The following is a 55979-nucleotide window of genomic DNA, read 5'->3' as shown; positions in this document are numbered from 1 at the left end:
TTCAAGCGCCTGCATGCGTGGGCTCTCGTCCGGACGGTGCGCATCTGCGGCGCCCGGAAGCTGCATCTTCTCTGAAGGCGGCATAGAGAGGGGGGCACGCGTCGTTACGGTGTATTCGTCGGGCATGTAGCGCTCCATGCCGAAGGCACGTTCCACATCGCTGCCTGAGCAGCCGGACAGCATCAGGCCGAATGAAGCGATTGCACCCATCTGTACGCTGAGACGGGCAACTGGAAGACGGTTACGGCGCATTGAGGGACCCTGGGACGCGATCATGATTGGAATAGTCCTACAGTCCGCGCCGCGCGGGGGCAAGCTCCGCTTGCTCACTGCGGCTGGCTGTTACGTTCGGCGAGAAGGGATTCGATCAGCCAGACGGCAACACCGCAGACAATGCCGGCATCTGCCACATTGAACACATACCAGGACCAGCCGAACGCATGGGCGTGCAGAAAATCTACGACCGCCCCATAGCGCAGGCGGTCAATGACGTTGCCTATGGCACCGCCAGCAATGGCGCCACAGGCTCCGGCGACAAGCGTGCGACGGGTTTTCGTCATGGTCCAGATCAGAAAACCAACGGCCAGAAGCGAGACCGTACAGAACACCAGCGGGCCTTTGCTTCCCAGACCACCGAACATCCCGAACGTCACAGCATGGTTCCAGACCATCGTGAAGTTCAGGAAGGGCAAAATCTGGACAGACCCTTTCTGCGGCAGGTCATAACCGTAGAGAATCCAGTCCTTGCTGGCCTGATCCAGAACAAGGACCAGAACCAGCAAAGCGAGCCCCAGAACCAGCCGGCCCATGCGGCTCATGCCTTCCTGCCAAAGGGACATCAGGCACTCACCACACTGATACAGCGGCGGCACAGCGCCGAATGCTCGGCATTCTCACCGACCTCCGGAAGCACCTTCCAGCAACGGGCACATTTGTGACCCGGTGCACGCTCGACCTGCGGGCCACCGTGAGCGGTTTCGCCGGGCAGAAGCTCGATCTCGGCATGCGACGTGATGAGCAGTTCGGCCCAGTCGATACCCGTGAGAGACGCGGCTTCTTCCTGCGAGATTGGCAGGGTGACACTGGCTTCGAGGGAGGCACCGATCGTACCATCACGGCGCGCTGTTTCCAGCTCGGTCGTGATGAGGCGGCGATAGGCACGGATTTCGTCCCAGTTGGCACCGAGCTCCGGATTGTTCCATTCAGCGTCCGGCTCAAAGAACTGCTCCAGATGGATGCTGCTTTCTTCGCCAAAACGGGCATTCCAGGCTTCTTCCGCCGTGAAGACCAGCACGGGAGCGAGCCACGTGCAGAGCGCACGGTGCAGGATATCCAGAACCGTACGGGCAGCACGGCGCGTTGGGTCAGAAGGCGCGTCGCAGTAGATCGCGTCCTTGCGGATGTCGAAATAGAACGCGGACAAATCCGTTGTGCAGAAACCGTGCAGCGCCGGGTAGACACCAACCCACTGATGCGTCTCGACAGCCTTGCTGATCAGGCCGCGCAGTTCCGACAGGCGATGCAGGATATACTGCTCAAGCGGCGGCATCTCGGCGTAAGGAACAGCTTCTTCTTCCGTGAAGCCATCCAGCGCGCCCAATAGCCAGCGCAGCGTGTTACGCAGGCGGCGATACAGTTCGCCCTGCTGCTTGAGGATCTCGTTGCCGATCCGCAGATCTTCGTTGGTGTCGGAGTTCAGAACCCACAGACGCAGGATGTCAGCGCCCAGCGAGTCCGTCACGTCCGCAGGGGCAATGACATTACCGAGGGACTTGGACATCTTGCGGCCCTGCTCGTCCAGCACGAAGCCATTCGTCACAAGAGCCTTGTAAGGGGCGACACCGCGCGTCCCGACGCTTTCCAGCAGGGAAGACTGAAACCATCCGCGATGCTGATCGGAGCCTTCCAGATACAGGTCTGCCGGGAAGTTCAGACCTTCCTGCCCCAGCACGAACTGATGCGTGGAACCGGATTCGAACCAGACGTCCACGATATCGAAGACCTGTTCGTAATCGTCCGGATTGCGGTTGTTACCAAGGAAAACGGCCGGGTCTGTATCGTACCAGACGTCAGCGCCCTTTTCGTTGAAGGCCTTGACGATCCGATCCATGACATCTGCATCACGCAGGACTTCACCACTCCGCTTTTCGACGAAGACAGCAATCGGCACGCCCCACGCACGCTGACGGGAGATGCACCAGTCAGGACGCTGCTCGACCATGGAGGTCAGGCGGCGACGGGCGGCTTCAGGGACAAAAGTGACGGGATCGAGCGCCTTGAGGGCCTTCTCACGCAGCCTGGTCTCCCCATCCATCGCAATGAACCACTGTGGGGTGGCGCGAAAGATGATCGGAGCCTTGGAGCGCCAGGAATGCGGGTAGGAATGACGGATCTTGCTGCGGGCCATGAGACCGGTCGCAGGAGCATCATCATGCTCAGCAGACTGCCGCGCTTCGGTCAGCAGATCACAGACCGGGTCAGCAGCCTTGAAGACATGGATGCCTTCGAGATGCGGCACCCATGAAGCGTACCGACCGTCATCCTGCACCAGTTCAGGGACTTCGATGCCGAACTGGCGGCAGACGATAAAGTCATCCTGACCATGAGACGGCGCCATGTGAACAAGGCCCGTACCCGCGTCTGTCGTGACGAAATTGCCCGGAAGCATCGGCACATCATATTCGTAGCCACGACCACGTAGCGGATGAGCGGCAATAGCACCTTCCAGCGCGTTGCCGGGTAGGGTGTACAGGATATGATGGGCGCTGATGCCCGTTTCCGTGCAGAAAGCTTCAACCCGATCTTCAGCAATCAGCAGGCGCGCACCCTGCGGAACGACACTGGCTTCCGTTGTCTCATCAGCACGCAGAACCACGTATGTGATGTCCGGGCCATAGGCGAGCGCGCGGTTGGCGGGGATGGTCCACGGCGTTGTGGTCCAGATAACGGCTGAAACGCCTTCGAGCGCATCGCCCGGGGTCGGATCTTTCAGGATCGGGAACGCGACAAAGATCGTGGTGGAATCGACGTCGTGGTATTCGATCTCGGCTTCGGCAAGGGCGGTCTTTTCAACCGGGCTCCACATGACCGGGCGCAGACCACGATACAGACCGCCATTCAGCAGGAACTTGCCGATTTCCGCCACGATCTTGGCTTCAGAACTGAAGTCCATCGTGACGTAACGGTTGGCCCACTCTGCCTGAACACCGATGCGCTTGAAGTCTTCTGCCTGTTTACTCACCCATTCGGCGGCATACTGGCGACATTCCGCACGGAACTGGAGCAGCGGAACCTGATCCTTGTCCTTACCGGCCTTGCGGTACTGTTCCTCGATCCGCCATTCGATCGGCAGACCATGGCAGTCCCAGCCTGGCTGATAGCGGACTTCGAAGCCCGACATGCGATGCGCGCGGTTGATGACGTCTTTCATCACCTTGTTGAGCGCGTGACCAATGTGAATGTGCCCGTTGGCGTAGGGCGGTCCGTCATGCAGCGTGAAGACCGGGCGTCCCTTCCCTTCCTCACGGATCTTGCCGTCCAGGTCCATGGCGGCCCAGCGGGCCAGCGTGTCAGGCTCGCGCGTCGGCAGCCCGCCCCGCATGGGGAAGCTGGTGCGAGGCAGGAACACAGTATCGCGGTAGCGATCCTGCTGTTCTTTGAAGGTCGTATCGGACTTGTCGGACATGGGACGGGCCAACTTTGGTCATTCACACAAAATAAGGGGGACCATATGGAGATTGGGCGGGGATGCGGTCAAGTCTTCTCAGGCAAGTCTCCTGAGGGAAAACCATGTCTTTGATAGGAAAGACGCCCTTGTGGATTGTCTCTCCACCGCAGACATGATGTGCTGACGGGACATGATTTTATCCGGACGCATAGTAATGAAAAGACTTTGGCTGGCCGCGTTTCTGAGTATGGCTCCCGCACTGGCAGTGGCGCAGACGCCTCGTTGCCCGCCTCCAGCTTCCGTTCCACCGAAATCCGAACTGTTTCACCTGCTCATGGCAGCACAGGACCGGGGTTTTCTCTGGAAAATTACGAAAGACGGGCATTCCTCTTGGCTGTATGGAACCATTCACGCTTCCCGGCAGGAATGGATGCTGCCTGGCCCCCATATCCGCACAGCCATGATGAAAAGCGATCTCGTCGCGCTGGAACTGAACCTTCAGGACCCCGCAACACTCGCCACGCTTCGCAAGCCTGAAGACCCGGACCGCATGCAGCATCTGGTCCAGTCTGGACGCAAAAGAAAACTGGATGACCTTGCGGCAGGGCTCTGTCTGCCGGTCAACAATTTTTCAAAAACGGCGGTCGGGCTGGAAGCTGCGGGCTTGAGTACGGCAGTCGGGCGTGTTGACGGGTATTATCCGGATTACGCCGCTGATCTGGTCATTCAGGGCATCGCAGCTGGTATGAAAAAGGAGCTGATCCCGCTTGAGGATGCTCAGACCCAGCGTGATCTGATCATCTCCACCGATCAGGGGGATGAAGACACATTCATTGACGGGGTCATCAAGGACGTCTCTTCCGGCGAGGCCAGAACGGATGAAAAGCGGCTTGTCGAGATGTGGGGTCGCAGTGATGTGTCCCAGCTTCAGCATTATGACGCATGGTGCAAATGCCTTCGCACCGCAAAGGAACGCCAGCAGACCAAGCGCCTTCTGGATGACCGCAATGTCGAGATGGCACAGAAAATCCTCTCCCTGCACGAGTCCGGGAAGTCCCTGTTCGTTGCGGTGGGCTCTTTGCATATGGCCGGCCCCAAAGGGCTTCCGGCTCTGCTGAAACAGGATGGTTTCGACATCCAGCAGATCGTTCCAGCCGCAACCAGTTCCAGCGCCCTTTGAACGCGCTGCCGACTTTGCCAGACAGGGCGCAGGAGATACACTGAAAGCGCAGTATCTTCTGCCCCAGATGGTAGGAATGAGTTTGAAATGAAGCGTGTTTTCAGAAAAGTCTTTTCATCCCGGAAAACACCTTCTGACCCCTCATCCCTACCACAGAATATTGAAGAAATTCGGCAGAAAGCCCTGAAGGGGCATCATCTGGAAATCGTTCAGTGGGGACAGGTGCTGCTGAACAGCATTTATGTTCCAAAAGACCCGGTGTCCGCGCTGGAATGGTTCACCATTGCGGCGAGAGCGGGTTTTGGGCCGGGCCATAACATGCGGGGCCGGTGCTTCCAGTTCGGATGGGGATGCGATAAGGACCTGACGGAAGCCGCACGCTGTTATGAGGAAGCAGCGAAAGCCGGGGATGAATGGGGGCGATACAATCTGGGGATTCTGACCATGCGCGGGATCGGCCAGCCTCAGAATTTACCCAAAGCACTCACTCTGTTCCGAACCGCCGCACAGAACGGCCATGCAAAATCCATGAATCTGTATGCGCGATTTCTAGAGGAAGGGTGGGTGGTGCCGCAGGATCGGGCAGCGGCTCTGGACTGGTATCGTCAATCTGCCGAAGGCGGCGATTATCGCGGGCAGCATAACTTTGCGACGGCATTGGCAGATGCCGGTCAAGTCGAGGATGCTTTGGGCTGGTGGCGCAAGGCCGTCGTGGATGCGACGTCTGACATCCTGCTGGCAATGAGCCAGAAGCTCGCTCTATTGGGTAAAAAGCGCGATCAGGCTCTGGAAGAGCATGTTCAGATACGGCTCAGGGACCTGGGCATTTCGATCCCTGAAAATGTGAATGTCAGGCCGATGTGAGCCAGCCTGACTGACGCTTCGGTAGTTTGCTGAGATATTTACAAGGAACGAGCGGCCAATAACTGTGTGGCGCGGTCCGAGAACAGGTTGCTGCAGTTCAGGCGATTGTCGAGATTGTAGCCATTCATCGCGATACGCCAGTGCTTACGGAAATTACGGGAAATGACAGCGTCCCATCCCGTCGTTGCAAGCACCCGGACCGTATTAGCAGCGTTCAACCACACACCGTCACGCCATGTCAGACCGCCACCAAATGTGACAATTCAGGGCTTGTTAGGCGCAATTGTGTCAGTCGACCAGATGGTTGCCGAGTTCTTCGGGGCATTCTGGGTACGCTTGCCAACATCTGCAGCCGTCAGGGAACTCAAGGTTGTTGCGTCACCTTTTTTGTACAGAGCGTGTCCCACATCAGAAAGATTGACGAGATTTGCAGGAGCGGAAAAGGCCGCGTCTCTGCCGAGAGACAGCCTTTTAAAGAACATCGAAGATCAAGAGCGTCTTCAGGCTCCAAGTAAATCCCGGGCCTGCTGAGCATCCTGCGCAATCTGGGCTTTAAGTTCATCAAGGCCCGAGAAGCGCTTCTCTTCCCGAAGAAGAGCGATCAAAGCGACGCTGAGAATCTTGCCGTAAAGGTTCTCTGAAAAATCAAACAGATGGGCTTCGAGCCGGCTTTCCTGCCCGTCATTGATTGTTGGGCGACGGCCCAGATTGGCCACTCCTGGAAATACGCGTCCATCAGGAAGCGTCACACGAACAGCATAAACGCCACGCGCTGGTTCAAGGTGCTGACCGAGCGGGATATTGGCTGTCGGAAAGCCAAGAAGACGCCCTCGCTGGTCTCCCTGAACCACCGGGCCGACAATAGACCATGGACGGCCCAGTTCCTCGGCAGCGCGTTCTGGATACCCTTCTTTCAGCAGACGACGGATTCGACTGGAAGAAATTGGTCCGCCTTCATCAGACAATTGGGACACGACTGTCAGACCCACCCCGTGAGGGGAAAGTAGAGTCTCAAGCCTTGCCGTATTCCCCGTACGCCGATGACCGAAGGCAAAGTCTGCGCCGCATGCAACATGCACCACTCCGAAGCTCCGAATAAGAACATCCTCGACAAATGCTTCCGCACTCAGATGCGAGAAGTCTTCGTCAAACGGGATCTGGAAGACCTGCGAAACCCCCTGCTCCTCCAGAGCCTGTGCCCGGACAGCCGGGAGCATCAGGCGACAGGGAGGGTCCTGCGGGCGGAACAGTTCTCTTGGGTGCGGATCAAAGGTCACCACCGATAGTGGATGATCCGGTCGCGCTGCCCGGAGAGCATGCAGCAGATGCACATGCCCACGATGGACACCGTCGAAGTTCCCAAGGGCTGCGACGGTTCCACGTGCATTTTCTGGGATGGATCGCCAGTCCGTATGCAGAGTCATGCGGGGAGGCTGAACTTCTGGGTGACGTCGTTCAGGTCAACTGCCTGCGGTACACCCTCATGCGGGACTGTCTTGTCCTGCGGGCGCACGAGCTGGCAGATGTGGAGACCGGCCTCTTTCGCGGCATCCAGCTCTGCACCGATATCGGACAGGAAAAGAATTTCTTCCGGCTTCAGAGCGCAGGCCTTGGCGATTTTCGTATAGGACGCTGCCTCTTTCTTTCCTCCTGTGGACAGATCGAAAAAACCCTCGAACAGAGGCGTCAGGTCACCCTGCTCGGTATAGCCATACAAAAGCTTCTGGGACGGAACGGAGCCTGAGGAATAGACTGCCAAACGCAGGCCACCTTTGGACCATGCCTTCAGGGCCGGTGGGACATCCTGGTAAAGATCAGCCCGAAGCGTGCCGTCTTCAAAGCCCTGACGCCATGTGATGCCCTGTAAGGTCTTGAGCGGAGCCGCCTTTTCGTCCTTTGCCATCCAGTCCTGACAGACCTTCAAGGGGTCTTCGCCGGGATGGGAGACCGCAATATCAGCCCGTGCGCCAACGACCTGTGGGTTCGTATGGTCTTCGATCAGGGCCGGAAGTGCCTTGGCGGCATAAGGGAACATGACGTCCCGCACGAAAGAGATCGGCAGGGTTGTGCCTTCGATATCAAGCAGGACAAGACGAATCATGTTGGGCTTTCAGGAGGCAGTGGGAACGTTTGCGGGGAAACGTTCGGCGATATCGTCCCCGCTATATTTTGCAATCCAGCCGGTCGTGTCGGTGAAGACACGCAGGGCGACCACATCTGGCGACGGGCCCGCATCGAACCAGTGTGGAATACCTTCTGGCACGGAGATCAGATCTCCGGCGGTGCACAGAACAGAATAGATCCGGCCATGGATATGCAGGACAAACGCGCCCTGACCATGCACGAAGAACCGGACTTCATCTTCGCTATGCGTATGTTCGGAGAGGAACTTCTTGCGCAGTTCCGGCAGATTGGGTGTGGAGGCGTTGATACGCACCACATCTGCGCTGCCTGCCCCCGTCTCGCCCATCAGAGTATCAAGATACGGGCGATAGGCGGCCAGCACTTCATCCGTCGTCGCATCCTTTGCGGGTGTAACGGGCGCTGACCAGCGCTCGAAACGGATGTTGTGCGGGCGCAGTGTTTCCGCGATTTCCCCTGGGGACGTGACATCGAGAAGAATCGTGTCGGGGCTGTCGTCCCGATAAACAGTCAGTCTACTCATGGTTCAGCGTGCCTTCTGAAGACGGGCGAGATGACAGGCGAGCAGGAACTCCAGGCCTTCAAGACGGGCCAGAGCCGTGAACATATCCTTGCCCCAGACGTAAACACCGTGCCCGCGGATCAGGTAGCCCAGACGCATATCCGGCAGCTTCGGAGCAACAACTGTCGCAAGCCGGGCAATATCCTGATCGTTGTGAAACAGGGGCAGATCAAGACTGGTCTCGTGGGTCGTCTGGCCTTCGAAGACCTTCAGAACCTCATAGCCTGCCAAATTGATAGCGTCTGTTGGCTCATCCATGGAGAGGATGGTCGCCGCCACGGAATGACCATGCAGCACCGCCCCGATCGATGGATCATGCGCGTAAAGCTGGGTGTGCAGCAGGGTCTCGGCGCTGGCGCGATTGGCTGGATCGAGCGGCACGCCCTCAGGGGTGATCTGGATCACATCCTGCTCCGTCAGGAAGCCCTTGTGGCCACCTGACCGCGTGATGGCGATGCGGCCATCATCCAGACGCACGGACAGGTTGCCAGCCGTGGCCGGAACCCAGCCACGCTGATCCATCCGCTGGCCTGCCCGGACTATCTGCCGGGAGGCCTCGGTCCATGCCGTATCAGACGTCGTGTTCAACATCAGACCTGCGTACGGTGCGTATCGCTGTTGGTGGTCGTCTGACTGTAGCCGGGCGACTGGTTGGGGGGCGAAATATGACCAGGTGCCTGAGTGTTTTCAGGCGGCGTCATGTTCTCGTCTTCGCCCATGTTCTTCTTGAAGGATTTGATTCCCTTCGCGAAGTCTCCCATCAGGCCGCTGATCTTCCCACCGCCGCCAAACACGACGAGCAGGACGACCGCCAGGATCAGCCAGTGAACGGGGCTCATGCTGCCCATAATGTATTACTCCGAAAAGCCAAGGCTACACCTTCATGTGGCAAGGCTTGGGCGTTTGTGCAAGCGTTCGCTCAGGACGCATCATCCGGACCGGAGGCCGAAACGAAGCCGTAGGCTGGATAGGCCCTGCGTCCCAGGCCGTGGATGGGTGCCCACCAGACGCGGACGAGAGTCCAGTCATGACCGGGTGAGACATCCGTGACGGGGACATTGCGATCAATGCGCCCCGGCTCCCAGTTAGCATGATCTACAAGGATCGTGCGTGAAGAAATCTGTTTCCGAACAATAGACACGTGCCCGCTTGGCACCCGGGAGGTCGCGCGGAACACCAGAACAGAGCCCGGCGTGGGACTATGACTCCGGGCATAATGCCCGGCGGACTGACGCCACCATGATGCAGCTGCACCACTCAGCTGAAGGCCAGTCCGGGACCGTGCGTAAGGCGCGCACTGAAGCGGGCCATTGAAGCTGGCACGACTGAACTCACGGCTGCCCCCACAGGCTGAAAGAGACAGGAGGAGACAGAGAGCCAGTTTCTTCATGCGCGGCTCCTGAATGCGATGATGCGGTCTTCAGCTTCTTCAGGGTCCATGTCGAGCGCAGTTTCCACAACATCCCGGGAAAACCCGTTGCGGGCAAAGATACCCATGACACGGATGGGGTCTTCCTGAGGGCGATCAGGACGGCAGAAAGGCCCTACACGTCGCTTCCGGGCCAGTACGAGCGCTGCGGCCAGTTCGGCCTCACGGGCGGTATCGTCTGACCTCTCGCCCAGCGATTCGTTGAGGGCATCCTGCGTGACACTCTGGTCAACGCCCTTTGTTGCCAGATGGGCGGCGACGGCGCGACGGGAGCGGCCTGTCCGCGTCAGGTTCAGGGCGCGGGAGCGGGCAAACCCGGCATCATCAACCGCACCCAGTTCCGTCATGGCAGAGACGACGTCATCCACGGCGGGACGCAAAGACGCTATCGTTGCTTCCACATCTTCTTCCGGCATCCCGGCACGCACCGCACGGGTGCCCCACCGACGCAGGCGGCGGTCCAGCATCTGTCGCAGGCCGTGCTCGGTTGTGGCGAAACGGGCCAGATGAGCCAGAGCCGTTTCACGCAACGCCTTGAAATCGGGAGCGGTTGGTATGTCCTCCATAGAGAAGGAGTATGCTGCCAAGTAAGCATTTACGGCAAGATCGGATGAGGCCATCATCGCCTCATGAGCGACTCTTTTTCAGCCCGTCTCGAGGCGGCCGTCTCCGCCATTCCTGCCCGCTATCCCGGTCCCGGCGGGGCTGTTGCCGTTGTAAAGGACGGCGAGGTTCTCGTCCGCCATACATGGGGGTACGCCAATGCGGAGCGGCGGCTTCCGTTCACGCCATCTACGTTGTTCCGTATGTGCTCCATCACCAAGCAGTTCACCTGCGGGGTGATGCTGGATCTTTTTCAGGATCCGACAGAGCTGGATGGGGACGTCGATGACCGTCTGCCCCAGCTTGATGAGCCTGCTCCCGGAGCGCTGCATCTGGCGCATAACCAGTCCGGCCTGCGGGATTACTGGGCGGTGGCGATGCTGCATGGTGCGCCGATCGAAGGGGAGTTCGGAGACCGGGAAGCACGGCGTGTGATTGATGGAACACGCACGCTCCAGTTCCAGCCGGGCACATCCTATTCCTATGTGAACCAGAATTTCCGCCTTTTGTCCGACATTCTGGAAGACCGGACGGGTCGAAGCTTTGCAGAGCTTCTTCAGACGTCCGTGTTCAATCCAGCCGGGATGGAACGCGCCATTCTGGCAGCCGAAACCCGCGCCATGCCCGACGGGACGGTTGGATATGAAGGCACTGTTGAGAGCGGCTTCCGACCGGCAATCAACAATGTTCTGTGGACGGGCGATGCCGGACTTGGCGCCTCGCTGGATGACATGATTGCCTGGGAGCGCTTCATTGACGCGACACGCGATGATCCAGACGCGCTTTACAATCGCCTGACGGCCCCTGTGACCTTTCTGGACGGAACGTCTGCGCCCTACGGCTTTGGGCTGCAACGGACCTCGATGTTCGGGCAGGACGTGACAATGCATGGAGGCGCCCTGCGTGGCTGGCGCTCTCACCGGCTGCATGTAGCCTCCGAGCGACTGTCCGTGGTGGTGATGTTCAATCACATGGCCCCCGCTCAGGTAGCCGCTGCGCAGATTTTGGCCACCGCCCTTGGTGTGCCTTACGAACCCGATCGCACGACCCAGCAGCCGCTTGAGTTGTACGGCACATATCTGGAGCAGGAGACGGGACTGTCTGCCCGAATCGAACCTACTCCCGGGGGGGCACAGCTTCGCTATCTGATGATTCCGGAGATGCTGGAAGGTGTTTCGCCATCACGCGCGGAGACACCCAATGTCCGGCTTGTTCGTCAGGGCGATGAAGTTCGGATGGAGCGACCAGGGGAAAACCGGGTCGGTATTTTGAAGGCCTGTGATGAGACGCCGGGTGAAGACATTGATGCCCTTGAAGGGATCTATCGCTGTGAAGAGCTGGACGAGGCCGAAGTCACGATCGAACTGACCAACGGCGTGGTTTACGGCGGTTTTTCAGGCATTCTCGGAAATGGCCGCATGGAGCCACTTCAGCGACTGGCGAAAGACGTCTGGGTTCTGCCCTGCCCGCGTGCTCTGGATCATACCGCACCGGGAGACTGGACGCTGGCTTTCGAGCGGGATGCAATAGGTGTGAATGCGGTCCGGGTCGGGTGCTGGCTGGCCCGGGATCTCGTTTACAGACGCGCCTGAAGCCGTTCTTTCCCCGCAAGGGGTTTGACGGATCGCATTTCTGCCGCGCAGTATGTGTCTGCGGAATCTTTGGCCCTGCCCCGGGCGACCGGGGCAGGGTTTTCCGATTCTGCAGCTTTTCATTCACCCCGATTCAGGATCGTCGATCATCATGATCTCCGCCCTCATGCCCAATTACAAACGTGCCGACCTTGCTTTCGAGCAGGGCGAAGGCGTCTGGCTGACGGCATCGGACGGGCGACGATATCTGGATTTCGGGGCCGGCATTGCCGTCTCTTCGCTTGGCCATGGGCATTCGAAGCTGGTGAAGACCATTGCGGATCAGGCTGCGAAGGTCATGCACGTCTCGAATCTCTATCGCATTCCGCAGGCTGAAAAGCTGGCGGACCTGCTGGTGAAGAACTCATTCGCGGACTCCGTGCTGTTCTGCAACTCGGGTGCTGAAGCGAATGAAGGCATGGTGAAGATGATTCGCCGCGCCCAGTTCGAGAACGGCCATCCGGAACGGACGCGCGTTCTGTGCTTTGACGGGGCCTTCCATGGCCGGACGCTGGCCATGATTTCCGCAACCGGCAACCCGGCCTATCAGAAGGGTTTCGGCCCCGTTGTCGAAGGTTTCGACCACGCGCCGTTCAACAACACGAACACGCTGCGGGCGGCCATCACGCCGGAAACGGCTGGCATCATTGTGGAGCCCATTCAGGGCGAAAGCGGCATCAAGCCTGCAACGGAAGTCTTCATGAAGGCCCTTCGTGCGGTTTGTGACGAGCACGGCATCTATCTTGGCTTCGACGAAGTTCAGACGGGTGTCGGCCGGACGGGCAAACTGTTTGCGCATGAATGGTACGGCGTCAAGCCGGACGTCATTTCCATTGCCAAGGGTATTGGCGGCGGCTTCCCGCTCGGCGCTGTTCTGGCGACGGAAGAGCTGGCCAAACATCTGACCCCCGGCTCTCACGGGACGACATTTGGCGGCAACCCGCTGGCTTGTGCCGCCGGAACGACCGTTCTCGAGGAAGTGCTCAGCCCCGGCTTTCTGGAACACGTCTGTGCCGTTGGAGACGCGTTCGGCACGATGCTCCAAGGCGTTGTGAAGCGCTCTTCCGGCGTGTTTGACGATGTGCGCGGCATGGGCCTGATGCGCGGTCTGCACTGTGTACCACCGGTCGGTGAGGTCATGCCGTTCGTAACGGGTGCCGGTCTTCTGACGGTTGGCGCAGGGGACAATGTTCTGCGTCTCGTGCCGCCACTGATCGTGACGGAAGAAGACTGCAAAATCGCATGTAACAAACTGATTGAGGCAGCCGAAGCCTTTGTGACTGCCGGAAAACTGGAACAGGAGACAGTGTCGTGAGTCTGGCTATCGCCCCCCGGACGGTTGGAACGGAACAGCAGATGCCACGGCATTTTCTTGATATTCGCGATTTCAGCGGAGACGTCATCCGACAGATCATTGATCTGTCGGCCCGCGTCAAAGCTCTGCAGAATAATCGTGCACGCCCCCTGCATCCGGAGCGCCCGCTTGAAGGACGGACCCTTGGGCTGATGCTGGCACAGCCTTCCACCCGGACGCGTGTGTCGTTCGAAGTCGGAATGGGTCAGCTTGGCGGTCAGGTTTCGGTGCTGTCACCGGGGGACATGCAGCTTGGGCGCGGTGAGACGATCGCGGATACCGCACGGGTTCTGTCGCGCTTTCTGGATGTGATTGTTCTGCGGACCGGCAAGGACGAGAACCTGCGTGAACTGGCGAAGTGGAGCACGGTTCCAGTCATCAACGGGCTGACCCCAGTGTCCCATCCGATCCAGATTCTGGCGGATGTCCTGACGTTTGAAGAACATCGCGGCCCGATTGCGGGCAAGACGCTGGCGTGGATCGGTGATGGCAACAATGTTGCGACCTCTCTGATGGAAGCTGCCGCCCTTCTGAAATTCAATGTCCGTCTGGCAACGCCTGCCGGTTTTGCGCCCAGCGAGCGTGCAGTGTCGTGGGCGCGTGAGAACGGTGCTTCCATCGAGATCTTCCGTGACCCGACCGAGGCTGTGTCCGGTGCAGATGCTGTCCTGACCGATACCTGGGTCAGCATGGGCGACAAAGACCGCGAGCAGCGTCTTGCGGCGTTCCGCCCTTATCAGGTGGATACAGCCCTTATGGCACAAGCTGCGCCTGATGCCCTGTTCCTTCACTGCCTCCCTGCCCATATCGGGGAAGAAGTGACGGCGGATGTTTTCGAAAGCCCGGCGTCTGTTGTTTTTGATGAAGCCGAAAACCGGCTTCATACACAGAAGGGCCTGCTTCTCTGGGCCCTTGGGAGAGAGAACGGGTGATCGATACACCTCCATTTCTTGACAGGGCTCGTCCCAACGTCCCGAACATGGTTGTTTCTGGCGGTATTGTTCCGTTTTATCTGGAACGTTCGCCTGTTCGTGGGCGCCTTGTCAGACTGGGAAAGCTGGCCGATGCCATCCTGTCCCGCCATGATCTGCCCGATGTCGTTCTGGAACTGGGCGGTCAGGCTCTTGCCCTCGTCGCGGCCATGGCGTCTGCCCTGAAGTTCAAGGGCTCCTTCTCCCTTCAGATCAAGGGGGATGGTCCGGTCACAATGCTGCTGGCGGATGCGACGGATACGGGGGATCTCCGTTTTACGGCGCGTCTTTCAGAAGACGCTGATCCGGCAAACCTGCCAGAGACAGCTCCCGAGCTACTGGGCAATGGCTACATGGCCTTCACCATTGACCAGGGGGCGGAGATGGACCGCCATCAGGGCATTGTGGAACTAACGGGAGAGACACTCTCCGACATGGCCATGCATTACTTCAAAACCAGTGAGCAGCATGAGTGCCTGATCCGCCTGTTCTGCACAAAAACGCTGGATGGGTGGCGGGCCGGTGCGCTGGTTCTGGAACGCATTGCGGCCGAAGGTGGTATTGAAACGGTCGCCCAGGATGACGATGCGTGGGAAACGGCCTGCACGTTTGCCGAGACGTTCCAGCCCGGTGAGATCTTTGATGAAGATCTGGGCAGTGGTGACCTGATCTATCGTCTGTTCGGAACGTTGGATGTTCAGATCGCCACTCCGCGGGCTCTGGCTTATGGCTGCCGCTGTTCTCGTGCCCGTCTTGCCTCCGTGCTCGACAGGTTCAGCACTGACGATCTGGATCATATGGTTGAAGACGGAGCCATTACGATGAACTGTGAGTTCTGTAATGTCGGCTTCCGCTTCACCCGCGATGAACTGGGAGATAAACCTGAATGACGGCTTCGCTGCTTGACGGTATCGAGATTGATGATTCGCCCGCCGGGGCACTTTATCCCGGATGGACGGCAATAGATCGTCAGCCGGTCATCGGGCAGTTTGAAGTTGTGGTCTTTCAGGACGCGGCAAGTCGAAGACAGGCCTGCTGGTGGGTGCAGGAAGGGCTCTACAAGGGCAGTCATGTTCTGGCCCTGCCACCGACGGTCCAGAATGATCTTCTGACAGCCATGGACCCTCTGTTCTGGCCCTTGGCAGAGGGTGTTCTGGGGGGAGACATCCGGGATGATGCCCGCACCTTCAGAACAGACCTCCCGGAAACGGCTTTTCGTGAACTGGCCGGGTCCTGGCTGGGACGTCATGCGCCTCATGCCGTCTTCATTGCAGCGGGTCATGCAGATAGTGGTGAGGCACTGACCTGTCCTGACGGAAAGCCTGTTGCAGAAGGCCGGATGAAAGCCCTGCTTTCTGCAAAGCGCAGCGGTGGCACTCTGATTGTATCTTCACCATTTTCGGCCCTGCCCGTCCGCGCCCAGATTGAAATGAAGTTGGGCTCTTCTGCCACCGCCTACCGCTTCCATGACGAAACGGAAAACGCTGTTTTTTATCTTGTGTGGGATGAGTCGGCGCCAGACCGTCGACCATCTTTCTATTATCCCAAAGGGCCTCTGCTGATCAGCGATTCCCCCGCTGGACCTCTTTTTCCAGGCTGGATCCTGGAATGGTACGCACGACATTCAGATCATGCAGACGCCATCCGCTCTGCACGACCGTTTCTTCCAGAAGACTTTGGTGTGGGTCAGGCCTCCTCGCTTCGAGCCCCCAAAACCACACAGGATGAGCCTGCTGTCTCTCCTCCAGCCTCTGTCGCGGCGGCACAGCACGAGCAATCCGCCGGGACTCCCCTCGACACCAAACCGGAAGCGCTTCAGGAAGTACCAGAGCCTGTGAAAGCGCCGCAGAGATCCTTTTTGCCGGAGCTTCCACTGGACCCCGCTCCGGTATTACAGTCGCCCCCAAAAAAGGGGCTGTTCGGACGGCTGAAAACACTCTTGGGCCGACACGACAGATAAGATCAGGAGACTGGGTGATGGGTATGCGATACTGGATCGGAGCAAGTGTTCTGGCGTTTTCCCTTGGTCTCGGAGGGTGCGCAGACAATGAGCCGACACAGACCTTTCCACCCGCTGATTATAGCTATCTGTCCCAGCTTCATCTGAATGTCGCTACAATCAATATTCAGGATGAGGCTTTCCCTTCCCCGGATTCCCTGAGCGCCAAAGCCCCTACGCCTCCAGATCAGGCGCTTAAACAGATGGCTGGCCAGCGTCTTGTGGCTAGCGGTCAGACGGGGCAGGCAGATTTCATCATCAAACAGGCTTACATTTCTGCCGCAGGAGAGAACACAATTTCCGGCGCCATGGACGTACAGTTGAATGTCGCGGATACGGGCAACCTGCATACAGGGTACATTCATGCCCGGATCAGCCGCAAACTGGACACTGGCTCCAAAAGCGCCACGTCTCGTGCATCCCTGTATGAACTGACGAACCAGATGATGCAGGACATGAATGTTGAGCTGGAATTCCAGATCCGTAAAAAGCTGATGAGCTGGATGACAGACGCCATCGGTAATCCGCTCGTTGGCGGCGGAGTACAGCAGCAGTCCCTGACCGCACCGGGCACCGTTCCGGCACCTGCGGTTTCAACGCCTGCTGCTACACTCCCTCCCGCCGTCGCCCCCAGCGTGCAGCAGCCTCCCGCTGCAACAGCGGTTCAGCCCAGCGTGCCAGACGCCATTTTCCCGACCGGATCGGGCGATGACAGTGTTCCTGCGGTTTCTGCACCAAAACAGAAGTCTCCTCCCATGGGGACCCTGCAACTGCCATCCACCTCGCAAAGCACGAGTTCAGGCGGCTAAAATCATTATCCTCGTGGGGTTGTAATCGCTCAGGGGCTGGCTTCGGACCTGACGCTTAATCTATGGGGTCTTCTGCTGCCTCATTTCGGATATGTTCTTTTCCCGAACATGGCCCCACCCTCGTTCTGGAGACCACTGTGCCCCCGAAGGAACCGACACTGACACGCCCCCTTCGCCGTAGTTTCGTCAAAGGCCTTTTGGGCTCCACGTCATTCTGGATGGTCAGCGGGCATTCGCACTGGGCTGAAGCGCTGGCTCAGGAAGCGCAGAAGCCCTATCAGCCCACCTTCTTCACCCCTGATGAATACCGTTTCGTGGAAGCCGCAGCAGAGCGTCTTTTCCCGCAGGATCAGCATGGACCAGGAGCGCAGACCCTGGGGGTTGCCGAATTCATTGATCGACAGATGGAATCTCCATACGGGCATGGAGACAACTGGTACATGTCCGCACCTTTTGTGCAGGGACCGGCCAATCTTGGGTACCAGCTCCCCTTTGTCCCGCGCGATCTGTACCGAAAAGGAATCGCGGGCCTTGAGACCTATACTCGCCAGCAGCATGGAAAAGTCTTTGCCGATCTTCCGTCGGCTGCACAGGAGCAGATACTGACGGCGCTCGAAGGCGGATCTGTTTCGCTTGGAGATGTTCCTGGACGTGTTTTCTTTGAGCAACTGCGCACCAACACGCTGGAAGGTGCTTTTGCCGATCCTCTCTATGGCGGGAACAAAAGGCTTGGAGGATGGCTGATGCTCGGCTTCCCAGGTGCCCGCGCCGACTTTATGGACTGGGTCAATCAGGACGGAGAGGCGTATCCCTTTGGCCCGATTTCGCTCTCGGGTGAGACGGCCTGAGGAGCACAGATCATGACCAAAAAACATGCAGATGCCATTGTTGTTGGCGCAGGCTGGGCTGGCTCCATTCTCGCGAAAGAACTGACGGAGGCTGGCCTTTCAGTCATCATGCTGGAACGCGGTTCGGAACGCACCACTGCCGTTGAAGGCGCTTATCCGGACTCCATTGACGAACTTCGTGGGGCCATTCGCAAACGGCTCTTCCAGAATCTTTCCCAGACGACCGTGACTGTTCGCAATACGATTGAGCAGACAGCCCTGCCCTACCGGCAACTGGCGGCCTTCCTGCCCGGAGAAGGAGTTGGTGGTGCCGGTCTTCACTGGTCAGGGGTTCATTTCCGGGTTTCACCGGAAGATCTGCGCCTGCGCAGTTCAGTGGTGGAACGCTACGGTGAGAAATTCATTCCGGAGGGCATGAACCTTCAGGATTATGGCGTCACCTATGCGGAACTGGAACCGTTTTTTGATAAGGCGGAAAAGGTATTCGGCACGTCCGGTGAGGCGTATCGCGTAAACGGAAAGATCGTCGGAAACGGCAACATCTTTGACGGAGACCGGTCTGACAATTTCCCGCTGCCGGTCATGAAAGATACGTTCACCGCATCAACGTTTCGAGCTGCCGCAACCGAGGCCGGATACCATCCGTATTCCCTGCCAGCTGCGAACGCATCCAGTCAGTATACAAACCCGTATGGCTGCCAGATGGGGCCGTGCAATTTTTGTGGGTATTGCAGCGGATACGACTGCTACCTGTATTCCAAAGCTTCTCCCAATGTGAATATTCTGCCCGCGCTACGACAGGATCCGGGTTTTACGCTGATTTCAGATGCACATGTTCTGCGTGTTGATCTGGATGATACACGCTCCAAAGCAACGGGGGTGACGTATCTGGAAACCAAAACGCAGAAAGAAGTGTCCCTGTCTGCGGATCTCGTTATCCTGAGTGCATTCCAGTTTCATAACGTTCATCTGATGCTGCTTTCGGGAATTGGAAAACCGTATGATCCCATCAGCAATACGGGCACAACGGGGCGTAATTTCGTTTACCAAACCATCACGTCTTCCCGCGTCTGGCTGCCGCCTTCCAAATATACCAATCAGTTTATCGGTGCTGGCGGCGTTGGCGTTGCTATTGATGACTTCAACAGCATGAATTTCGATCATGGGCCGCTGGGATTTGTTGGTGGCTCGCCAGTCTGGGTCAATCAGGCGGGGGTTAAACCCATTGCCGCAGCCATCGGCACAGGTGGTGGTGGCACGCCACGCTGGGGCTCAGCCTATAAAGGCGCCCTGATTGACACATACAAACACTCGATTGGTATTGATGCTCATGGTAGCAACATGGCCTATCGGGACGTCTACCTGGATCTGGACCCGACCTGGAAAGATGCCTATGGGCAGCCTCTCCTGCGAATGACCTTCACCTGGAAAGACAATGATATCCGGATGAACCAATATGTTGTCAGCAAGATTGAACCCATTGCAAAAGCAATGGGAGCAACAAAGGCCAATCTTGTTCATCTGAACGCGGGCCAGCCGTTTGATACCCGCCACTACCAGACAACGCATCTTGGTGGCGGTGCCGTCATGGGGACTGATCCTAAAACCAGCGCCCTCAATCGCTATCTGCAAAGCTGGGATGTTTCGAACGTCTTTGTTATCGGATCAAATGCCTTCCCACAGGGAATGGGCTATAATCCGACAGGCATGGTCGCAGCCCTTGCGTACTGGGCGGCCTACCACATTCGTACAACCTACCTGAAATCCCCGGGACCACTGGTACAGGCATGAAGATCTTCCCATTCCTGGCCTTTGCCGGTGGCATATTTGCTCTGAGCCATCACACAGCGTCTGCCAATGATGACAAAACGGCCCTTATAGAAGAAGGCCGGTATCTGGCAGCAGCGTCTGATTGTGCAGCGTGCCATTCAATCAAAAATAAACCGGAATATTCTGGAGGTGTATCTTTTACACTTCCTGTTGGTACCATTCATTCCACAAACATCACGCCAGACATGGAACACGGCATCGGCAAGTATACCGAAGCTGAATTTGGTCGTGCGTTACGTGAAGGAATCCGCCGGGATGGCTCTACACTCTATCCCGCAATGCCCTATCCGTCTTACGCGCGTCTGACGGACCATGACGTTCACGCTCTCTACACATATTTTCATGAGGGTGTTTCCGCAGCAGCCATTCCCACTCCGGAAAATGGTGTCCGCTGGCCTTTCTCGATGCGCTGGCCGCTCATGTTCTGGCGATGGGCATTTTCTCCTGCCCCGGCAAAAGCGCAGGAAAAGACCCTGCATGAATTTGCAGATGCCCAAATGGCAAGAGGAGCCTATCTTGTAGAAGGTCCTGCCCATTGCGGAGCCTGTCATTCTCCTCGCGGTCTTGCCATGCAGGAAAAAGCTCTGACCGCGTCAGACGGCACGTCTTACCTTGCCGGCGGAGCCATGATCGACGGGTGGATCCCAACATCTCTTCGTCAGGAAAATCGGACAGGTCTGGGGCGATGGAGCGAACAGGACATTGTCGATTTCCTGAAGACCGGTCGTAATATGCAAGGCGAGAGTTTCGGCGCGATGACGTCCGCCATTGTGCACGGCACACAGCACCTGACGGAGTCTGACCTGCATGCCATGGCAAAATATCTGCAAGCACTTCAGCCATTTGACCGGAATCAAACCAACTGGGTCTATGACCCGACTGCAACCATTGCGCTTCGCAAAGCCGATGTTTCTGCACGCGGTGCAAAACTGTACGTAGATAACTGCGCCGCCTGCCACCGCACAGATGGCAAAGGTTATCCAGCTGTTCTCCCGCCTTTGGCGGGAAATCCTGTCGTAATGGGGAAAGATCCGGCGTCTCTGGTTCATGTTGTCCAGACTGGAGCAACGTTACCAAAGACAGAGGCAGCCCCATCTGCCTTTACGATGCCCGATTTTATGCATCGTCTGAATGATCAGCAGGTTGCTGATGTTGTGACGTTCATCCGTCACGCCTGGGGCAACAACGCTTCCGCAGTGAACGCGGAAGACGTTGCGAAACTTCGGAAAGATATGCCACCGCGGAATATGGCGGACGGCGAAATTTCCATAAACTAACAATAGCCGGGGGACGGATAAAAAACGCCCCCCATAGGCTATATATTACGGCAAAAAACGATACATCACGCAACCCGAGAAGCCTGAGCCGCCTGCAGTCGGGGTTCCCTCCACAGCCGCAGAATACGAGCCGCCACCGCCCGCACCAAAACGGGTTCCGTCGCGGCCAACCTGATTACCGCAACGACCACCGCCACCCCATGGGCCGTCCCCGCCATAACCTGCAAAGGTAGAGGCATTACTCTGCCCGTCTCCTCCCCAGCTCCCGGTCTGATTCCAGATCGTCCCTCCGGATGCAGTGCCACCGTCACCACCAGCTGAGCCTGTGGTGTCATAGAAAAACCCGCCATGACCTCCACTGGCTTGCAGAAGGGTCTGGCCGTTGTAGCTGACCAAGGATGTTCCTCCAGTCTGCTCTGAAGCCCCTCCACGCCCGATCGTGATTCCCAAAGCCCCACCGCTGGTAGGGCTAACGCCATAGATACCCCAAGCGTCACCGCCGCCACCGCCGCCGGCACCGGAAAAAGATCCGGTCAGCAGCGTAGAGCTGGACGATGCGCCACCACCACCTCCTCCAATCACACGGAGCTCAACACGCGTCGCCCAGGTTGGTATGGAAAGAGACGTATCATTCGCCACAAGCTGCATTGGTTCTGCGATTGCACGCAGCAATGTCTGCGTCGCCAGTTCGGGAATGGTTGGCCAGAATGCCTGCCCCGGCTGTGGCTGTACACCGGCAAGCGACGTGACCCCTTGTGGAACCGTCAGCGTATAAAGCGGAACCACTGTGCCGCCCATTGGGGCCGCAGGCGCATCCGTTGCTATAACGAAAGACATTCCAGCCCAGCGACGGGTAGGAAGCACGTCGCCACTGTTGTTTAGTCCTGCCTGCGTCTGGGAAGGATTAGCCGCGTTGAAAAATGCAAGAACCGTCTGATCAATATCCTGCTCGGAACAGATCGCGAAAACCGTGTAGCTTGCACCCGTTCCGGGCACAGTAACCGTCACCGCCGTATCGCTGGAATACTGACACGTGGTTTGCGTCGGGTCAGCACGATAGCCGCCACCGCCCCCCCCCAGAGGAGCGGCATCCATAACTCCCGGAGCCGTAATGGAGCCGGCACCAATCGTTACAGCCAACGAGGAAGAGGAAGGCGTACAGGCAAGTCCGGATGCTGCAACAATACCCCGACCATACAGCATGTCAGACATATGACCGATTGCGGCCTTGCCATACTTTCCTACGCGCAGAAGGTCCGTATCCAGGGGGATAGACCCCGCATATACAATCGCCCGATCCATTATTGCTCCACCCGAACCCAGCCCGTTATGCCACTGGCTGCAGTCCGTTCAATCACTTGATAAATAACCTGTATGTCAGAAGCCTGCCCCAAGGCAGTCTCCAGAAAAAACTGCCCGCCCGACTGACTTCCATACCGGAAGCCGGCGCAGCCATATCCAACACCGCCACCACAGGACGGCGATGCAAGAGAAGCCTGCGCATGACAATCTGCCGCGTTCAGAGGCTCGATAATGACAGGTTCGACACCCGTAACAGCAAACAAAGCGTCCCTGACAGCCTGCCGGGTGTTACGCGGGGCCACCAAGGAGCCCACAATACGTGCGCGATAGTCATCGTCGCTTTCAGAAGCCCGTCGCGGCAACCCGTCCACGCCGAAATAGTCTGCGGCAAGCATATCCAGAAAAGCATCGCTCATAGTCGCCAGCCGCATCTGACGCCGACACTTCTCCATCAGTGTCCAGATACTGGCGAATACGGTCGAAAAACCTGTCAGAATCGCCACAAGGACAGGGGCTTTTTCCTCTTCCAGCCCCTGAGGAGGAGCTGGAAACCAGCCGGCGGGAAGAAGCGAACGCAACCGAGCAGCAAAATCTTCAACAGACCCCGGCACAGGCCCGGTATCCAGAAGAGCTTTTCCATCCGTAGCCTGAAGAACAAGGCCTTCCTCGTCATAGAGTCTGGCCATAATCAGCTTCCAGCCTGCGCCGGACTCATCAGCGGAATACGATAATCGGATCCATTGATGTTGATATGGAGAAATCCACCGTCAACCGTTGTCGGCAGGGTCGCACCCGCCCCACTGACGGGAGACGACATTTGCAATTCGCCACCATCTGCCGGAAAAAGTCCCAGATTGGCCGATCCGTTCTCTCCCCGCTGAACATACAGGCCGGCCGCCTGGCTTCCTGCACCAGCCTGAACCTGAAGAGCGTTATTAGGAGCGGCCATACTCCCGACTGAAAAGAGCGTCTGACCTTCAATATTACTGAAAAGAATTTCGTTATCGATGAAATCCTGACGGACACCCTTTGCGCGCTCCGTGACCGTGGACCGTACAAAAGCGCCAACATTATTGCCCGCCACCCCGGAAACGACTTCAGGAGTGTGCCACTCCATGGCATGATTACGAGCCAGAGAAAGCGCTGACGCATAGCCCTCATCTGTTCCGTCAGTCCCACGAAGAGATGTTGCGCCGAAGACAATTCCCGTCTGCCATGCATTCGGGTTCGAAACAAAAACCATGCCCGCCGCAGCATCTGACGTACCGGTGGTCTGACCTCCACCCGCACCGAGCTGAATCCCATAAACGCCTCCGCCTACATTCGGCGCGTAAGGGTTGGATTGACCTATGGCCAGCCCACCAAAGTTGACGGCTTCCAGTTCCATCACGAATGTTGGCTGATAATTTACACCAGCCAGACGCCATGCCTCTCCGTAATAGGCATATGCAGTCGTGGTGGTCGGCGTAGAGGTATCGTCAGCGACACCCCATGCAGCCACACCGATCGAACTTGGCTGAAAACCAAGCATTTCCGGCGCCGTTTTTGCATCTGACGTGCGGGATGCCGCGACAAAAGCACTATTCCCATACTGCGCAACAGACGCACACTGCGCATCCTGTAGCGCCCACGGCCCAATAGACGTTTCACCCATTGTCCGAGACAGCCAGTCATTCTTTGAAGCCGCTTCACGGTCACTCAGTCCAGGATTGGCGGCGGCGTCCCCAATCAGCACACGGTCTGAAAACCGGCTGATTTTCGCGCCTTTGTCTTGGTAAAATTCTCCAGTCGGCTTAGAAACCGCAGGGGCGCCAGCAATCTGGGATGCCGTTGCCGTAACAGTGTGCTGACCACTAGAATCTGCCAGGACGAGAACCTCGTTTCCGGTCAACGTTTCAAGTTTTGGATATCTATTAAAAACAGGCATAGTCTTCCCTATCCTCCGCAAATATTCATGCCGGAGGCCCGTCTGTCAGTTTTGAATGACGCTGATCTGAATACTGCCAACTGTCAGAGCCTGATCGCCGTTTGCCGGAATATCCAACTGACTGCCGTTAAGGCGCACATCAAGAACGGACGTAACCGTCACGCCTGCTCCCACATAGGCCAGATAGGATAGCCTGCTATAGGCATACCCACTGCCCACAGTCCTTCCTGCAATATCCTGCGTAATTGCATCCTGGATTGCTGTAATAGCCTGCTGTGTTCCCACCGATGCCGGTACAACAACTGTCATGGAAACATTCAGGACCAGAAGAGAAGGCGCTCGCACACCAAATGCAACACCAAGCGCCCTAACCTCATCTACAGTGTCATACACCTGCGTCAGTAACTGGTCGGAAGGAACACCGCTGCCATCATTCAAAACAACAGTAAAATATCCAGAACGTGCAGTATCATCCACTGCCAGCCCGTCACGCAGGGAATATGACAGACCTGTCTGAACACCCAAGACAGCGTTTCCCACAGCGGCTCTACTGGCCGACGCTTTCGCGGCCAACCACAGAGGAAAGCGAGCCCGAAGCTCTGCATCCGTTTCCTGATCCGAGCCATTCAGAAACGCCGCAGGGTTTGTAACCGTATCAATACCTGAAATGGCAGTACCCATCAGACAGATCGCCCCAATCGGAACATTGCCGATCGCGCCAGCAGTCTGGCACCGAACCGGAACCGAAATATTCTGCACGCCTGCCGCGCGAACATAACCCCCAGCCGTTTCAGACCAGACTGCAAGCGTACTATCCTTCACAACACTAAAAGACAGGCCAGAAACCGTGCGGACAATCGTACCAGGGACCACGACAGCCGACTGTTGGGATGGCGAAAACGACGACATGGTGACCATCCCGGTAGAAAATGTGCCCGGAAGACGTGACATCCCGAAATCCTGGACGAAACTGTCACAATCCTCTGCGGTACACGTCGCCAAACGGGTCCGAAGCAAAGTCTGCAACACCAGATACTGTAACCACAACCCGATGCCGCCTACGCTTTCCATCAATGCGCGAACTGGCGAACCAACAGAAACATCCAGCAGCTGCGTACAGGAAGATTGCGCCGTTACCACCGCGGTAGAAACCGTTGTGGCAAACGAGCGAAGAGAAAGAGACATTACATCCTCCAGAGGCACCTGACTGAAACAGGCACATCTTTTTTACGAAGAAAAATCCAGGGTTTGCTGTTGCCCGGTGTCCGCATCGACATAGGAAATCCTGCACAGACACACACCATTAGCGTCCGCCCTTGCATCGACCTCAACAGGGGAATAGGGATCCACACCTGCATCTTTCTGAACCTGAGCCCGGATTTCAGCCTGCATCACAGAAGGAACGACGACATCCCCAATCATGCCCTGCAAACCAACGCCATAATCAAGCTGCCAGATATAATCACCAGAATTGGTCAATAACCGTCGCAAAAGACGTTGCCGAATCTCTTCCGAACCAGAAACGACAGAAAGTCCACCACTTTCCAGAAGCAGGTCACCACCATAGAAATGCCCGATGGAACTCATCCTCTCGGCCCTCCCGTGGACTGCGTTCCCACAAAATGAATATGATTATTCAGTGAATGCTCAGCTGTTTGGACGTCACCAGAAGAGACCTTCAGGCCATCTGCAGACAATACGGCTTTCACGCCCCCAACCGTCAAAATAATCTGATCCTGAGAGATAACGAGATTTGAATTTCCAGCTCCAAGGGTCACAGCTTGCCGCCCGATCTGGCACCAACCTGCCTGTGCATTTTCCTCCATGGAAGACGATAAAGCGTTGCCAGCAGGCGGTTTGCCACACCCGGCACGGATCAGCATTTCTCCCGGTTGGATAATACTTCCGTCCAAAGGCGACACAGGCGCTGCCACAACAGTGTCGAAGACCGATCCAATAGCAACCAGATGCTCTGCATCGCCTTCAATCGGAAGTAAAACAACATGCGTGCCAGGTTCAGAGGGACAGGCGATCCTGAGATCTCCAGCTTGCACCCCTCCGACATCCGCAATCCAGCCAGTTTCAATATCGTCAGGTTGAATTTTAACCTTGATCGCGTGGTTGACAGGGTCAACAGCAGACACCACCCCAAAAACAGCATGTGCGCTTCTATTAACCAGTGCCGCAGTAGCCATTTGCCCGTGAGTCATGCCTCACTCCCCCGTCTGCGTAACACGACATGCTGCACAAAACCCTCTTCCAGCGAAAATCGTGACACGACCTGATCAACTCCAAGAATTTCCGCCTGTCCTGATGCAATCCGCATGAATTGACGCGGTTCAAGCCCGATCAGGCCAGGCATCGAAACACGTGCAGACACGGCGTGAGCAGCTATTCGTTCGTATTTTCCACGGGCCAAACGCCGCAGATCTTCCACCCTACGGCCCGGAACCCTAAAGCTATGAAGCGTTTTCGTTGTTACAGGTGTATTCTCAGAAAATGTTTTTCCATCGTAATATAAATGAGTGCTGTTACGCTGCCTTGAATCCCAGGAGGCAAGATGCACTATGATCCCGGAGGACAATTGCAAATCTCGAGCAATATCTGTTTCGAAAACAATTCCACATGCGTCGATGACGTTTTGTTTGTAGCCCGAATTCTGCATCGGCTGACACACAAGTGTCGTCCCATCCACGTACAAATCACAAAGCGCTTCCCGTGCAACAGAAAACGCCAGATCGGCCGCCGTCTGGAAGCGGTGCTGAGAAAGAAAAGAGCCACGCTTATGCTCGATCTGCCAGAACTGACCCAACATACGATCAGGCATATCTGCAGGAAATGACACTCGGGTATCTAGGCCGGCAGCCTCAGCCAATACGGACAGAAGATCAGATCCAGTATGATTCAACCATGCATCCTGCACACGCAGATCAACCAATCGCGCCAGAGCATCTCTGCATTCCATCTCAACAATGGAGGATTGCGAAAGAATGCGCACATGATCTACGCGTCCCTGAAAAATCGGGGTCCACTTCGTATTGGATGCTTTCAGATCCCGAATTTCCACAGACACCCATGGACTTGCCGTATTGCCACTTTCAAACCAGAAGGCAGAGCCACTTTCGGCAATTTCACCGCGAACAAAAGTCAGAATAGCAGTGTCACACGCTTCATATCGGTGAGAATCAATTTCAAATTTCTTTAAATACAATACAGAATTTTCTATTCCGTCCCACAGGATACGAACCTCTAGCTGACGATCTGTCATTGCCCCACGTCATCAGGAAGACCTGACGAACTCTCCGATACAATTCCTGGAATTTTCAGAGTGAGAACTGTTTCAACCCACCCCAGATCAGGATCACTCAGTCCATTGAAATCCGCGATCCGCCACCATTGGCAGGCGTCACCCAGTTCTCGCGCAGCAACATCAAACAGGGAAATATCCGCCGAAGTTACGATAATATCTTTCATGAATCCTCACGAATGAACTGCCGGCGTTTGTGCAGTAAGCCCCAGGGCCTGTCCGACAGACGCATTCGACCGATTGATCAGCCCGCCGACGTCTGCCCCCACACTCTGTACAGCGGCATTTCCAACAACAGCGGAGAGAGAAGAGGCACTCTCGACCTGGATATTTTCAATATTTTGACCAGAGACTTGGAGTGCCGACATCAACCCTTGCCCAGAAATACTGAGTTGCCGCGACAAATTATCCAGAACTGTTGACGCTCCCGCCAGATTCGTAACGCCCTGACTTAGAGCACTTGTTGTGGTAAGTGCATCACTGACTTTGGCAAGAGAGCCACCGGCACCCACCAGCGTGCCCAAAGGCATGACCTGACCGACAATCGAGGCAAGCTGTCCACTTTCGACGAACAAACCGTCAGATACGTCAGAAATAACGCCACTCAATTGAGCCAAACCACTGCCAACATCGCTTCCCAAAACATTCGCAAGCGTATTTCCAGCATTTGCAGAACTAACACTTTCCGCTGGTCTCTCAAGAGTCAGCTCATATGAGCAAAGCGCACCTTTCGCTTCATAAGAATAAACGAAGCGTACAATCCAGACCTGCAGTGCAATGCCAGCCGCAGAAAACGCAACAGGCGTGCCACGAACACGCATTTTCTCAATTGCCTGAGCCCGCGCCTGTGCATTCGGTCCAAGAAATTTACCTGTGAGTTCCAAACGCCCCGGATCATTGCCCAGCGTATCAACAACACGCCCCCCACCAGGCAGCCGATGAACTACCATCATCTGTCGACCACCGACCTGCAGACGGTCCGGCACTTCAATACCTGTGAGCACCAGTTCCCCAAGCATGACAGGTGCCGTTGCTCCTAACCGCCCGGCAGAGCCAATGGCATTTTCAAGTGCAGAGAGCGTCAAGCCCATCCATGCTCTCCTTTATTTCAACTCATTCCGATACTTTGACCGGGATATTGCGGGAATCTGAGCTCATCTACGCCTCCGTGTCCCTGACGCGTCGCAAGTCTCAAACTTCGCTCTGGATCGTGTCGCTCGAATATTCCACCACGTGATTTCGAGGAGGCACGCCCCACAGCGTCAAAAAAAGAATCTTCTTTTACCATTTGATGCTGACCATTCTGATCCTGCATCAGATTTTCTGAGATCTTTTTTCTTTTCCCACCAGAAGGCACCACACTGTTCGGCAGCTTGCCGTTAACATTCCGAACAGAGTTACTTCCCGGCGTCTTCAAACGAATAAGATTGTTTTCCTTGAACCCAGAAATTATTTTCCCATGCTGATGGGAAATTGTATTTCTGACAACTCCTATCGCAGAAGCACGCGCAGCCCCCTTTGCTTCATGTTTCCTAGGTCGCCATACGTCAGAAAGATGCTTAAATGTCTTCCGAAAAATCGGAGTATTTCTACCATTAACAACCGAAGAAACCGAACCTGCAGTCGGCTTTACTGGCCGCCGTGCCTCTGGCGATACAGGATTTTTGAAAAGCTTTTCTAATAATGACCGCTCCGCCTTAACGCCTGCTCTCCTGTAGGTCGCCCTACTCCGCGCGTCCTTCTTCCCCCCTCCAAGAAAAGCATAAATATTATTATTTTTTAGAAAACTCTTATCCCGATCCCCGGCCGTCAACATTTTTCTTACACGTGCCATTTCTGAAGAGATGCTCGGAGGAGATTTTTCATTGATACGGAAGGATGTCCCAAATCGCCTACGTAGCGGCACAAACGAGGCTACTGAACCTGCTGAGCGCGCCCTGAAAACATGCCGGGTCACTGGTAGATCAAACTGAAATGCCCCAATCCGTAATTTGTCTGTGCGCATCTCTATTCCCGATACTGCCTTCGGCTCCAGTCAAACACATGCCCATCGCGCTCCGCGGTAATAATGCAAGCTGCCATACGCCGAGCCCGCGACCACGATTTCAGGATATTCCAAGGCACTCCATGATCCAGAAGATAAAGCATCTCCTGAAACACAGAGTGCCCACTCAGTTTTTTGCTGTAGCCACCACAGCCTCTTCGTCCTGTTCCTGCTGGAAAAGAGGGTGAAGAGCCGCTACTCCAATTTTGCCCAACCGACGCGCCAGTTCACGAATTTCTCCCTTGGTCCCTGGCATTTGCACAGGAACCCCGTCAATCGCCGTGACAGAGCAAATCATTTCTGCATATCCAAGCCACGTGGCCGCGGCAGGACCATTTACCGCCGAACCTGCGGCTTCAATCAGATCCAGCATATCTGCCGGATCAATTTCTTTCAGAGCCAGACAACGCCCATCCGAGAGAGATACGGTTTCGGGAAGTGCACTCACGAAATTTTCGTCCTTGTAGAAGCAAAGAACTGAACCGTCTGGTGAACCATCTGGTCAGATTGCCACGCATCATTTTTCAGCTTGATGGAAATATTCGTGTATTCCCAGGTGCTGGTCGTTCCGTCCGGTTCCGTCACGTACTGATAAATCGTACCACTGCCGACCGTACCCGCATTCCAGTAAGCAGCCTCAATCGCAGCCACCAGATTATCGAGCGCAGCACTTGCCCGGGCAATCTGAAAGGAGCCTCTCCAGCCATTTGGAACATTAAATTCCACGGGCATTCCGTTAAGCGGACTGGCACGCAGAGCATGTGTCTCCTGCGACGCCCCGAAAGACGTCACATCCCGAAGATCAACGCGCTGCCCGTTCCACAGAACCGTAATCCGGCAATCCCGGCCAATGCTGTATGGATTTGCCATGCTCAGATGCTCCCGCCTGCAGACGTCACCGTCACGGATGTGCCCCCCTGCAGGTTCACCACAAATTTCTCGTTGATCCCCTGATAACGCACAGCAACGTCCGCCTGCACGTAGCCAAGTGCTGTCCGTGTCTGAGGATTATTGGAACTGTCACAAACTACACTGTAAGGCAGTTCACCGTTCTGAACACCCAGAATTCCCTGAGACAGCAAAGACGACAGAAAACCGAGAAGCGTCGAGCGAATATCCGAAAACAGCGTGTCATTCACAACCTGGCCAACATAAGCCCCCATTCCACCCGCCAGAGAGGATGCAATATAATTGGTCAGTCTCGTGTAGTTATCGCCATTTACAGTCGCCTTGCTCGATGCATTATGCCCACAACGCACAGCCCAGTAGGAACCGCCCGGCGCAGGGTTGCAAATAACATCAATCCCCGCAGTAAACAGCGTGGAAAGCTCTGCCGTAGAATATGTTGCGCTACTGCCGCTCAGGCCTGATTTCTGGCTACCAACAATCCCCGCCAGTGCCTTATTGAGACTTGACTGCTCAGGCGAAAGCGCAGCCAAAATTCCTGCCGAAAAAGCCTGCGGGCTGACAAGCATCATTCCATTAACGTCATCATTCCACCACAGCCAGTCACCAAACATCAGCTTAACGGCAGATGAATCCAGCCCACTGGCAGCTTTGACTGACACAGCATTCGTCACGTTATCGTAAGAAGGCCCCGTAGCAATCATATACGTCCCTTCTCCAAGGCCAAAAGCGGCTTGGGAAGAATAAGACGCGCTGTCGGTAACACCGTGTAGAAGCGCTATCGCACATCCCTGTCCTCTCAGGGCATACATACCCGTTCGAACGATGTCATCTTTCCCCAGAAAAGACGAAACAGAAGGTGCTCCACCATCCAGACCACCCGACAAAGTCACACTACCAACCGCAATATCAGGAACCGTTTCTGGCAAATGCACAACAATCAGAGCTGACAGGTCCTGCTCAACAGCCGCCGCAAGTGTTGACCAGTTACTACCGGCATAACTGGCAAACCCCAACACAGGATGGGAAACCGCCAGCGCATATCCCGCCCCTGTTGCACTGACAGTCGCAATAATACCATTGCCCGCCGTGCCCGTATGAACAGCCTGAAGCGATACATCACCAAAACTGCCAGAGGCCGCTACATCCGTCCCATCCGTAACACGGACCACCACGAAAGAAGACGCCCCCTGCATGGCAGCAATATTCACAGCCAGACCTGCATCAGTCACAGCATTCTGTTTTGCGCCAAATGCCGCAAGGTAATCACTCATTCCCCCCACAGGCACAGGTGAGCCCACAGGGCCCCACCCCGCAGTTCCCACAATACCAAGCTTGGAGGAAGACGCGCCTGTAAGTCCAAGTGTCTGTGGCTGTGCAATCTGCACATACAGATTAGGCACCGTCAGTGCCGTCGTATTCAGCGTACCCGCCTGATAAACCAGAGACATCCGCCGGTATTTCTCCCACAATAAAAAAAGCCTTCTGCTCCAGGTCCGGAACAGAAGGCTTTTCCAATTAAATTCTTTTGCTTTTCAGTCTGTCGAACTGACAACCGTACCAAACTGATTCAACGCCATTCCTGGATATTCAGAACGGGCAGACACAGAAACCGCCGCAGCAGCCATCGCCTCCAGCGCCCGCGTCACAACGTCTTCCTCCGATGCAGGTGCGATGGCACCAAAGCCAACGTCCTGCCCCCCGGCGTCAATAGTCCCTACCCCAAACATCATGTCAGCCGCCCACTGGGTCTGGAGCGTGTCGAAAATCAGCTCATAGAGATAATCCCGGCGATAAACTGCCTGATTCTGCATGGCATCCACATCTTCAACACCCACAAACTTCAACTGCGCCTGTCGGCCATCCAATGTCGAGATCCAGCTTTTCTCCGCAAGAGCCGTATCAAGAACTAGCCCAATTATATCCCGAACACTGGCATCCGCGGTCCAGACTGAAACACGATACAATTGACTCTGCCGGCGGCTAACCCGAACCGACTCCCCATATCCGACAACGTTTCCCAGAACCGAAACACCCGGCACGCTAACGAGCGCCCCCTCTACAGTCCCATTCGGCAACTGATCCGCCAAAGCAGCAGCCACACTTTCTGCTGTATACTGTGCTGTCACCGCATAAGCAGCTGTCGTCTGAAGAGCGCCTTCATACCAAAGGCCAACAACCCCTGAAGGAGCCAGACTTTCCGGAAAAACAATCTGGACAGATCGCCCTTTCTGAAGAACGGAAACAGTCGGCAGAATACGCGCCTGAACCTGCCACGGACGTCCCAGAGGTTCCGGTACGGTCGCGCCCTTCCGGGCAGACATCGTAACGGTTACGAAATCAGTATGATTTCGAATATTCTGAGCTGTAAAAATATCACTCGGCAAAAGCCAGCCTCGCCGAATAACGGCCTGCCGTCCGGTAATGGAGGGTTTTTCCAGACCGTCCGGATACAATATTCCCGCACAGACATACGCCAGCGCCTGGCTCATCTGAGAGGCATCCGCCATATCAATTTCCTCTCAGATCTGCTGCAAAGACATCGTGCAACGTAAACCCCAGTCAGATATTTCAGCAGTATTCACCGTGTAGGTTACATCAAGATCTGTCGTGACCGTCATGTACGGCTGAAGCATGACACCAGAAAGAAGTGGCAGATACATGACGAATTGACCAGGTTTCACCGAGCCCGGAACGCCACTCCCCGAACCCTCTCCTTTTGACCTCAAAACAATTGCAGCAGGACAATCCTCAACAACATTTCCCTCTGTTCCGATCACGCCACTGACCTGTACAACCCGACTGCATGCAACACACAAGGGCGGCCTCAAATCTTCAACCACCGCTACAAAAAACGTTTTCCCAGCGCATGTCAGAATGTCCCCGACCAACGTATCATCCCGTCGATCCGTCAGAACATATTCCATAACCTTGCCCCAGCCAGGAACGCGGGAAAATGAAAAAGAAACATCCGCGTCAAAAGCCAGCGTTGGATGGGCATAAACATCCTGCATCGGCTCTAACGGGTTATCAGGCCGATACTGCACACCTGTCTGTCCCAAAATACCCGCTGCTTTTGCATGTCCTTTACAGATCCTTGATGCAATCAGTTCCAGATGCATCATGCCTCCTTCAAATCACTACGGCACGACCATCCTGCAGCTCCAGACCACCCGTTACGCCAAGAAACGCACAGAGACGACGCCTCCAGAGCGTAAAAAGCGTCATCCGGTCCCGCAATTCATGACCATTGTGATACCAGCTCGCAGCCTGCGCCGTATCCAGATTGTCCGAAGCTCCAAGAAGAGCCTTTTCAAGAGGATAAAGCTGCAACAGATAAAGCCGGATCTGCTGAAGCTCTGCGCCCGACAGGTTCCCCATACGCCATTCAAGCGCTCCCTCAACCTGAAAGAAGCGCCAGGATTCCTGTCCTGTCTCCCGAGATCCGACCGCCGGATACCCGCAAAACCTCCGGACATCCATTTTCTCTCCTTCCGTCAAAGGAGCAGAAGACAGACTTGCCGTTCCAGACATAATTTTCCCCTGACCTGAAAGGCCCCATGAGGCCCCAGTTCATTTTCAGAACGTCATACCCAGCGCATCCGTGCCAAGACTCTCAATCACGACACCACGCTTCAGATAGCTGTTGGTCGCTGTCGGAATGACATTCGTATCCGCCGTCACATCCGTCGGAAGCGCAAAACCACCAATCCAGTACCAGGACTGCGCAATGATCTGCCGCAGACGATCCAGCGGCTCACGGGTCACCATCGCCACACCATCAACCATCTCAATCAGGGCCCGATCAGCATCTGGAATATCGGAATGACCTGTCAGCGCACAATCGCCCTCAATCAGCGCCCCTTGACCCAGAAGCAGCGCACGATGGATCGGCCCTGCCCCCAGCGAAAGCTGCTGAGGCGCTTCAGTCGTCGGAATGAAACGAACGCCCAGAAGTTCAATCACCTGTCCAGAGCGATACTCTTCCGAGCCATACGCACCACGGTAAAGATGCTTGAAGTCATCATCGCGGAATAGCGACAGAAGCTGAATATCATCCAGATAACAGTGATACGCACCATTGATCATCGGCACGTTATTCCGGCGCAGTGTCGCAACACCGGCAAGAACCTGTTGAATACCAAGCGTATCTGCCAGACCGCTCGCGCTTGCCGTCTGAAGCGCCGCCGTCGTCAGGCGACCGTTAGGGCGAATCACTTTCGGCGCAGTTGCCGCAACCACAGGCTGACCCAGAGCACCATCGGAAACAGAAACGCTGCCGGAGAACGTCATCTGCCCGGAAATGCCACCCGGAGCCGTAGAAATATTGGTCGCATCCGCCACAACCCGGACAAGCGTATAAACATCAGAGCCAACCGTGACAGTCATGCCATTGCTGGATCCGATCAGCGTCACCTGACCATTGACAATAACCGACTGGAACCCACGGATATCATCAACCTGAATGGTATCCCCCTCTGCATCCAGCGCAATATTGACACGCGTATTACCACCCAGATAACCGCCAACACCGTTCTGAGCACCACCAAAAAGCGTATTACGCGCCAGACGATCCAGAGACTGCATGGCCTGAACACCATTCGTATTGGCATTGGCCAGGAACTGGGACGCAATTCCGACGCCACTCGTGACCATGTTCAGATCAATCGTGTCACCATACTGATTGATCGAGAGCGTGTATTGCTCAACAGACCAGCCGGCAGGACTCATCCCGTTATCAAAATTGGTATTTCCGGTTGGGTTGAGCGGTGTTGTAACGGGCGCCTTCAGGCTCTTGCGCGTTTTGGTCAGCGTCTCACCAATCGCGTTCGGAAAAACCTCCCGATCTGCAACCTGACGGAAACCAAGACGGGATTTCAAACCGTTTTCAAACTCACGGGCCAGAAAGCCCTGCTGAATGGCGGCCTGAAGCTGAACTGGGAAATTATCAATGCTCATTAATTTCGTTCCGTAAATATTTATGGAAAATTTCCGGCAGAATTTCACCGGCCACAATCAATCACTTCACACCAGAGCCATCAGGCTCCGGCTAGAAACTGCCATTTGCGAGCTTCGTAGTCGGAATCTGTCGCAGACCGGGCATTAAATGCTTCAGCTTCACCTGGCTTAGGCGCAGGGTGACCAACCGTCGTTCCGCTGGAATACCCAGGGCGCACCAGATCACCAAACAGATAGGCACGGTCGTTCCGGGTTCGCTCCAGAACTTCCGTCACCCCCACAACCGTGCCGTCGTCATTGCGACTAACACCTTCCATATTAACCAGACGCACAACATCATCAGGATTATGCGCGCCCATCCGAATGGCTTCAGACCGCAATGCAGCGATCATGACGTCATGATCACTTTCCCGCTTCACACGGGAAATGACCTCTTCATGCGTACGCTGAAGCTCCTCCTGTCTGGCCTCAGCATCCGCCATGGCCTGACGAACGGATTTCACTTCGTCCATCGCCTCAGCAAGCGCCTGACGAAGTCCTTCCACATCTTCGAGAGTATTTTCAGACCCGGACATTTTCTCTCCGCTCAATCTTATACGCCATCCAACGCAACCCAGTTTTCAAGAAGCCGCCATTCCGTCCCGGGATCAGAATTCCCAGACGCCGTCGCATACATCCTGACGGCCGTCTCCCGGCTCAGAATTCCATTCGAAACTGCCGTCACAAGCCCCTGCGCCAGAGACAGAAGCTCAGGGTCCGTCGCCGGGAACCAGGCAGGCCACCGCAACGTCATGCGGCAGTAAGGCAAGTCCTTCACCAGAACACCGCCCAGACGCAGACCATTTTCCAGAACACAGGAGAAACGACACGCCATCCGATAAATGGCCAGCAATCCACTCTCGCCATAAGAATGGCGCAGCCGATCCACCAGCCAGATCAACGGCTGGCACATCATCTCCATAGCCTTGCCAGACTGCACGCCCGAAATCCGGTCGCCATGCGCCCGGTTGCCATGAAGCTGCTCAAGCGCAATTTGCCGAAGCTCTCGGTAATGCTCGAGCACCGCCCCCGCCGCATTGCCATTGATCTCAAGCAGCTTGGCATCACCTTCAGGTGGCAACGTCAGAGCGGAAGACGCTCCTCCCTGATGCGCCACACCTTCCGAAAATCCACCCGTTTTCAGAACCAGCGTCGGATCGGAACCATATTTTAGTCCGCGGCCCGCCTGAGACAGCAGATAATCTGCCTCGATAACCGTATCAATCGCTCGCTCAAACGTGCATTCGCCTTCCGGATCCTGCCCCTGACGACCGCCAAGATTCCGGATCCAGACAATCGGAACAAACCCCAGCCCATGACGAACGGACCGACTCTCATCCCGCACGCCTCCCTCCATCCCCACAAGCCAGGGAACGGACACAACGCAATCCATTGGCGTCCAGATCCGCTGCCACCAGAACTGAGCACCCAGAAGGTCTTCGCCAATCGAATACCCCTGCACGGCCAGATCACGCCCCCTAACCAGGAAACGCTCTTCCACCCGCAGCAATTCTCCACTGACATCGTCCCAGAACGGCGTCAGATACGCCGTATCCAAAACTGAGAGCTTCGGCACACCGGCTGAAACCTCAAAAAGAACCGCCACCGAACCAATCGAACCAACAGTCGCAGCTTCTAACATCAAAGATGCCAGCCGCGTCTGAGAGGCAAAGACCCCCATCGCATCTGACACCCGAGTGTCATCAGCAATCAGGCTAGGCCAATGCGTATCTCCGAACAGCAATGAAACAGATTCATCAACAACAGTTCGACAGAGATTACTTCTTACGGACGGACGTCTGTTAGAAAGCGGGATGTACTCTCCCGCTCCCGATCGCTCCATCGAGAACGGGTGCGGCAAAGCATCATACTGCGTACCATCCAGAACACGTCTCAACGCCAACAGGCGCGCAGTCCGCGCAGACGCACCCGTCGGCACGGCATACCGCCGCTGCAGGGACAACCAGTCCATGAGTTCTCCAGTGCTAAAGCCCACCTGAAGCCCGAAGGCTTTTCAGCGCGCCAACGAAAATCCTGACGGGCTCCAGCCCGTCACACCGCTGCTGCCAGACAGCATCAGTTCACTCAGCCCCCAGACCATCGCGTCCGCACGATCCGGAGACCTGGAACCACGATATCCACTGACCGAGAAATGACAGAGCTGATCCTCAAGCGCTTCAAAACGCCCATGATGAACCACCTTGCCAATTTCATAGAGTGCCGCAACCGGCTCGGCACGTGCCGCTTTCCCGCGCGCGGCCGTCACTAATCGTACCGGCGCATGAGCCCGCACACTTCGAATTGTATTTTCCACCAGAGCACCACCAAAGTTGCGCTCGGCTACAATGCGTTCGGCCCGCCAGTCATCAAGTGCATGCAAGGCACGAGCTGCCCACCCCGCCGGACTATCCCGCGCCGACAGGTCTTCCAGCACATGCCCGACACCGTCAGCATCTACCCCGCAAACTACAATTCCGATTTCATCAGAGCGATAATCTTCAGGCCCAGACGCACCCGAAGGATCGACAGACACCAGGATCCGCCGCATCCGACACGCAATATCCATCCGGCTACTTGCTGTAATCGCGGCTTCCCGTCGAAACGAGTCAATACGCCACAACGCACCTTCAACCGCCGCCTGATATTCCCCGTGAAGAAAACGCCGCCTCTCACGTTCCGGCAACGCTTCCAGTGCCGCAATATATTCTTCTCCCAGATTATCCTTATTGGAATGAGGGTTAAGAATCATCGTATCGTATAAAGAACGATCCCCTATCGGTTCACCCGATTTCGGCTCAATTCCCATTTCGAACAACGCATAAAGCCAGTGCCCAACACTTGGAGGATTGGCATCAATATATTCTCGGTTCACAAGACCGGACTTCTGGGCCAGACGCGTCAGCAACATATTCCGCGCGCCATAACTGATCTGGCTCGCTTCGTTCAGATAAACTGTCGAAAATTCAAGACCGAGGATTTTTTCAGTCCTCTGCTCATCGTCCAGACCTCCAAAAAAAATTGTCGATCCATTCGGAAAGGTGACGATGTTTTCCTGTCGCGCCAGCTTCCAGCTAACTTGTGGAAAACAGAGCCGCATGACCTTTGGGAACGTGTCCCGCAGAACAGATGCTCTAAGAGCCGTCAGTCGATGACGGAAAATCCCATGCCGACTTCCGGAAGCTTTCAAAGCCCGAATGACAACCGCCCGGATCAGAACAAATGTCTTACCGGACCTCGAACCCCCTCTCAGCAAAATATGACGAGCTGGCCCTCCCAAAAGTCGAACAGCATCACGCTGCGCATCATTCAATCTAAAGGACGCTGTCGTCATAACTGATACTGATGGAAATAGGCGCGGCAGGAACTTCATCATGCGCCGCCCTGAAACGCGATGGACGATGTGCCTTCAACAGAAACGCCATCAACCCATCACTGTATTTTTTCCTGACAAGCGGATGACCCGTCTCCGGATCGCAAACAACCTTGCCAGCATAAGTAATCGGTTCGTCATACCCCTCTAAAGCACGACGCCTCGCTTCAGCTTCCAACACATCGGCTGCATCCTCCAGCGCATCCTCCCACTGAGACGCAAAAGCCGCATCTGTTTCTTTCCAATGATACAGCGTGCTTCTCTGAACCCCGGCAACACGACCAGAGTCAGAAACATTTCCACTTTTCGCCAGATGCTCCAGAAACCGCTCCTTACGCCGACGTGCACGCCCATTCCGTCCGCGCAGTCCGTCAGTCTGTGTTTCGTTCATCTGCTCATATCCCCATACGGTCTCATATTTGACCGTCAGCCCATGTGCAGGCGTTCCTCACGCCGACTGCTCATCGAACATCCATCAAACCAGACCGCCGTTGTTTTCCCCACATGACGGGGTTTCGCTCGGACCTTGGATGAAGGCACACTCTCCTGAAAACGATGTTTCCACTCTCTCTGAGCCATCATCCTGAGACGTTTCACCGTAGCCTCATCAACACACCCAATAGCCCTGAGAGAAAGGACCTGACGCTGACAGGGAATAGCCCGGCAACGAACGTCCAGCCGCCTCAAACCAGCATCCACAAGTTCATGCCATTCGAGACTATGGTCTGCACGATGAAGCGCCTCATCCGCAGACACCAATGGACAGGCAATTACGTCAGGCCCTTCATCCCACAAAACAATCATTGTTTGTCGCCCGGAAAGAACAACCGCTCCGGGAACGATATTAAATCGTTCCATTCCAATAAATTCTTCCAAAGAAAAAGGCCAACCCAAAAATCGGATTGGCCTTACAAATAAAAATAATTCAATGTACGTTTTTTATAAAATAATCGACCGCAGATTTCAACAACTTTTTAACGATAATTCTTTTTTATATTTTTATATACATGAACAAGCTGCTCCAGAAGAAGGGCGCACTGAGCTGATACCTTCATTCTCCCCCGACCTTCGGATATCCCCGGATACAACTGACGCGCCATAGCCGAGAAAGACATTTCACGGGCTAACAGCATCTCCAGACGGACATGTCCGCACAGTCCCAACATCTCCCTGATCTCGGAAATACGAGCAGAACACTTCCCGCGCCCCATCATCCAGGTATGAACATCCCCTTTTTCCCGAAAACGTCCATCCGAGGGGCGCTCTTCCACAACTCCCAAAGTTGCGAACAGATATTCCCGATACCAACGATCAGCGACAGAAACTTCGTCATCCCCAATATCGCCCGCATCATACATGGACTGAACCGTGTTCACGACACGAGCAACACCATTACGGTCCTGAAACTCATGGTGTTGGAGGCGCTCTAAAGTCGGCCGCACATTCACCGACTCCTCACGCGGCAAAACCTCGCGAATCAAAGTATGCATCAGTGGATATTTTCCCAGGCTGAAGACACACCCATCGGGGTCAAGGCAGGAAACGCCGGCGCCAGATCCGAGCCCCACAAAGCCTTCCAGCTGACCGGATGACCGGGAGGAAGCGCCTCTGCGCTCTCACGATCGACAACCTGCCGCTTCTCCGTACCACCTGAAACTTTGGAGATCTTCCGTCCCTTGCCAGCAGATTTCTTGCGCGCTGTTTTCTGCATCGGCTGCCAGCCATCAGACGCCAGTATCGCAGCAATCGCACTCGCAGAAATCCGACGCGGGATCTGGCCTTCTTTAATTTGCCTCATTATCAATTCCTTTACGAAGAAAAACCATTCCGTGGCAAAATGCCACAAATCGTAAGAAAAAAAACTTCTTCTGGATTTGGCATAAAGCCATTGCTAAAAAGGCCACATGGCCAAACACAAGCGCTCGGACTCCCTGACTATCCTCCAGCGAGCCATCGGAACACGTATCGCCTGGGCCCGGGAACTCGTCATTCCCAACCAGAGCGAGTGTGCCCGGCTTCTGGGGGTAGATGCCTCCACCCTCAACAAGATTGAGCGTGGAGATCGCGCACCCAGCGTCTTCCTCATTGCCGCTCTCTCGAACCGGTTGCGCGTCTCGACTGACTTCCTCCTGAAAGGCGTCCTGAACGGTCGAACCGACGAAGAACTGGCCTTGCGACTGGCTGCCCTGCACCCAGAGTTGGTGCTCCAGCGGCAAGACATGGCTCCAGACACGGACAAAAACACGACTTTTGGCATACCTGATCAGCCCAAGAGACCAGACGAGGATCTGCATTGATGGTATCTTCGCTGACTTCAACGCGCATTCGAACGCTCCCCCATTCGTCATGGTGCAATACGCTTGCACCAGCGATGGAATGAACCAATCAGAAACGTTTCCAGATCTCAGCGAAACACTACGCATCAACCGGCCCCCTTCCTTCCTCAACGACCATCCCCACGACAACCGCCGATTAACGATAAATTAATGGCAATATGCCACTGGGTCAAGGAGCAAATATGGCTCTTTGCCATTGATTCCGCCTATCTGGGCCATAGTTCTCTTCTCAGCCCCTTAGAACCTCCTCCATTTTTCATATGCCCGATGAACCAAAAACTACAGATTTCCGTAATTCCTGAGCAAAAAGCCGCAACACCGTTTTCTGAAACACAAAAGTGTTCCCAATTATTTTGAGACAAAATATTTCTATATTATTAACGATAGGCGTGAATTTGCCGATTCTGGATCTCGATAAGGGATTTCAAGACCTCGCCCCCTTGGAACCGAGACCAAAAAAAAGCGGCCCGAAGGCCGCCTTTAATTGTTATTCGTGGATAATATCCAGATCACCAAACCGGGTGTATTCACCCTCGAAATACAACTGGATCATTCCCGTTGGTCCATGTCGCTGCTTTTCCAAAATCAGCTCTGCCTTGTTATGCACAAGGGCCATTTTTCGCTGCCATTCTTCAGTCGCCGCCTGGAATTTCTCATTGCTATCGTAAGCACTGTCCTTAGGCATTCGCTGCTGAAGATAATACTCATCGCGATAAACAAACATCACCGCATCAGCATCCTGCTCAATGGAACCCGATTCGCGCAGATCCGAGAGCATTGGTCGCTTATCTTCGCGAGACTCCACCTGACGGGACAACTGGGAGAGAGCAATCACAGGAACCGAGAGTTCTTTGGCAATTGCCTTCAGACCCTGGGTAATCATCGAAATTTCCAGCACACGGCTATCAGGCTTTGTGCCGATAGCAGGACGCATCAACTGCAAGTAATCGACCACCACCAGGCTCAGACCCTGTGTCCGGGCAAGTCGCCGGCAACGTGTTCTCATGGCTGAAAGAGAAATCGCCGGCGTATCATCGATGTAAAGAGGCAGCTTCTGCAACTCACGCGAAACGCGGACAAAGCGATCAAATTCCTTTTGCCCGATATCACCTCGCCGGATTTTTTCGCCCGAAACTTCTGCTTCGCCCGAAAGAATACGCGTCGCCAACTGCTCGGACGACATTTCAAGTGAGAAGATTGCAACCGATCCGTGAGGTTTCTCCCCTCGTTCCTCTGCGTCTCTCATGATCGAACGAGCCGCAGAAAACGCAATCTTTGTCGCAAGCGCCGTCTTACCCATCGCAGGACGACCCGCAAGAATCAGAAGATCAGAAGGATGCAAACCACCCGTTCGCTTATCCAGATCCCGCAAACCAGACGTCAGACCAACAACGTCCCCAGTTCGCAGAAACGCCTTTTCCGCAACATCAATGGCGCCTGTGAGAGCCTTTCCGAAGGAAACAAAGCCACCTTCCTGACCGCGTTCCGTCGCCAGCTTAAACAGAGCTTCTTCGGACGCAGCAATCTGATCACTGCCATCCAGATCTGGTCGGGCACCAAAAGCGTTGTTGACGACGTTCTCGCCAATATCAATCAACTGGCGCCGCACCCACGCATCATGAATGACACGACCATAGTCGCCCGCATTCACAATCCCCACCATCGCCGTCAGCAGCTTGGCCAGATAAGCAGGGCCACCAGCCGCATCAAGCACACCAGTATGCTCGAACTCGGCTTTCATGGTCACAGGATCAGCCAACTGCCCACGCTCGATACGACGGGCCACAGCCTCATAGATCCGACCATTTACCGAGTCGGCAAAATGCTCTGGCTCCAGAAAATCTGAAACCCGTTCGTAGGCCTTGTTATTGGTGAGAATAGCACCGAGAAGCGCCTGTTCGGCCGCGATATTCGCTGGCGGAGAACGGCGCAAAAGCGCGCTTAGCCCTCCATCATCGGAGGAAGCATCAGACGCAGCTGAAGAAGGATAGGATTCGATCATAGTCACGCCAGTCTTTTACCACCAGCATGCCTCCGAATCAGAGACCGAATGTGCACCCATCCTGCCAATCAGACGTTTCCACTGAAAACAGGCTTGCACCATCTAAAACGGAAACCAGTATCATGACATCGAGGGATCAGTTTCACGCCAGCCTTCAGACCCAGGCCCCTCCTCCGACTTTGTCACTCTCCCAGGCCGCCCTCTGGTGGATCGGAAAAAAGAACTGGGCAGAAGCACATCGCCTGGTGCAGTCAGCCGAAGGCACGCGTGAATGCGACCGCATCCACGCCCTCCTTCACCGTCAGGAAGGCGATCTCGCCAACGCCCGTTACTGGTACGCTCGAGCCGATGCCAGAATGCCTGACCAGACCATCATCCAGGAATGGGAAGAACTGGTCCGCCAGGCCTTCCCTCAGACCAGAACCCAGCCATCCTGAGCAAGCGCCACACCAGCAAGATAAAGGCTGCCACAGATCAGCACGCGCGCAGGAGTAGAATTCTGCGCCGCTAGTCGATCCAGAGCTTCAATAATGGTCGGACCGGCAGTCGCCACACCACCAGACGCAGCGATCAGCTCCTCCACCGGCGTTGCAAGATGCTGCCCCTCTTCAGCCACAGCCTGAAGACTGGCCGCACGTCCAATCAACGGCTGAAGAAAACCGCTCACATCCTTGCTCTGCTTAACGCCAGCAATGACATGAACAGGCCTGTCGCTCCATCCATCCAGCACAGCGCCAAGTACTTCACCAGCACCGGGGTTATGCCCACCATCCAGATAAAGCTCCCAGCCAGCCGGAAGCCTTTCTGCAAGAGAACCATGCAGCCTCTGAAGCCTTGCCGGCCAGTCCGTTCTGGCAATACCGCCATAAGCACTGACGAGAATATCCAGTCCGGATACTCTCAATGCCGCAATCGCAAGAGCCGCATTCGTTCCCTGATGCGGTCCCTTCAAACCCGGTGACGGCAGATGCAGAGTTCCCTGAGGATCAGAGTAGTGAAGACCATCGGCCTCCCCGACTACCTGAATATCCTGCCCCAAAACCCACATTGGCGCGCCCAGCGCCTCAGCCCGCACTCGAATCGACTCCAGTGCTTCCGGAGCCTGAGGAGCCACGACTACCGGTACGCCAGGCTTGATGATCCCGGCCTTCTCACCAGCAATCACATCCAGCGTCTCTCCAAGAAACGCCTGATGATCCACACTGATGGTCGTGATGGCACACGCCGCAGGCTTTGGAACCACATTCGTGGCATCCAGCCGTCCGCCCAACCCAACTTCCAGAATCACAAGATCAGCAGGAACCCGCGAGAAAAGAAGAAAACCCGCTGCCGTCAAAACCTCGAAGACTGTGATCGGCGCCCCGTCATTGATGCGCTCAACCTCTTCGAAAGCCTCAACCAGCGTATCTTCATCAACCAGCTTACCCGCCAGACGGAACCGCTCGGTGATGCTCACAAGATGCGGGCTCGTCATCACATGCGCCCGAAGACCCGCAGCCTCCGCAATGGCTCGCAGGTTGGCACAGGTACTCCCCTTGCCATTCGTTCCCGCCACATGGATCACCGGGGGCAAATGCTGCTCCGGATTGCCCAGCTTGGCCAAAAGAACTTCAAGCCGCCCAAGGGAAAGGTCAATCAGCTTCGGATAGAGCCGATGCAAACGGGCAAGAACTTCACCCGGTCGCCCCTGATACTCGCCCGGAAGACGCACAGGTGCTCCCATGTCCCCCCCCTTCTGGGCGTTCATCAGGCCGCGACGTCCGGTGCTGTCTTCTGGCGCGTCAGCATCCCGAGAATACGTCCCAGCAGCTCAGGCAACTCAGAACGCTTGGCAACAATATCCACCATGCCATGTTCACGAAGATATTCGGAACGCTGGAACCCCTCGGGCAGCTTCTCCCGAACCGTATCCTGAATCACGCGCGGCCCGGCGAAAGCAATCAGCGCATTCGGCTCGGCAATGTGAATATCGCCCAGCATCGCAAAGGAGGCCGACACACCACCCGTCGTCGGATTCGTAAAGACCACAACATACGGCAGCCCAGCTTCCTGAAGCATCTGAACGCCAATAGTCGTCCGCGGCATCTGCATGAGGCTGACCGCCCCTTCCTGCATCCGCGCACCGCCTGACGCCGTGTAAATCACAAGAGGCGCTTTCTGCAGCACAGCCAAACGGCACGCCGCCACAAAAGCCTCGCCTACTCCAGCTCCCATCGTCCCCAACAGGAACTCGGGCGCCATCACAGCCACCACGGCCTTCTGACCCTGAATGCGGCCGTGAGCAACAACCAGTCCCTCATCAAGGTGAGACTTGTTCCGTGCATCCTTCAGACGATCCGCATAGCGCTTGGAATCCTTGAACCCCAACGGATCGACCGGCATCTTCGGAAGCTCGATCGTGGTGTACTCACCCTCATCAAACGTCCAGGCCAGACGCTCCTTTGCTGTCGCCCGCATATGATGCCCACAATGCGGACAAACCTTCTGGGACCGCTCCATTTCCTTGACGAGCATCATCTGCCCACAGGATTCGCAGTTCGTCCAAAGATTATCCGGCACGTCCCGCTGAAGCAGGCCACGCAGCTTGGGTCGAACGTAATCGGTCAGCCAGCTCATGTCGTCTCGTTACTCTCTGCCTGCCTTCGGGACGAAGGCCAGAATGGTGAAAAGGCCTGTTTCAGACCATCAATATCCGGCGCGTTTTAGCGCCACCAGCATATTTATGCCAGCCTTGCCAGCCAAAACCCTCCCAGACGCCCAGAAACATGGCATCCATGCCAGCACATTGGCCATCGCCCTGATGCTCGGCAACCATTCCTGCCCTACACTCATTTCATCGGGTAAGATCGGCATGCGAACAGACATTTGCAACGCCCGCCATGGAGAAGTTTCATGTCCAACAGCTTTAATACCCTGCAATTTTCCAACAACAGATCAGGCCTGAAACCGGGCTGGTTCATCGGCGTAGGAGCAGTCCTTGTCCTCCTGGGCCTGCTCGCCGCTTTCGACGCGGTCGCCCCAACACTAGCCAGCATGGTTCTCCTCGGCGTCCTGCTCATCATCGGCGGAATCGCCCAGGTCGTGCAGAGCTTCGCTCACAGAGGCCTTCCTCTCCCCAACCAGTGGCTCTCTGGCCTCATCGGCGGCCTCTATATCCTCGGCGGCCTCCTTCTTATCGAAGAACCCGCAACCGGCTCCGTCTTCATCACCGCCATCCTCGCCGGATGCCTGATTTTCGCTGGAATCAGCCGTGCCTTCTGGGCCGCTGGACACCGCGCCACTGGCGGATGGAGCCTCCTCGCCGTCAGCGGCGTCCTCACGCTCCTGATCGGGATCCTGCTCTATATGACACTCCCCTGGTCCGGTCTCTGGCTGATCGGAACCCTGATTGCTATTGAGCTCCTGATGGCCGGTGTCTCTGCTATCCTGTTCGGCATGTCCCTGCGCAACCAAGCCTGATCACAACGAAAAAGCGCACCGGGATCACTCCCGATGCGCCTCCCCAACCTGAACCCCAAAACCGGGAATCAGACCCGAACCGCCGCCGACAACGCCATCAACTGTTCAAGCACAGCCGGCAGCGTCTTGCCCGTCGCCTTCCCGTCAGACAGCGTCCCCGCCATCGTCTTGATCAGAGCAGAAGCCACAACAGCCGCATCCCCGATCCGGGACGCCGTCCGCGCCTGCTCAGGCGTCGAAATCCCGAACCCGATCGCAACCGGCAGATCCGTCACTTCCCGAATCTTCGGAAGAGCTTCTTCAAGCTGCGCCTGGCTGGCACTCCCCGTCCCCGTAATTCCCGTGATGCTCACATAATATACGAAGCCCGATGCATCTTTCAGCACATGGAACAGACGCGTCCGGGACGTTGTCGGAGCCACAAGCGAGATAATATCCAGCCCGGCCGCCCGCGCATGGGCATCCAGCAGATCCGCCTCTTCCGTCGGCATATCCACAACAATGATACCATCCACACCTGCCTGAACCGCATCAAAGCAGAATTCTGCCGGGCCATAGCTATCAATCGGGTTCAGGTATCCCATCAGAATGATTGGCGTTTCGGTATCCGTTTCCCGGAAAGACCGCACCATTTCCAGCACGCCACCCAGCGTCGCCCCAGCCTTCAGCCCCCGAAGAGCCGCAGCCTGAATCGTCGGACCATCCGCGGAAGGATCGGAGAACGGCACGCCAATCTCGATCAGATCTGCCCCCGCAGCAGGCATCGCCTTCAGCAGTTCCAGCGAGGTCTCATAATCCGGATCAAACGCCTGAAGATACGGAATCAGAGCGCCCCGTCCCTCCTTCTTGAGGGCTTCAAAACGGGCTTTGATACGGCTCACAGATTCACTCCCAGATGGCTCGCCACAGTGAAGATATCCTTGTCTCCACGGCCAGAGACGTTCAGCACGATAATCTTGTCCTTCGGCATCTCCGGAGCAATCTTCATCACATGCGCCAGTCCATGCGCGCATTCGAGCGCCGGGATGATACCTTCCGTCCGCGTCAGAAGCTGGAACGCATCCAGCGCCTCCTGATCCGTCACACCAACATACTCGGCACGGCCAATATCATTCAGCCAAGAATGCTCCGGCCCAATCCCCGGATAATCCAGCCCTGCACTGATCGAATGAGCCTCTTCGATCTGACCATGCTTGTCCTGAAGCAGATACGTCCGGTTGCCATGCAGCACACCCGAACGCCCACGAGAGATGGATGCCGCCGTCTTGCCGGAATCCAGACCCAGCCCGGCAGCCTCTACACCAATCAGACGCACATCCGCATCATCAAGGAATGGATGGAAAATCCCCATCGCATTGGAACCGCCACCAATGGCCGCAACAATCACATCCGGCAAACGCCCCTCAGCCCGGACAATCTGCTCCTTCACTTCCGTGCCAATGATGGACTGGAAATCACGAACCATCTCAGGATACGGATGCGGGCCAGCAACCGTGCCCACCAGAAAATATGTATCCGCCACGTTCGCAACCCAGTCGCGCATGGCTTCATTCATCGCATCCTTGAGCGTTCCGGCCCCAGCCGTTACCGGCTTTACCTCAGCCCCAAGCAGATGCATGCGGAACACATTGGGCTTTTGACGCTCAACATCCGTCGCCCCCATGTAAATAACGCACTTCAGCCCAAAAAGCGCACAAACCGTCGCCGTTGCTACACCATGCTGGCCAGCACCCGTCTCAGCCACAATCCGCGTCTTGCCCATTCGCCGCGCGAGCAGGATCTGCCCCATGACGTTATTGAGCTTGTGCGAGCCCGTGTGGTTCAGTTCCTCACGCTTGAGATAAACCTTCGCACCACCCAGCTCTTCTGTCAGGCGCTTCGCAAACCACAACGGGCTCGGACGACCGACATAATCCCGGTAATAATAATCCAGTTCTTCACGAAACGCCGGATCTGCCTGAGCCGCGCGATACGCTTCCTCCAGTTCAAGAACCAGAGGCATCAGCGTTTCCGCAACAAAGCGTCCACCAAAGACGCCGAACCGGCCGCGTTCGTCCGGTCCGGAACGCAAGGAATTAGGCAAGGAAGAAGATGGGGTCGTCATACCGGGCTCTGTTCCGCTTAAAAGGCTGACCAGCGATACCAAGGCAGCGCAGGAACGTCCATCCACACATCCGTCAGGAAAACGCCGTTTGCCGAATCCCGACGTCCCTCTTGCACGGAACGTCACCGCACGACATGACTCAGGCTTTCCTATTTCCCGACCAAGGATCCCTGCCTGATGCTTCTCGCCCGGCCTGCCGGCACACCGGCCCGCGAGATCGGCCCCGACGTCGATATCAACGCCGTCAACTGGATTGACCTTATCAATCCAACCCATGACGAAATCTCAAAAGCCGAGACACTCCTCGGAGTTCACATTCCCCAGCAGGACGAACTGGAAGAGATCGAAAGCTCCTCCCGCCACTACGAACGGGACAACTGTCTCTACCTTTCAAGCCCCCTGGTGCGCCGCGCCGACGACGTCTCATTCTCCAAACCCATTGGCTTCATCCTGACGGAAAAACGCCTCATCACGGTCCGCTACACGGACTATTTTGCGTTCGATCTCGTCGGCAGAAGACTGGCGGAGTACCCGGCCGGAAAAGTTTCCCCATCTTCAACGGACCTCCTCGTCGAACTCCTCGAAGAAATTATCAATCGCCTCGCGGATATCCTTGAAGGCCTTGGCCGAACCCTCGACACCATTTCCCGTCGTGTGTTCAACGCCGAACAACCCAGAGATCGCGCCCGCGTTGGCGCCATGCTCCGGGAGACCCTGCGCCGCCTCGGCTACGCCGGTGATCTGGCCTCAACTGTCCGCGATAGTCTTCTCGGCATCGACCGTGTCCGCATTTATCTCGAAGATTACATCAGCCAGAGCCTGCAAAAGGTGAAGGATCAGGGAACCTCTCCCCTGCCGGCAAGAGATACAGCGGGAAAATCCCCAACCCCGGCTGACACATTCAAATCGCGCCTCAAGGTCGCAGGACGCGACATCGCCTCCCTTAACGACTTCGACGCCCAGATCGTCAGCAAGGTTCAGTTCTTGCTGGACGCAACGCTGGGCTTCATCAGCATCGAACAGAACGACGGCATGAAAGTCCTTACCGTCACAAGCGCGATCGGAATCATGCCGACCCTGATCGCAGGCATCTACGGCATGAATTTCAAGGACATGCCAGAACTGTCCTGGAAATACGGCTACCCTTACGGATTGGCGCTCATGGTGCTGTCCATAATCTTGCCTCTCCTCTGGTTCTGGCGCCGGGGCTGGTTCGGAACCCGCTAGGTTTCTTCCTCAATCCGCAAACCAGCACCAACTGGCCGAGAAGGCAGAACGGAACGCTGATAGGCCACCGGGAAGCGGTCCAGCTGCCGCTTCCAGAGTTCCGGATCGCTGCCCTCCGGTAGAACAACACTATCCACACCACAGCGCTTCAGAAACGCTGCCTGATCCGGCAGCACGTGCCCTTCAGCACGAATTTCCCCGGAAAACCGCAGATATTCCCTCAGTTCCCGAGCCTGCGTAAAAACACGCCCATCCCGAAAGATAGGGAACCGGAGAACAACAAGTTCCAGCCGGTTCAGATAAGGCTTCAAAGCCGCCGGATCATCCGCAATATCCAACAGCACCGCCCGCACATCCGTGTTCTCGGCAAGCTCAGGAAGCGTCACCAGAGATTCGTGAACCTTTGCTGTCCGCTCACCCAGTTCAAACAGTCTCATAAGCCGCCTCCTTGAAGGGAGCATCCCCCAGCCGATCCAACGTATCGAGGAAAGTCTCTCCGTCCTTCCGGATTCCAAGATACCGATCTACAAGCCTTGCAATCGCATCAACCGTATCGTCTTCCGGTAACGCCGGACCAAGAATCGTGCCAATAGAAGCACCGTTCTCCGCCCGTCCGCCAAGCGTGATCTGGAAGAACTCCTCACCGCGCTTGTCCACCCCCAGCAGACCGATATGGCCCGCATGGTGATGTCCACAGGCATTGATGCAGCCGGAAATATTGATCCGAAGCGCCCCAATCTCAGCCTGAAGGGATGCGTCTCCAAACCGAGCGCCAAGCTTCTGCGCAATCGGGATCGACCTCGCATTCGCAAGCGCACAATAATCCAGACCCGGGCAAGCCACGATATCCCCGATCAGCCCGATATTGGCAGACGCAAGATCAACCTCTTTCAAGCTGCTCCACAGATCATACAAACGATCCTGTCGCACATGCCCCAGAACAATATTCTGAAGATGCGTAATTCTCAGTTCACCAAAAGAATACTCATCCGCCAGATCCGCCAGACGATCCATCTGCGCAGACGTCGCATCTCCCGGAATTCCGCCAGCGGGCTTGAGCGAAACAACCGCAATGATATGCCCGGCCTCACGATGCGGATGCGTATTGCTTCGAACCCACAAATCAAACTCCGGGTTTTCCCGTTGTCTGTTCGCCAATTCCTGAGCAGCATTTTCCGGCGCAGACAATTCGGGAACCGCGAAACGGGCCTGAATCGCATCCACCATTTCGGGCGTCAGGCGATAATGCTCCAAGTCCATCTGAGCCAGTTCAGCCTCAACAGCCTCCCGATAAGCGTCAATACCCAAAGCCTGAACAAGAATTTTGATGCGAGCCTTGTAGATATTATCCCGACGCCCATGAGCATTATAAACGCGAACAATCGCCTCAAGCGTCGCAAGCAGGCGCTCCTCAGGCACAGAATCAAAGATTTCCTGCCCAATAATGGGAGTACGCCCCAGCCCACCACCAACAAAAATGCGGAAAACCGTCCGACCGTCATCCCCCGGCCGCGCCAGAATACCGATATCATGGAAGCGCGCTGCCACACGATCGTGCGGACTCCCCGAAATAGCAATCTTGAACTTGCGCGGCAAGAACGTGAATTCCGGATGCAGCGTTGACCACTGCCTCAGAATTTCTGCATGGACGCGAGGATCAACAAGCTCATCTGCCGCCGCACCAGCAAACTCATCAGACGTCACATTCCGAATGCAGTTTCCGCTGGTCTGAATGGCATGCATATCCACCGTAGCCAGATCGCGCAGAATATCTGGCGTTTCTTCCAGCTTGATCCAGTTGAACTGAATATTCTGCCGGGTCGTAAAATGCCCATAGTCGCGATCATAGTGGCGAGCAATATGCGCAAACATCCGCATCTGCTTGCTATCGATCGTGCCATAAGGAATGGCAATGCGCAGCATGTAGGCATGAAGCTGCAGATACAGACCGTTCATCAGCCGAAGCGGCTTGAACTCATCTTCGCTCAGACTACCGTCAATACGACGAGCCACCTGCTCGGAGAACTCAGCGATCCGGGCTTCCAGAAAATCGCGGTCAATCTGATCGTACTGATAATGGCCGACAGGAACACTCACTGCACGGTCTCCACTGCAAATTCCGGATGTACGGTCGGGCCATGCGCCCGAATACGCTCGCGCACCGTCACCGGCTCGGGCGGATCAACATCTCTCACCGCCACTTCATACACACCCACAACGCCATCTTCCTGCGCCCGGATCTGAGCCAACTCTAGCACATCGCCCACGCGTTCAGCATCAAGCTTCTCGGCAGCGCCAATGACAGGGCGCCACCGCCCCAGCCGATCCCGCCAGACAATCGTTCCATCCAGAAGGCGATTGGCCGTCAGCACGAGTTTTTCACCCGCACCAACACGTACTGGTCGTTTCATGATGCCCTCCGCTGAAACAGAACTGACGTCAGGTGAGCCTCCACAATGAGCGCAGGCAGGCGCCTCTGAGTTCTTCCCATTATAAGGAAGACCGCATCAGAGGATTGCAAAAACAGAGCGTCCAACAGAACGAGAGATAATTCACCATAACAATCCAAATAATGATCTATTATGGTGAATTATCCAACCTCTATCGCAAAGTTTTTGTGATATTTTTTTTATAACTATTTTATTTTGTTATATAGAAAATGAGATGGGTGCCCGACTTGGTCGCTGCATCCCCGCTTCCTCAGCCTGGCGTAGCATCCCTTCCAGAGTCACAGCTTCCATTTTCTTGGCCAACTCCGCATTCATCACAGACCAGAAAGGCTCCAGAACCTTCTCCACGAGAGGGTTAGCCGCCTCATTTTCCGGTACGCGGTCTTCCGTCACAGCCTGAACAATCTCATGCAGGGTAATCGTCCGGGGCGGACGACCAAGACGGTATCCTCCCTTCGGCCCTCTAACGCTATCCAGAAGCTTTTCCCGTGAAAGAGCCTGTAGAACTGGCTCGATTCCACGTCGAAGCATATTCCCCCGCTTGGCAATGTCAGCACCACTGACCACACCGGAACGCCCCGCATGAAAAGCAACATCCAGCATGATTGAAACTGCTGTCAGGGCACGATCACGACGGAGATACATGATTTTTCCGAATTCAACGTGAAAGAAATGAGCTCTTGAACAACCCGCGATGCTCGTTCGTGTATTTGGGTCTTTCAGACTGCCCTGTCAATCACGAGAACCAGATAAAGTCCCAATCCGGCCCTTCACTCTGTATATTCACGATAATACCGCCCACCAAGAGAGGTTAGAATTTCGTAACCAATCGTGCCTGCGGCGGCAGCTACATCATCTACACTTCTACGAGCCCCAATGAGATCGACATGCATGTCTGCATGTAACAATGCTTCAGGTACGGCAGACACATCCAGCGCAAGAGAGTCCATAGAAACACGACCAACAATCGGCAGCCTGATATCCCCAAACCAGGCGCATCCTGTTCCGCCGTTCTGGCGAGAAAACCCATCCGCATATCCAACAGCAACAGTTGCAATACGACGAGGTCCTTCCGGCTGGTATGTCAAACCATACCCAACGCCCTCTCCCACATCGACATTCCGTAACTGAAGAACCCGCGCCTGAAGACGAACAACCTGTTTGAGTGGGTTGGCGGCTTCAGTATTAGGTGCGATGCCGTAAAGCGCAGCCCCGGGACGGACCAGCCCCATATGATACGCTGATCCAAGAAATATTCCCGACGACGCAGACAGACTTAACGGAGCTGGCGGAAGCATGGCAGCCATCTCCAGAAATCTTTGTCGCTGCATCTCATTGGCAGGATTTGCCGGATCGTCTGCACACGCAAGATGACTCATAATGAGATTTGTACGGATACCTCCCAAGCGTTCCGGATCATCAGCCAGATCGCCAACATCCTTACGCGACAGTCCAAACCGGGACATCCCGCTGTCCACCTGAAGCACGGCATCCAAAGGACTCTGTTGACGCAAAGCCTCTCGCTTCCAGAGATCAACCTGATCGAGGCTGTTCAACACAGGCCGCAAGTCAAAATAAACACACTCAGCAGCAGCATCAGGCCGAGGACCATGCAAAACCGTAATCCGGGTTTCTGCTGAGACAATCTTACGAAGGGCAATTCCCTCATCAACATGCGCGACAAAAAACTCGCGCGCGCCAGCCCTTTCCAGAACAGGAGCGACCTGCTCTGCTCCCAGACCGTAGGCATCGGCTTTCACAACAGCAGCACAGACTGCCGCATTCACCTTTCCGCACAGAAGGCGATAGTTGTCGGCAATAGCAGCCAGATCAACAGTAAGTGTCGCTCCAGCACGAGATGCGGGCCAGAGATGCGGGCCTGATAAGATCGTCATAGATTTATCCTACCCATACCGTAATAAAATTTCCTGCATAATCTCAGCATATTCTTCAGGTAAAAATCCTATATATGCATTATATGCGCAAAAAAGACGGAAAATTGTGACATGATCTTCGACCGCACCACAGAATCAATTCTTCGTCTCCTCCAGCATGATGGTCGCATGAGTAATGCAGATTTGGCCGAGCGCGTAGGACTCTCCCCCTCTGCCTGCCTGAGGCGCGTCAAAATGCTGGAAGAAAAAGGTATTATCCGCGGATACCATGCTGTCATTGATGATCGCTCGGTTCATAATCTTACAACCGTGATCGTACAGATAACTTTGGAACGCCTTACAGACGAAGCTTTAAGACGTTTTGAAGCTCGTATCAAAGAATGCGCGGATATTCGCGAGTGCTACCTGATGACAGGAGAAGCCGATTACCTCCTGCATGTCGCAGCACGTGATTTGGCAGACTATGAGCGAATCCACAAAGAGGAGCTCTCACGGCTGCCTGGTGTAATCCGTATTCAGAGCAACTTTGCCATCAGGCCTGTGGTGCAGAGGTGGAGCGGCAACCTCTCACCATGAAACCAGATTTGAATAAACTGTCACGGGCCCAAAATTTATACGAAATGCGTTTGCGAACTACTCTCAACTGACATATACAAAATCTATCGCATCCTTTTCAGGACACCACGAGCAGCTGATGATCGTTTGTTCATGTAACGCTCTATCACATAAAGATGTCGAATCGGCGATTAATGCCGGAGCCTCCAAGCCCTCGGATATCTACACAGCACGAAAATGTCGTGCTCAGTGCGGTAACTGCGTCCCCGGGATGGTGTGCCTACTCAAGCAGGCAATACAGGAGCGAAAAAAAATCCAAGCAACCATTGCCACAGCATCCATCGCTGCAAAGCCCGTGGAGCAGAGTATTTATCTCTGATTACAAAAAAATACCCGGAAAATCCGGGTATTTTAAAGACCTTTATTCCTGATCAGGAGCAGCTGCAGAATTTTTCTGGATATAGCGCTCAATTCCAACCTGCTTGATCAGATCAAACTGCCGATCAATAAAGTCTTCATGCTCTTCTTCATTCACGAGAATCTTCAACAGAAGATCACGGGAAACGTAATCACGCACGCTCTCGCAATACGCGATACCTTCGCGCAGATCTTCAATGGCTTTCTCTTCAAGCTTCAGATCGCACTGCAGGATTTCTTCAACGCTCTGGCCAATCAAAATCTGGTTCAGACGCTGAACATTCGGCAGACCTCCAAGGAAGAGAATACGTTCAATCAGCCAATCGGCATGACGCATTTCTTCAATGGACTCTTCATATTCCTTCTTACCAAGCAGCGTAACACCCCAATGACGCAGGGTCCGCGCATGCAGAAAATACTGGTTAATTGCAGTCAGCTCATTGGTAAGCTGCGTGTTCAAGTGCTCAATGACCTTAGAGCCTGTTTGGAAAATCGATCTGATGTGATTCAAGCT

General features: G+C 55.5%; 64 protein-coding genes (1 of these 64 running past the window's edge). 17 read left to right on the top strand and 47 right to left on the bottom strand.

Annotation, left to right across the window (positions count from 1 at the left end):
• The 3 genes in view from B7444_RS04800 to ileS are tightly spaced (at most 50 nt apart) and all read right to left on the bottom strand, a layout consistent with a single transcriptional unit that may run on beyond the window.
• Positions 1 to 276, bottom strand: partial view of a DUF3035 domain-containing protein gene (locus B7444_RS04800; RefSeq protein ID WP_016738421.1) — the 5' portion only. It extends 300 nt beyond the left edge of the window; only the first 276 of its 576 coding nucleotides appear in the window; it begins with the start codon at positions 274 to 276; its stop codon lies beyond the left edge, outside the window.
• A gap of 50 nt (positions 277 to 326) precedes the next feature.
• Complete coding sequence (gene lspA, locus B7444_RS04795) at positions 327 to 839, bottom strand: signal peptidase II (RefSeq protein ID WP_081603777.1); 513 nt, start codon at positions 837 to 839, stop codon at positions 327 to 329.
• Positions 839 to 3685 carry an isoleucine--tRNA ligase gene (gene ileS, locus B7444_RS04790; RefSeq protein WP_007283113.1) on the bottom strand — a complete coding sequence of 949 codons (2847 nt, stop codon included), beginning with the start codon at positions 3683 to 3685 and terminating at the stop codon, positions 839 to 841. Before ileS ends, lspA begins: the two co-directional genes overlap by 1 nt.
• A 196-nt stretch (positions 3686 to 3881) precedes the next feature.
• Here ileS and B7444_RS04785 point away from each other — a divergent pair, with 196 nt between their 5' ends.
• Positions 3882 to 4847, top strand: coding sequence for a TraB/GumN family protein (locus B7444_RS04785; RefSeq protein WP_007283112.1), 966 nt, complete (start codon positions 3882 to 3884; stop codon positions 4845 to 4847).
• An 87-nt stretch (positions 4848 to 4934) separates the two neighbouring features.
• Entirely contained in the window at positions 4935 to 5711 is a 777-nt protein-coding gene (locus tag B7444_RS04780; RefSeq protein WP_007283111.1) for a tetratricopeptide repeat protein, read from the top strand.
• Between the two features lie 38 nt (positions 5712 to 5749).
• On the opposite strand, the gene B7444_RS17435 is transcribed toward B7444_RS04780, so the two are convergent.
• From B7444_RS17435 to B7444_RS04735, 8 genes are all read right to left on the bottom strand, one after another.
• Positions 5750 to 5935, bottom strand: coding sequence for a TonB-dependent receptor (locus B7444_RS17435; protein ID WP_081603776.1), 186 nt, complete (start codon positions 5933 to 5935; stop codon positions 5750 to 5752).
• A 276-nt stretch (positions 5936 to 6211) separates the two neighbouring features.
• Entirely contained in the window at positions 6212 to 7135 is a 924-nt protein-coding gene (locus B7444_RS04765) for a bifunctional riboflavin kinase/FAD synthetase (protein ID WP_007283108.1), read from the bottom strand.
• On the bottom strand, positions 7132 to 7812 hold the full coding sequence (gene mtnC / locus B7444_RS04760; RefSeq protein ID WP_007283107.1) for an acireductone synthase: 681 nt from the start codon (positions 7810 to 7812) through the stop codon (positions 7132 to 7134). Before mtnC ends, B7444_RS04765 begins: the two co-directional genes overlap by 4 nt.
• A gap of 9 nt (positions 7813 to 7821) precedes the next feature.
• Positions 7822 to 8376, bottom strand: a complete 555-nt coding sequence (locus B7444_RS04755) for a 1,2-dihydroxy-3-keto-5-methylthiopentene dioxygenase (RefSeq protein WP_007283106.1) — start codon at positions 8374 to 8376, stop codon at positions 7822 to 7824.
• 3 nt (positions 8377 to 8379) lie between these two features.
• A complete protein-coding gene (locus tag B7444_RS04750; protein WP_007283105.1) occupies positions 8380 to 9006 on the bottom strand; it encodes a methylthioribulose 1-phosphate dehydratase in 627 nt (208 codons plus the stop codon).
• The gene (locus tag B7444_RS04745) at positions 9006 to 9263 is read right to left on the bottom strand and encodes a twin-arginine translocase TatA/TatE family subunit (protein ID WP_007283104.1); all 258 of its coding nucleotides are present in this window, start codon (positions 9261 to 9263) and stop codon (positions 9006 to 9008) included. Before B7444_RS04745 ends, B7444_RS04750 begins: the two co-directional genes overlap by 1 nt.
• A gap of 71 nt (positions 9264 to 9334) precedes the next feature.
• Entirely contained in the window at positions 9335 to 9805 is a 471-nt protein-coding gene (locus B7444_RS04740) for a CHAP domain-containing protein (RefSeq protein WP_007283103.1), read from the bottom strand.
• Positions 9802 to 10410 (bottom strand): regulatory protein RecX, encoded by a 609-nt coding sequence (locus tag B7444_RS04735; protein WP_007283102.1) that lies wholly within the window; start codon positions 10408 to 10410, stop codon positions 9802 to 9804. The genes B7444_RS04740 and B7444_RS04735 overlap by 4 nt, the downstream gene beginning before the upstream one ends.
• Positions 10411 to 10473: 63 nt before the next feature.
• Here B7444_RS04735 and B7444_RS04730 point away from each other — a divergent pair, with 63 nt between their 5' ends.
• From B7444_RS04730 to B7444_RS04690, 9 genes are all read left to right on the top strand, one after another.
• Positions 10474 to 12039: a D-aminopeptidase gene (locus B7444_RS04730; RefSeq protein ID WP_007283101.1), complete on the top strand. Its 1566-nt coding sequence runs from the start codon at positions 10474 to 10476 to the stop codon at positions 12037 to 12039.
• A 151-nt stretch (positions 12040 to 12190) separates the two neighbouring features.
• Positions 12191 to 13393: an aspartate aminotransferase family protein gene (locus B7444_RS04725; RefSeq protein ID WP_035729735.1), complete on the top strand. Its 1203-nt coding sequence runs from the start codon at positions 12191 to 12193 to the stop codon at positions 13391 to 13393.
• 41 nt (positions 13394 to 13434) lie between these two features.
• A complete protein-coding gene (gene argF, locus B7444_RS04720) occupies positions 13435 to 14364 on the top strand; it encodes an ornithine carbamoyltransferase (RefSeq protein ID WP_048855124.1) in 930 nt (309 codons plus the stop codon).
• 47 nt (positions 14365 to 14411) lie between these two features.
• Positions 14412 to 15293 (top strand): Hsp33 family molecular chaperone HslO, encoded by an 882-nt coding sequence (gene hslO / locus B7444_RS04715; RefSeq protein WP_007283098.1) that lies wholly within the window; start codon positions 14412 to 14414, stop codon positions 15291 to 15293.
• A complete protein-coding gene (locus tag B7444_RS04710; protein WP_007283097.1) occupies positions 15290 to 16363 on the top strand; it encodes a hypothetical protein in 1074 nt (357 codons plus the stop codon). The genes hslO and B7444_RS04710 overlap by 4 nt, the downstream gene beginning before the upstream one ends.
• Before the next feature lie 17 nt (positions 16364 to 16380).
• Positions 16381 to 17211: a hypothetical protein gene (locus tag B7444_RS04705; protein ID WP_007283096.1), complete on the top strand. Its 831-nt coding sequence runs from the start codon at positions 16381 to 16383 to the stop codon at positions 17209 to 17211.
• A 137-nt stretch (positions 17212 to 17348) separates the two neighbouring features.
• The gene (locus tag B7444_RS04700) at positions 17349 to 18059 is read left to right on the top strand and encodes a gluconate 2-dehydrogenase subunit 3 family protein (protein ID WP_007283095.1); all 711 of its coding nucleotides are present in this window, start codon (positions 17349 to 17351) and stop codon (positions 18057 to 18059) included.
• A 12-nt stretch (positions 18060 to 18071) separates the two neighbouring features.
• Positions 18072 to 19850, top strand: coding sequence for a GMC family oxidoreductase (locus B7444_RS04695; RefSeq protein ID WP_007283094.1), 1779 nt, complete (start codon positions 18072 to 18074; stop codon positions 19848 to 19850).
• Complete coding sequence (locus B7444_RS04690; protein WP_007283093.1) at positions 19847 to 21166, top strand: c-type cytochrome; 1320 nt, start codon at positions 19847 to 19849, stop codon at positions 21164 to 21166. The genes B7444_RS04695 and B7444_RS04690 overlap by 4 nt, the downstream gene beginning before the upstream one ends.
• A 45-nt stretch (positions 21167 to 21211) precedes the next feature.
• On the opposite strand, the gene B7444_RS04685 is transcribed toward B7444_RS04690, so the two are convergent.
• The 24 genes from B7444_RS04685 to B7444_RS04570 all read right to left on the bottom strand — a co-directional run bounded on the left by B7444_RS04685 (position 21212) and on the right by B7444_RS04570 (position 40818).
• Positions 21212 to 22468 carry a glycine-rich domain-containing protein gene (locus B7444_RS04685; RefSeq protein ID WP_007283092.1) on the bottom strand — a complete coding sequence of 419 codons (1257 nt, stop codon included), beginning with the start codon at positions 22466 to 22468 and terminating at the stop codon, positions 21212 to 21214.
• Positions 22468 to 23154 carry a hypothetical protein gene (locus B7444_RS04680; RefSeq protein WP_007283091.1) on the bottom strand — a complete coding sequence of 229 codons (687 nt, stop codon included), beginning with the start codon at positions 23152 to 23154 and terminating at the stop codon, positions 22468 to 22470. Before B7444_RS04680 ends, B7444_RS04685 begins: the two co-directional genes overlap by 1 nt.
• Positions 23155 to 23156: 2 nt before the next feature.
• Complete coding sequence (locus tag B7444_RS04675; RefSeq protein WP_007283090.1) at positions 23157 to 24395, bottom strand: hypothetical protein; 1239 nt, start codon at positions 24393 to 24395, stop codon at positions 23157 to 23159.
• A gap of 45 nt (positions 24396 to 24440) precedes the next feature.
• Complete coding sequence (locus B7444_RS04670) at positions 24441 to 25580, bottom strand: baseplate J/gp47 family protein (RefSeq protein ID WP_007283089.1); 1140 nt, start codon at positions 25578 to 25580, stop codon at positions 24441 to 24443.
• Positions 25581 to 25622: 42 nt separating this feature from the next.
• The gene (locus B7444_RS04665) at positions 25623 to 25982 is read right to left on the bottom strand and encodes a hypothetical protein (RefSeq protein ID WP_007283088.1); all 360 of its coding nucleotides are present in this window, start codon (positions 25980 to 25982) and stop codon (positions 25623 to 25625) included.
• Complete coding sequence (locus B7444_RS04660) at positions 25979 to 26605, bottom strand: baseplate assembly protein (protein WP_231502854.1); 627 nt, start codon at positions 26603 to 26605, stop codon at positions 25979 to 25981. Before B7444_RS04660 ends, B7444_RS04665 begins: the two co-directional genes overlap by 4 nt.
• Entirely contained in the window at positions 26602 to 27663 is a 1062-nt protein-coding gene (locus B7444_RS04655; protein ID WP_007283086.1) for a hypothetical protein, read from the bottom strand. The genes B7444_RS04660 and B7444_RS04655 overlap by 4 nt, the downstream gene beginning before the upstream one ends.
• Entirely contained in the window at positions 27660 to 27869 is a 210-nt protein-coding gene (locus tag B7444_RS04650; protein ID WP_007283085.1) for a hypothetical protein, read from the bottom strand. The genes B7444_RS04655 and B7444_RS04650 overlap by 4 nt, the downstream gene beginning before the upstream one ends.
• Positions 27870 to 27875: 6 nt before the next feature.
• A complete protein-coding gene (locus B7444_RS04645) occupies positions 27876 to 28793 on the bottom strand; it encodes a hypothetical protein (RefSeq protein ID WP_007283084.1) in 918 nt (305 codons plus the stop codon).
• A 17-nt stretch (positions 28794 to 28810) separates the two neighbouring features.
• Positions 28811 to 29707, bottom strand: a complete 897-nt coding sequence (locus B7444_RS04640; RefSeq protein WP_146911279.1) for a hypothetical protein — start codon at positions 29705 to 29707, stop codon at positions 28811 to 28813.
• 166 nt (positions 29708 to 29873) lie between these two features.
• The gene (locus tag B7444_RS04635; RefSeq protein WP_007283081.1) at positions 29874 to 30194 is read right to left on the bottom strand and encodes a hypothetical protein; all 321 of its coding nucleotides are present in this window, start codon (positions 30192 to 30194) and stop codon (positions 29874 to 29876) included.
• The gene (locus B7444_RS04630) at positions 30191 to 30616 is read right to left on the bottom strand and encodes a hypothetical protein (RefSeq protein WP_007283080.1); all 426 of its coding nucleotides are present in this window, start codon (positions 30614 to 30616) and stop codon (positions 30191 to 30193) included. The genes B7444_RS04635 and B7444_RS04630 overlap by 4 nt, the downstream gene beginning before the upstream one ends.
• A 2-nt stretch (positions 30617 to 30618) precedes the next feature.
• Positions 30619 to 32103 carry a phage tail sheath protein gene (locus tag B7444_RS04625; RefSeq protein ID WP_007283079.1) on the bottom strand — a complete coding sequence of 495 codons (1485 nt, stop codon included), beginning with the start codon at positions 32101 to 32103 and terminating at the stop codon, positions 30619 to 30621.
• A gap of 84 nt (positions 32104 to 32187) precedes the next feature.
• Positions 32188 to 33162: a hypothetical protein gene (locus tag B7444_RS04620; RefSeq protein WP_007283078.1), complete on the bottom strand. Its 975-nt coding sequence runs from the start codon at positions 33160 to 33162 to the stop codon at positions 32188 to 32190.
• 12 nt (positions 33163 to 33174) lie between these two features.
• Complete coding sequence (locus tag B7444_RS04615; protein WP_007283077.1) at positions 33175 to 33777, bottom strand: hypothetical protein; 603 nt, start codon at positions 33775 to 33777, stop codon at positions 33175 to 33177.
• A 7-nt stretch (positions 33778 to 33784) separates the two neighbouring features.
• A complete protein-coding gene (locus tag B7444_RS04610; RefSeq protein WP_007283076.1) occupies positions 33785 to 34186 on the bottom strand; it encodes a hypothetical protein in 402 nt (133 codons plus the stop codon).
• Between the two features lie 45 nt (positions 34187 to 34231).
• The gene (locus tag B7444_RS04605) at positions 34232 to 35611 is read right to left on the bottom strand and encodes a hypothetical protein (RefSeq protein ID WP_035729697.1); all 1380 of its coding nucleotides are present in this window, start codon (positions 35609 to 35611) and stop codon (positions 34232 to 34234) included.
• Positions 35612 to 35691: 80 nt separating this feature from the next.
• Positions 35692 to 36186 carry a phage scaffolding protein gene (locus B7444_RS04600; RefSeq protein ID WP_007283074.1) on the bottom strand — a complete coding sequence of 165 codons (495 nt, stop codon included), beginning with the start codon at positions 36184 to 36186 and terminating at the stop codon, positions 35692 to 35694.
• Between the two features lie 17 nt (positions 36187 to 36203).
• Positions 36204 to 37622 (bottom strand): phage portal protein, encoded by a 1419-nt coding sequence (locus B7444_RS04595; protein ID WP_007283073.1) that lies wholly within the window; start codon positions 37620 to 37622, stop codon positions 36204 to 36206.
• Positions 37623 to 37664: 42 nt separating this feature from the next.
• Positions 37665 to 38981, bottom strand: a complete 1317-nt coding sequence (locus B7444_RS04590; RefSeq protein WP_186810556.1) for a phage terminase large subunit — start codon at positions 38979 to 38981, stop codon at positions 37665 to 37667.
• Positions 38962 to 39411 carry a hypothetical protein gene (locus B7444_RS04585; RefSeq protein ID WP_007283071.1) on the bottom strand — a complete coding sequence of 150 codons (450 nt, stop codon included), beginning with the start codon at positions 39409 to 39411 and terminating at the stop codon, positions 38962 to 38964. The genes B7444_RS04590 and B7444_RS04585 overlap by 20 nt, the downstream gene beginning before the upstream one ends.
• A 35-nt stretch (positions 39412 to 39446) precedes the next feature.
• Entirely contained in the window at positions 39447 to 39878 is a 432-nt protein-coding gene (locus B7444_RS04580; RefSeq protein ID WP_035729694.1) for a hypothetical protein, read from the bottom strand.
• Between the two features lie 116 nt (positions 39879 to 39994).
• Positions 39995 to 40510, bottom strand: a complete 516-nt coding sequence (locus tag B7444_RS04575) for a hypothetical protein (RefSeq protein ID WP_035729691.1) — start codon at positions 40508 to 40510, stop codon at positions 39995 to 39997.
• Complete coding sequence (locus tag B7444_RS04570; RefSeq protein WP_007283068.1) at positions 40510 to 40818, bottom strand: hypothetical protein; 309 nt, start codon at positions 40816 to 40818, stop codon at positions 40510 to 40512. The genes B7444_RS04575 and B7444_RS04570 overlap by 1 nt, the downstream gene beginning before the upstream one ends.
• Before the next feature lie 106 nt (positions 40819 to 40924).
• Here B7444_RS04570 and B7444_RS04565 point away from each other — a divergent pair, with 106 nt between their 5' ends.
• Complete coding sequence (locus B7444_RS04565; RefSeq protein WP_016738407.1) at positions 40925 to 41317, top strand: helix-turn-helix domain-containing protein; 393 nt, start codon at positions 40925 to 40927, stop codon at positions 41315 to 41317.
• 526 nt (positions 41318 to 41843) lie between these two features.
• On the opposite strand, the gene B7444_RS04560 is transcribed toward B7444_RS04565, so the two are convergent.
• Positions 41844 to 43358 (bottom strand): replicative DNA helicase, encoded by a 1515-nt coding sequence (locus B7444_RS04560; protein WP_007283066.1) that lies wholly within the window; start codon positions 43356 to 43358, stop codon positions 41844 to 41846.
• A 122-nt stretch (positions 43359 to 43480) separates the two neighbouring features.
• Here B7444_RS04560 and B7444_RS04555 point away from each other — a divergent pair, with 122 nt between their 5' ends.
• Entirely contained in the window at positions 43481 to 43795 is a 315-nt protein-coding gene (locus tag B7444_RS04555) for a hypothetical protein (RefSeq protein WP_035729689.1), read from the top strand.
• Here the strand turns inward: B7444_RS04555 and B7444_RS04550 are convergent.
• The 3 genes from B7444_RS04550 to B7444_RS16730 form a co-directional block, all read right to left on the bottom strand.
• Positions 43771 to 45105, bottom strand: a complete 1335-nt coding sequence (locus B7444_RS04550; protein ID WP_007283064.1) for a bifunctional folylpolyglutamate synthase/dihydrofolate synthase — start codon at positions 45103 to 45105, stop codon at positions 43771 to 43773. The genes B7444_RS04555 and B7444_RS04550 overlap by 25 nt on opposite strands.
• Entirely contained in the window at positions 45105 to 45974 is an 870-nt protein-coding gene (gene accD / locus B7444_RS04545) for an acetyl-CoA carboxylase, carboxyltransferase subunit beta (RefSeq protein WP_007283063.1), read from the bottom strand. Before accD ends, B7444_RS04550 begins: the two co-directional genes overlap by 1 nt.
• Before the next feature lie 61 nt (positions 45975 to 46035).
• Complete coding sequence (locus B7444_RS16730) at positions 46036 to 46173, bottom strand: hypothetical protein (RefSeq protein ID WP_007283062.1); 138 nt, start codon at positions 46171 to 46173, stop codon at positions 46036 to 46038.
• Between the two features lie 77 nt (positions 46174 to 46250).
• Here B7444_RS16730 and B7444_RS04540 point away from each other — a divergent pair, with 77 nt between their 5' ends.
• A complete protein-coding gene (locus tag B7444_RS04540) occupies positions 46251 to 46817 on the top strand; it encodes an HdeD family acid-resistance protein (RefSeq protein ID WP_007283061.1) in 567 nt (188 codons plus the stop codon).
• A 68-nt stretch (positions 46818 to 46885) separates the two neighbouring features.
• On the opposite strand, the gene trpA is transcribed toward B7444_RS04540, so the two are convergent.
• Positions 46886 to 47698, bottom strand: a complete 813-nt coding sequence (gene trpA, locus B7444_RS04535) for a tryptophan synthase subunit alpha (protein ID WP_007283060.1) — start codon at positions 47696 to 47698, stop codon at positions 46886 to 46888.
• Positions 47695 to 48921 (bottom strand): tryptophan synthase subunit beta, encoded by a 1227-nt coding sequence (trpB, locus tag B7444_RS04530; RefSeq protein WP_010503739.1) that lies wholly within the window; start codon positions 48919 to 48921, stop codon positions 47695 to 47697. Before trpB ends, trpA begins: the two co-directional genes overlap by 4 nt.
• A gap of 177 nt (positions 48922 to 49098) precedes the next feature.
• Here trpB and B7444_RS04525 point away from each other — a divergent pair, with 177 nt between their 5' ends.
• Positions 49099 to 50148: a magnesium transporter CorA family protein gene (locus B7444_RS04525; protein WP_007283058.1), complete on the top strand. Its 1050-nt coding sequence runs from the start codon at positions 49099 to 49101 to the stop codon at positions 50146 to 50148.
• Here B7444_RS04525 and B7444_RS04520 read toward each other — a convergent pair.
• The 5 genes from B7444_RS04520 to alr form a co-directional block, all read right to left on the bottom strand.
• Complete coding sequence (locus B7444_RS04520) at positions 50145 to 50585, bottom strand: DUF934 domain-containing protein (RefSeq protein WP_007283057.1); 441 nt, start codon at positions 50583 to 50585, stop codon at positions 50145 to 50147. The genes B7444_RS04525 and B7444_RS04520 overlap by 4 nt on opposite strands.
• Entirely contained in the window at positions 50572 to 52245 is a 1674-nt protein-coding gene (locus B7444_RS04515) for a nitrite/sulfite reductase (RefSeq protein ID WP_007283056.1), read from the bottom strand. The genes B7444_RS04520 and B7444_RS04515 overlap by 14 nt, the downstream gene beginning before the upstream one ends.
• On the bottom strand, positions 52242 to 52559 hold the full coding sequence (locus B7444_RS04510) for a DUF2849 domain-containing protein (protein ID WP_007283055.1): 318 nt from the start codon (positions 52557 to 52559) through the stop codon (positions 52242 to 52244). The genes B7444_RS04515 and B7444_RS04510 overlap by 4 nt, the downstream gene beginning before the upstream one ends.
• Before the next feature lie 237 nt (positions 52560 to 52796).
• The gene (locus B7444_RS04505) at positions 52797 to 53243 is read right to left on the bottom strand and encodes an RrF2 family transcriptional regulator (protein ID WP_007283054.1); all 447 of its coding nucleotides are present in this window, start codon (positions 53241 to 53243) and stop codon (positions 52797 to 52799) included.
• A 125-nt stretch (positions 53244 to 53368) separates the two neighbouring features.
• The gene (gene alr / locus B7444_RS04500) at positions 53369 to 54493 is read right to left on the bottom strand and encodes an alanine racemase (RefSeq protein ID WP_007283053.1); all 1125 of its coding nucleotides are present in this window, start codon (positions 54491 to 54493) and stop codon (positions 53369 to 53371) included.
• A gap of 111 nt (positions 54494 to 54604) precedes the next feature.
• Between alr and B7444_RS04495 the strand changes: the two genes are divergently transcribed.
• Positions 54605 to 55069: an Lrp/AsnC family transcriptional regulator gene (locus B7444_RS04495; protein WP_007283052.1), complete on the top strand. Its 465-nt coding sequence runs from the start codon at positions 54605 to 54607 to the stop codon at positions 55067 to 55069.
• Between the two features lie 118 nt (positions 55070 to 55187).
• Entirely contained in the window at positions 55188 to 55427 is a 240-nt protein-coding gene (locus tag B7444_RS04490; RefSeq protein ID WP_081603775.1) for a (2Fe-2S)-binding protein, read from the top strand.
• Positions 55428 to 55469: 42 nt separating this feature from the next.
• Here B7444_RS04490 and bfr read toward each other — a convergent pair whose 3' ends face one another.
• The gene (gene bfr, locus B7444_RS04485; RefSeq protein ID WP_035729732.1) at positions 55470 to 55958 is read right to left on the bottom strand and encodes a bacterioferritin; all 489 of its coding nucleotides are present in this window, start codon (positions 55956 to 55958) and stop codon (positions 55470 to 55472) included.
• Between the last annotated feature and the right edge of the window lie 21 nt (positions 55959 to 55979).

Source organism: Gluconobacter thailandicus F149-1 = NBRC 100600 (assembly GCF_000964465.1).
Taxonomy (GTDB): Bacteria; Pseudomonadota; Alphaproteobacteria; order Acetobacterales; family Acetobacteraceae; genus Gluconobacter; species Gluconobacter thailandicus.
The sequence above is the reverse complement of the archived record's forward strand: the minus strand, read 5'-3'. Positions and strand labels throughout refer to the sequence as shown.

Coding starts and splice junctions, on each gene's coding strand:
- lspA (WP_081603777.1), bottom strand. CDS start 839: ATGTCCCTTTGGCAGGAAGGCATGAGCCGCATGGGCCGGCTGGTTCTG.
- ileS (WP_007283113.1), bottom strand. CDS start 3,685: ATGTCCGACAAGTCCGATACGACCTTCAAAGAACAGCAGGATCGCTAC.
- B7444_RS04785 (WP_007283112.1), top strand. CDS start 3,882: ATGAAAAGACTTTGGCTGGCCGCGTTTCTGAGTATGGCTCCCGCACTG.
- B7444_RS04780 (WP_007283111.1), top strand. CDS start 4,935: ATGAAGCGTGTTTTCAGAAAAGTCTTTTCATCCCGGAAAACACCTTCT.
- B7444_RS04765 (WP_007283108.1), bottom strand. CDS start 7,135: ATGACTCTGCATACGGACTGGCGATCCATCCCAGAAAATGCACGTGGA.
- mtnC (WP_007283107.1), bottom strand. CDS start 7,812: ATGATTCGTCTTGTCCTGCTTGATATCGAAGGCACAACCCTGCCGATC.
- B7444_RS04755 (WP_007283106.1), bottom strand. CDS start 8,376: ATGAGTAGACTGACTGTTTATCGGGACGACAGCCCCGACACGATTCTT.
- B7444_RS04750 (WP_007283105.1), bottom strand. CDS start 9,006: ATGTTGAACACGACGTCTGATACGGCATGGACCGAGGCCTCCCGGCAG.
- B7444_RS04745 (WP_007283104.1), bottom strand. CDS start 9,263: ATGGGCAGCATGAGCCCCGTTCACTGGCTGATCCTGGCGGTCGTCCTG.
- B7444_RS04740 (WP_007283103.1), bottom strand. CDS start 9,805: ATGAAGAAACTGGCTCTCTGTCTCCTCCTGTCTCTTTCAGCCTGTGGG.
- B7444_RS04735 (WP_007283102.1), bottom strand. CDS start 10,410: ATGGAGGACATACCAACCGCTCCCGATTTCAAGGCGTTGCGTGAAACG.
- B7444_RS04730 (WP_007283101.1), top strand. CDS start 10,474: ATGAGCGACTCTTTTTCAGCCCGTCTCGAGGCGGCCGTCTCCGCCATT.
- B7444_RS04725 (WP_035729735.1), top strand. CDS start 12,191: ATGATCTCCGCCCTCATGCCCAATTACAAACGTGCCGACCTTGCTTTC.
- argF (WP_048855124.1), top strand. CDS start 13,435: ATGCCACGGCATTTTCTTGATATTCGCGATTTCAGCGGAGACGTCATC.
- hslO (WP_007283098.1), top strand. CDS start 14,412: ATGGTTGTTTCTGGCGGTATTGTTCCGTTTTATCTGGAACGTTCGCCT.
- B7444_RS04710 (WP_007283097.1), top strand. CDS start 15,290: ATGACGGCTTCGCTGCTTGACGGTATCGAGATTGATGATTCGCCCGCC.
- B7444_RS04705 (WP_007283096.1), top strand. CDS start 16,381: ATGGGTATGCGATACTGGATCGGAGCAAGTGTTCTGGCGTTTTCCCTT.
- B7444_RS04695 (WP_007283094.1), top strand. CDS start 18,072: ATGACCAAAAAACATGCAGATGCCATTGTTGTTGGCGCAGGCTGGGCT.
- B7444_RS04690 (WP_007283093.1), top strand. CDS start 19,847: ATGAAGATCTTCCCATTCCTGGCCTTTGCCGGTGGCATATTTGCTCTG.
- B7444_RS04685 (WP_007283092.1), bottom strand. CDS start 22,468: ATGGATCGGGCGATTGTATATGCGGGGTCTATCCCCCTGGATACGGAC.
- B7444_RS04680 (WP_007283091.1), bottom strand. CDS start 23,154: ATGGCCAGACTCTATGACGAGGAAGGCCTTGTTCTTCAGGCTACGGAT.
- B7444_RS04675 (WP_007283090.1), bottom strand. CDS start 24,395: ATGCCTGTTTTTAATAGATATCCAAAACTTGAAACGTTGACCGGAAAC.
- B7444_RS04670 (WP_007283089.1), bottom strand. CDS start 25,580: ATGTCTCTTTCTCTTCGCTCGTTTGCCACAACGGTTTCTACCGCGGTG.
- B7444_RS04665 (WP_007283088.1), bottom strand. CDS start 25,982: ATGAGTTCCATCGGGCATTTCTATGGTGGTGACCTGCTTCTGGAAAGT.
- B7444_RS04660 (WP_231502854.1), bottom strand. CDS start 26,605: ATGACTCACGGGCAAATGGCTACTGCGGCACTGGTTAATAGAAGCGCA.
- B7444_RS04655 (WP_007283086.1), bottom strand. CDS start 27,663: ATGACAGATCGTCAGCTAGAGGTTCGTATCCTGTGGGACGGAATAGAA.
- B7444_RS04650 (WP_007283085.1), bottom strand. CDS start 27,869: ATGAAAGATATTATCGTAACTTCGGCGGATATTTCCCTGTTTGATGTT.
- B7444_RS04645 (WP_007283084.1), bottom strand. CDS start 28,793: ATGGGCTTGACGCTCTCTGCACTTGAAAATGCCATTGGCTCTGCCGGG.
- B7444_RS04640 (WP_146911279.1), bottom strand. CDS start 29,707: ATGCGCACAGACAAATTACGGATTGGGGCATTTCAGTTTGATCTACCA.
- B7444_RS04630 (WP_007283080.1), bottom strand. CDS start 30,616: ATGGCAAATCCATACAGCATTGGCCGGGATTGCCGGATTACGGTTCTG.
- B7444_RS04625 (WP_007283079.1), bottom strand. CDS start 32,103: ATGTCTCTGGTTTATCAGGCGGGTACGCTGAATACGACGGCACTGACG.
- B7444_RS04620 (WP_007283078.1), bottom strand. CDS start 33,162: ATGGCGGATGCCTCTCAGATGAGCCAGGCGCTGGCGTATGTCTGTGCG.
- B7444_RS04615 (WP_007283077.1), bottom strand. CDS start 33,777: ATGATGCATCTGGAACTGATTGCATCAAGGATCTGTAAAGGACATGCA.
- B7444_RS04610 (WP_007283076.1), bottom strand. CDS start 34,186: ATGTCTGGAACGGCAAGTCTGTCTTCTGCTCCTTTGACGGAAGGAGAG.
- B7444_RS04605 (WP_035729697.1), bottom strand. CDS start 35,611: ATGAGCATTGATAATTTCCCAGTTCAGCTTCAGGCCGCCATTCAGCAG.
- B7444_RS04600 (WP_007283074.1), bottom strand. CDS start 36,186: ATGTCCGGGTCTGAAAATACTCTCGAAGATGTGGAAGGACTTCGTCAG.
- B7444_RS04595 (WP_007283073.1), bottom strand. CDS start 37,622: ATGGACTGGTTGTCCCTGCAGCGGCGGTATGCCGTGCCGACGGGTGCG.
- B7444_RS04590 (WP_186810556.1), bottom strand. CDS start 38,981: ATGACGACAGCGTCCTTTAGATTGAATGATGCGCAGCGTGATGCTGTT.
- B7444_RS04585 (WP_007283071.1), bottom strand. CDS start 39,411: ATGAACGAAACACAGACTGACGGACTGCGCGGACGGAATGGGCGTGCA.
- B7444_RS04580 (WP_035729694.1), bottom strand. CDS start 39,878: ATGGAACGATTTAATATCGTTCCCGGAGCGGTTGTTCTTTCCGGGCGA.
- B7444_RS04575 (WP_035729691.1), bottom strand. CDS start 40,510: ATGCATACTTTGATTCGCGAGGTTTTGCCGCGTGAGGAGTCGGTGAAT.
- B7444_RS04570 (WP_007283068.1), bottom strand. CDS start 40,818: ATGAGGCAAATTAAAGAAGGCCAGATCCCGCGTCGGATTTCTGCGAGT.
- B7444_RS04565 (WP_016738407.1), top strand. CDS start 40,925: ATGGCCAAACACAAGCGCTCGGACTCCCTGACTATCCTCCAGCGAGCC.
- B7444_RS04560 (WP_007283066.1), bottom strand. CDS start 43,358: ATGATCGAATCCTATCCTTCTTCAGCTGCGTCTGATGCTTCCTCCGAT.
- B7444_RS04555 (WP_035729689.1), top strand. CDS start 43,481: ATGACATCGAGGGATCAGTTTCACGCCAGCCTTCAGACCCAGGCCCCT.
- B7444_RS04550 (WP_007283064.1), bottom strand. CDS start 45,105: ATGAACGCCCAGAAGGGGGGGGACATGGGAGCACCTGTGCGTCTTCCG.
- accD (WP_007283063.1), bottom strand. CDS start 45,974: ATGAGCTGGCTGACCGATTACGTTCGACCCAAGCTGCGTGGCCTGCTT.
- B7444_RS16730 (WP_007283062.1), bottom strand. CDS start 46,173: ATGGTTGCCGAGCATCAGGGCGATGGCCAATGTGCTGGCATGGATGCC.
- B7444_RS04540 (WP_007283061.1), top strand. CDS start 46,251: ATGTCCAACAGCTTTAATACCCTGCAATTTTCCAACAACAGATCAGGC.
- trpB (WP_010503739.1), bottom strand. CDS start 48,921: ATGACGACCCCATCTTCTTCCTTGCCTAATTCCTTGCGTTCCGGACCG.
- B7444_RS04525 (WP_007283058.1), top strand. CDS start 49,099: ATGCTTCTCGCCCGGCCTGCCGGCACACCGGCCCGCGAGATCGGCCCC.
- B7444_RS04520 (WP_007283057.1), bottom strand. CDS start 50,585: ATGAGACTGTTTGAACTGGGTGAGCGGACAGCAAAGGTTCACGAATCT.
- B7444_RS04510 (WP_007283055.1), bottom strand. CDS start 52,559: ATGAAACGACCAGTACGTGTTGGTGCGGGTGAAAAACTCGTGCTGACG.
- B7444_RS04505 (WP_007283054.1), bottom strand. CDS start 53,243: ATGTATCTCCGTCGTGATCGTGCCCTGACAGCAGTTTCAATCATGCTG.
- alr (WP_007283053.1), bottom strand. CDS start 54,493: ATGACGATCTTATCAGGCCCGCATCTCTGGCCCGCATCTCGTGCTGGA.
- B7444_RS04495 (WP_007283052.1), top strand. CDS start 54,605: ATGATCTTCGACCGCACCACAGAATCAATTCTTCGTCTCCTCCAGCAT.
- B7444_RS04490 (WP_081603775.1), top strand. CDS start 55,188: ATGATCGTTTGTTCATGTAACGCTCTATCACATAAAGATGTCGAATCG.